This is a genomic window from Candidatus Borrarchaeum sp., from assembly GCF_019058535.1.
Classification (GTDB): Archaea; Asgardarchaeota; Sifarchaeia; order Borrarchaeales; family Borrarchaeaceae; genus Borrarchaeum; species Borrarchaeum weybense.
In genome coordinates, this window is sequence record NZ_JAHPYX010000212.1 from 1 (window position 1) to 43,042 (window position 43,042).

The 43,042-nt window shown below is 38.4% G+C and carries 39 protein-coding genes; 21 read left to right on the forward strand and 18 right to left on the reverse strand.

Annotated features, from left to right (window positions below; all coding sequences use genetic code 11):
- The 3 genes from QVB70_RS12890 to QVB70_RS12900 all read left to right on the forward strand — a co-directional run.
- On the forward strand, positions 1-255 hold a 255-nt coding region (locus QVB70_RS12890), incomplete at its 5' end, for a zinc ribbon domain-containing protein (protein ID WP_287586922.1).
- A gap of 259 nt (positions 256-514) precedes the next feature.
- The gene (locus QVB70_RS12895) at positions 515-1,339 is read left to right on the forward strand and encodes a hypothetical protein (RefSeq protein ID WP_287586925.1); all 825 of its coding nucleotides are present in this window, start codon (positions 515-517) and stop codon (positions 1,337-1,339) included.
- A 108-nt stretch (positions 1,340-1,447) separates the two neighbouring features.
- Positions 1,448-1,702 carry a DUF2769 domain-containing protein gene (locus tag QVB70_RS12900; RefSeq protein WP_287586927.1) on the forward strand — a complete coding sequence of 85 codons (255 nt, stop codon included), beginning with the start codon at positions 1,448-1,450 and terminating at the stop codon, positions 1,700-1,702.
- Between the two features lie 141 nt (positions 1,703-1,843).
- Here QVB70_RS12900 and QVB70_RS12905 read toward each other — a convergent pair whose 3' ends face one another.
- From QVB70_RS12905 to QVB70_RS12915, 3 genes are all read right to left on the reverse strand, one after another.
- Entirely contained in the window at positions 1,844-2,668 is an 825-nt protein-coding gene (locus QVB70_RS12905; RefSeq protein WP_287586929.1) for a hypothetical protein, read from the reverse strand.
- A gap of 71 nt (positions 2,669-2,739) precedes the next feature.
- Positions 2,740-4,305, reverse strand: coding sequence for an FAD-binding oxidoreductase (locus tag QVB70_RS12910; protein ID WP_287586931.1), 1,566 nt, complete (start codon positions 4,303-4,305; stop codon positions 2,740-2,742).
- Between the two features lie 37 nt (positions 4,306-4,342).
- Entirely contained in the window at positions 4,343-5,122 is a 780-nt protein-coding gene (locus QVB70_RS12915; protein ID WP_287586934.1) for a V4R domain-containing protein, read from the reverse strand.
- Positions 5,123-5,904: 782 nt separating this feature from the next.
- Between QVB70_RS12915 and QVB70_RS12920 the strand changes: the two genes are divergently transcribed.
- The gene (locus tag QVB70_RS12920) at positions 5,905-7,254 is read left to right on the forward strand and encodes an FIST signal transduction protein (protein WP_287586937.1); all 1,350 of its coding nucleotides are present in this window, start codon (positions 5,905-5,907) and stop codon (positions 7,252-7,254) included.
- 496 nt (positions 7,255-7,750) lie between these two features.
- Positions 7,751-9,100 carry an FIST signal transduction protein gene (locus QVB70_RS12925; RefSeq protein ID WP_287586941.1) on the forward strand — a complete coding sequence of 450 codons (1,350 nt, stop codon included), beginning with the start codon at positions 7,751-7,753 and terminating at the stop codon, positions 9,098-9,100.
- 95 nt (positions 9,101-9,195) lie between these two features.
- Here QVB70_RS12925 and QVB70_RS12930 read toward each other — a convergent pair whose 3' ends face one another.
- Complete coding sequence (locus QVB70_RS12930; RefSeq protein WP_287586943.1) at positions 9,196-9,675, reverse strand: hypothetical protein; 480 nt, start codon at positions 9,673-9,675, stop codon at positions 9,196-9,198.
- A 161-nt stretch (positions 9,676-9,836) separates the two neighbouring features.
- Between QVB70_RS12930 and QVB70_RS12935 the strand changes: the two genes are divergently transcribed.
- From QVB70_RS12935 to QVB70_RS12945, 3 genes are all read left to right on the forward strand, one after another.
- Entirely contained in the window at positions 9,837-10,220 is a 384-nt protein-coding gene (locus QVB70_RS12935) for a hypothetical protein (protein ID WP_287586946.1), read from the forward strand.
- Between the two features lie 79 nt (positions 10,221-10,299).
- Complete coding sequence (locus QVB70_RS12940) at positions 10,300-10,539, forward strand: ubiquitin-like domain-containing protein (RefSeq protein ID WP_287586949.1); 240 nt, start codon at positions 10,300-10,302, stop codon at positions 10,537-10,539.
- Between the two features lie 106 nt (positions 10,540-10,645).
- Positions 10,646-11,068, forward strand: coding sequence for a Mov34/MPN/PAD-1 family protein (locus tag QVB70_RS12945; protein ID WP_287586953.1), 423 nt, complete (start codon positions 10,646-10,648; stop codon positions 11,066-11,068).
- An 86-nt stretch (positions 11,069-11,154) separates the two neighbouring features.
- Here QVB70_RS12945 and QVB70_RS12950 read toward each other — a convergent pair whose 3' ends face one another.
- Complete coding sequence (locus QVB70_RS12950; protein WP_287586957.1) at positions 11,155-12,162, reverse strand: hypothetical protein; 1,008 nt, start codon at positions 12,160-12,162, stop codon at positions 11,155-11,157.
- A gap of 303 nt (positions 12,163-12,465) precedes the next feature.
- Here QVB70_RS12950 and QVB70_RS12955 point away from each other — a divergent pair, with 303 nt between their 5' ends.
- The 4 genes from QVB70_RS12955 to QVB70_RS12970 all read left to right on the forward strand — a co-directional run bounded on the left by QVB70_RS12955 (position 12,466) and on the right by QVB70_RS12970 (position 17,626).
- Positions 12,466-13,203 carry a ubiquitin-conjugating enzyme E2 gene (locus tag QVB70_RS12955; RefSeq protein ID WP_287586960.1) on the forward strand — a complete coding sequence of 246 codons (738 nt, stop codon included), beginning with the start codon at positions 12,466-12,468 and terminating at the stop codon, positions 13,201-13,203.
- A 36-nt stretch (positions 13,204-13,239) separates the two neighbouring features.
- Complete coding sequence (locus tag QVB70_RS12960) at positions 13,240-13,875, forward strand: hypothetical protein (protein WP_287586964.1); 636 nt, start codon at positions 13,240-13,242, stop codon at positions 13,873-13,875.
- Between the two features lie 25 nt (positions 13,876-13,900).
- Entirely contained in the window at positions 13,901-14,623 is a 723-nt protein-coding gene (locus tag QVB70_RS12965; protein WP_287586966.1) for an EAP30/Vps36 family vacuolar-sorting protein, read from the forward strand.
- Positions 14,624-14,857: 234 nt separating this feature from the next.
- Positions 14,858-17,626, forward strand: a complete 2,769-nt coding sequence (locus QVB70_RS12970) for a calcium-translocating P-type ATPase, SERCA-type (protein ID WP_287587032.1) — start codon at positions 14,858-14,860, stop codon at positions 17,624-17,626.
- A gap of 36 nt (positions 17,627-17,662) precedes the next feature.
- Here the strand turns inward: QVB70_RS12970 and QVB70_RS12975 are convergent, their stop codons facing one another.
- From QVB70_RS12975 to QVB70_RS12990, 4 genes are all read right to left on the reverse strand, one after another.
- Positions 17,663-18,748 carry a M28 family peptidase gene (locus QVB70_RS12975; RefSeq protein ID WP_287586968.1) on the reverse strand — a complete coding sequence of 362 codons (1,086 nt, stop codon included), beginning with the start codon at positions 18,746-18,748 and terminating at the stop codon, positions 17,663-17,665.
- A 121-nt stretch (positions 18,749-18,869) separates the two neighbouring features.
- Positions 18,870-19,646, reverse strand: coding sequence for a hypothetical protein (locus tag QVB70_RS12980; protein ID WP_287586970.1), 777 nt, complete (start codon positions 19,644-19,646; stop codon positions 18,870-18,872).
- Positions 19,647-19,664: 18 nt separating this feature from the next.
- Positions 19,665-20,804 carry an AAA family ATPase gene (locus QVB70_RS12985; protein ID WP_287586972.1) on the reverse strand — a complete coding sequence of 380 codons (1,140 nt, stop codon included), beginning with the start codon at positions 20,802-20,804 and terminating at the stop codon, positions 19,665-19,667.
- Positions 20,805-20,971: 167 nt separating this feature from the next.
- Entirely contained in the window at positions 20,972-22,177 is a 1,206-nt protein-coding gene (locus QVB70_RS12990) for a cofactor-independent phosphoglycerate mutase (RefSeq protein ID WP_287586975.1), read from the reverse strand.
- A 186-nt stretch (positions 22,178-22,363) separates the two neighbouring features.
- On the opposite strand from QVB70_RS12990, the gene QVB70_RS12995 reads away from it, so the two are divergent.
- The 4 genes from QVB70_RS12995 to QVB70_RS13010 all read left to right on the forward strand — a co-directional run bounded on the left by QVB70_RS12995 (position 22,364) and on the right by QVB70_RS13010 (position 26,692).
- Positions 22,364-22,645 carry a MoaD/ThiS family protein gene (locus QVB70_RS12995; protein ID WP_287586978.1) on the forward strand — a complete coding sequence of 94 codons (282 nt, stop codon included), beginning with the start codon at positions 22,364-22,366 and terminating at the stop codon, positions 22,643-22,645.
- A gap of 299 nt (positions 22,646-22,944) precedes the next feature.
- Positions 22,945-24,360: an aspartate kinase gene (locus QVB70_RS13000; RefSeq protein WP_287586983.1), complete on the forward strand. Its 1,416-nt coding sequence runs from the start codon at positions 22,945-22,947 to the stop codon at positions 24,358-24,360.
- Positions 24,361-24,373: 13 nt separating this feature from the next.
- Complete coding sequence (asd, locus tag QVB70_RS13005) at positions 24,374-25,462, forward strand: aspartate-semialdehyde dehydrogenase (RefSeq protein ID WP_287586987.1); 1,089 nt, start codon at positions 24,374-24,376, stop codon at positions 25,460-25,462.
- Between the two features lie 126 nt (positions 25,463-25,588).
- A complete protein-coding gene (locus QVB70_RS13010) occupies positions 25,589-26,692 on the forward strand; it encodes a HEAT repeat domain-containing protein (protein ID WP_287586990.1) in 1,104 nt (367 codons plus the stop codon).
- Between the two features lie 55 nt (positions 26,693-26,747).
- On the opposite strand, the gene QVB70_RS13015 is transcribed toward QVB70_RS13010, so the two are convergent.
- The gene (locus tag QVB70_RS13015; protein WP_287586994.1) at positions 26,748-27,899 is read right to left on the reverse strand and encodes a transposase; all 1,152 of its coding nucleotides are present in this window, start codon (positions 27,897-27,899) and stop codon (positions 26,748-26,750) included.
- A 101-nt stretch (positions 27,900-28,000) separates the two neighbouring features.
- Between QVB70_RS13015 and QVB70_RS13020 the strand changes: the two genes are divergently transcribed.
- Together QVB70_RS13020 and QVB70_RS13025 are read left to right on the forward strand one after the other, a co-directional pair.
- Positions 28,001-29,389 (forward strand): aspartate aminotransferase family protein, encoded by a 1,389-nt coding sequence (locus QVB70_RS13020; RefSeq protein WP_287586997.1) that lies wholly within the window; start codon positions 28,001-28,003, stop codon positions 29,387-29,389.
- A gap of 490 nt (positions 29,390-29,879) precedes the next feature.
- Positions 29,880-30,887, forward strand: a complete 1,008-nt coding sequence (locus QVB70_RS13025) for a reductive dehalogenase (protein WP_287587001.1) — start codon at positions 29,880-29,882, stop codon at positions 30,885-30,887.
- 30 nt (positions 30,888-30,917) lie between these two features.
- On the opposite strand, the gene QVB70_RS13030 is transcribed toward QVB70_RS13025, so the two are convergent.
- Genes QVB70_RS13030 through QVB70_RS13040 form a run of 3 tightly spaced genes read right to left on the reverse strand, consistent with a single transcriptional unit; the run spans position 30,918 to position 34,060 of the window.
- A complete protein-coding gene (locus QVB70_RS13030; RefSeq protein ID WP_287587006.1) occupies positions 30,918-32,003 on the reverse strand; it encodes a 3-dehydroquinate synthase II in 1,086 nt (361 codons plus the stop codon).
- Positions 32,000-32,782 (reverse strand): 2-amino-3,7-dideoxy-D-threo-hept-6-ulosonate synthase, encoded by a 783-nt coding sequence (locus QVB70_RS13035; protein ID WP_287587009.1) that lies wholly within the window; start codon positions 32,780-32,782, stop codon positions 32,000-32,002. Before QVB70_RS13035 ends, QVB70_RS13030 begins: the two co-directional genes overlap by 4 nt.
- A 30-nt stretch (positions 32,783-32,812) precedes the next feature.
- Entirely contained in the window at positions 32,813-34,060 is a 1,248-nt protein-coding gene (locus QVB70_RS13040) for an aspartate kinase (RefSeq protein ID WP_287587012.1), read from the reverse strand.
- Between the two features lie 369 nt (positions 34,061-34,429).
- Between QVB70_RS13040 and QVB70_RS13045 the strand changes: the two genes are divergently transcribed.
- Together QVB70_RS13045 and QVB70_RS13050 are read left to right on the forward strand one after the other, a co-directional pair.
- Positions 34,430-34,918, forward strand: coding sequence for a hypothetical protein (locus tag QVB70_RS13045; RefSeq protein ID WP_287587015.1), 489 nt, complete (start codon positions 34,430-34,432; stop codon positions 34,916-34,918).
- 5 nt (positions 34,919-34,923) lie between these two features.
- Positions 34,924-35,928 (forward strand): homoserine dehydrogenase, encoded by a 1,005-nt coding sequence (locus QVB70_RS13050; RefSeq protein WP_287587018.1) that lies wholly within the window; start codon positions 34,924-34,926, stop codon positions 35,926-35,928.
- Between the two features lie 76 nt (positions 35,929-36,004).
- Here QVB70_RS13050 and QVB70_RS13055 read toward each other — a convergent pair whose 3' ends face one another.
- A complete protein-coding gene (locus QVB70_RS13055; protein ID WP_287587020.1) occupies positions 36,005-37,531 on the reverse strand; it encodes a VWA domain-containing protein in 1,527 nt (508 codons plus the stop codon).
- 277 nt (positions 37,532-37,808) lie between these two features.
- Here QVB70_RS13055 and thrC point away from each other — a divergent pair, with 277 nt between their 5' ends.
- Positions 37,809-39,161, forward strand: a complete 1,353-nt coding sequence (thrC, locus tag QVB70_RS13060) for a threonine synthase (RefSeq protein ID WP_287587023.1) — start codon at positions 37,809-37,811, stop codon at positions 39,159-39,161.
- 26 nt (positions 39,162-39,187) lie between these two features.
- On the opposite strand, the gene QVB70_RS13065 is transcribed toward thrC, so the two are convergent.
- The 4 genes from QVB70_RS13065 to QVB70_RS13080 all read right to left on the reverse strand — a co-directional run.
- Positions 39,188-39,856, reverse strand: coding sequence for a hypothetical protein (locus QVB70_RS13065; RefSeq protein WP_287587024.1), 669 nt, complete (start codon positions 39,854-39,856; stop codon positions 39,188-39,190).
- A 28-nt stretch (positions 39,857-39,884) separates the two neighbouring features.
- Positions 39,885-40,208 (reverse strand): hypothetical protein, encoded by a 324-nt coding sequence (locus QVB70_RS13070; RefSeq protein ID WP_287587026.1) that lies wholly within the window; start codon positions 40,206-40,208, stop codon positions 39,885-39,887.
- Positions 40,209-40,295: 87 nt separating this feature from the next.
- The gene (locus QVB70_RS13075) at positions 40,296-41,801 is read right to left on the reverse strand and encodes an IS200/IS605 family accessory protein TnpB-related protein (protein WP_287587028.1); all 1,506 of its coding nucleotides are present in this window, start codon (positions 41,799-41,801) and stop codon (positions 40,296-40,298) included.
- A gap of 913 nt (positions 41,802-42,714) precedes the next feature.
- The coding region (locus QVB70_RS13080; RefSeq protein WP_287587030.1) for a hypothetical protein at positions 42,715-43,042 on the reverse strand (328 nt) is incomplete at its 5' end.

Here is a 43,042-nt window from a genome sequence, read left to right on the forward strand (position 1 = left end):
TGTTTTACCGAGTACAAAGCGGAGGAAGCTGGTACGCTGGTAGAGTATGTGAGTGCCTATCACACCACACAACGGTGTAGTCGGTGTGGGAAGTTGGTGCCGAAAACCCTGGCAACACGAATCCACCGCTGTCCGTACTGTGGATTGGTGTTAGCGAGAGACCATAATTCCGCCATTATGGTGTTACAGCGATCCACTCACTATGTAAAAGCACGATCATCATCAGGGCAGGAACTGCCCGTAGAGCCTGGTTGACATGTCCCGCTGGGGAATGGATGACCCAGGAAGCCACCCTACTTTTAGGGTGGTAGTTCACGAAGCTCAAAACTGCTAATAGGGCATCTCCGTATTATAATTAAACACATTTTGTATATCTTTGTTTATTTGTGCAAAGGTATTGGTGAAAGAAATTAGTTAAATTTTATGGAGGAGTAACTATTTATCTACCAAACCACGTAAGGTAACGTACGATTTACTCTCTTTAAAGAAACGACAATATAGGAGATGAAAATGCATGAGTAAACTTACTTTTACTTTGACACCTTCAGAATCAAAAAGATTAATTGGAAAAGGCGTTGCAGCTCTTCCAGAAGTTAAAAATGCATTATCTAGCGGGAAAATAATCATTATAGGCGGAAGTACAAATGGATATGTCGCCGAAGAAATATTACAAAAGAAGATTGATCGCCAATACTTTGCAGCAGGAATGATAAAACCACGTGGCACATGTCTTACTAAGACAGACGAACGTATACCTCCAATTGTGATTGAACAAGGAAAACAAGTCGAGATGAAGTATGCAGATGCACTTGATGAATTGAAATCAGAGGATGTAGTAATTAAGGGGGCTAATGCCCTTTATTCAACCTTCGAAAATGGGCATTACACGTGGTATCCGGCAATTATGTTGGGGCATCCAATAGGAGGTACTACAGGCGCGTTTATAGGTCCTGTAAGCGCTAGAGGAGCACACTTGATCATGCCTGTAGGTTTAGAGAAACTTATTCCTTTGCCTATCGCAGAACTAGCAGCTTTAGATTTAGGTATCAAGAAGTTTGATTATCCATTAGGTCTTCATTATGGAATACTTCCAGTAATTGGAGGCAAGGTCATCACAGAAGTCGAAGCTTGTAAAGAACTATTCGACCTTTCAGTTTATCCCGTCGGAGCTGGAGGTGTAAATGGCGCAGAAGGTGCTATAACTCTTTTCTCAGAAGGCGACGATGAAAAAATACAGAATGCATTACAACTAGTACAGAGTATTAAAGGCGAACCGCCTACACAGTTAAATGCAACTGAATGCAAGGGTTGTACTGTACCCTGTCTTAACGCCGAATAAGCCTTTAAATGGGCACGAGCAGTTATGTCACAATCATATAGATTTTAAGTCATTTATCATAATAGTTGATTACAGTTTGAGCAAGAGCTCGAAAGGTTGTGAACTCTTATGGAAATGTCGCCAGAAGAAATGGAAAAAAGAAAGCAAATGGTACTTTCAATGTGCATCTGCAAGAGTTGCCCTACATTTGTTGAAGGTGCCGAGCCTATTGGCTATTGCTTCGCAACAATCGGCAAGAATCCAAAAATAACTGCAGAGAAAGGCTGCATCTGTCCCACATGCCCAGTCTTCTCAAATATGTCCCTCACTAAAGACTACTACTGCATTAAAGGATCAGAACCAGAACAAAGGGGTATGATGTGATCCTTTTTTACTCATACAATTAAAAGTGCTAATCTTTCTTTTTTTCTCATGAAAGCGGATTTCTTCTTATGAATTCTTTTTGTTAAAAATAGAAACGAAAAGAAAGAAATTGTGTATTTATTGTGTTTTAGAAATCTTTATCTAATAGGGACGTTCCGTACCTTTCCAAGGACACGTAGGCCAATCGCATGTAGGACAAGTTCGTACAGGGACATTAAGGGGCGGTTCACCTTTAATATTCTTTATGATTTCAATAAGTTCATTGACCCCATCATCATCTCCAGAGATTTGTAAAACTATTGACCCTTCTGCTCCAATTACTCCACCCGAAGCTATGTGTTGAATTGCTTCAATGTCCTCGTTGGTCAACAGTTCTAATGCTTGAATTTCGGTAATTGTCGTCCCTGTTGTGACGGGAAAAAAGCCACAGGGCATACCTGTTGAATAATTCACTCTAGTAATTCCTGCTAAAGATGCAACTTCATCAACTGGCGTCATGATGAGCTTTTCAAGTCCAACGGGGCAGATTAACTCAACTCCTTTAGCGATGATTTGTCCTATTGAATTACCGATTGTTCCTCCATGAGATGCCCCGATTAGAATCCCACTATTCCCAAATAGATCCACAGCATTTCCGCCTTTGATAAATACATCGCCGGCTTTCATTTCTTTTACAATTTCGTTAGTTTTTATTTCTTGTAGTTCACCATTCACAAAGGCTACTTCTGATTTTATCTTAGAAAAATCAATTAAACAAAGCCTGTCAGGCGCAATGGCTCCTGCAACAAAATTTTCTTTATCAATAGGCTTGCCAAGCAATTCCTCATAGCAGTAAGCATCGGTAGTTCCTCTTGCAATGGCAACAATGCCATTTTCAAGGGCATTTTTAACGGAATCCAGTTGGGCAACTCCTTTTGCAATAAGTCTTTTACTTTCCCAGGGTGTCAAAACAATTTGTGCTATCATAAGAAAACCTCCTAATGCCAAAAATGAAGAAGTGTTAGTTCAAGAACAAACATAAGTAAGGATGAAACTACTTAAATAATATTTAGGTTGTCGGTGATCTTGCAGTCCTCGCAAATCATCATTTTTGGATTTAGCAGATTCTTTGGGTCAAAAATGACCTTGACGTCTTTCATGTAATTATAAATTGTACTTCCATATTCCTTTTCAAGGTACATTGTCCTGTTTCTTCCCATTCCATGTTCGCTAGTTATTGTTCCTCCGTATGTAAACAGTAAGTCATACACATCATCCACTAGATGAGGTATCATCTCAATGTGTTTTGGATCCTTCAAATTAATTAGAGGACGTAGATGAATTGTACCCGTTCCAACATGTCCATACATTCCAACTATTAAATTGTATTTTTGGAAGATTTTAGTGGCTTCTCTTATAAATGGAGCAAGATACTGAATTTTTAAGCCAATATCCTCAATAAGTGCGTGGGCTTTTAAGTCAGTTCCTTTAGTAAATTTCATGAGGGTCGGTAAAATGGCGTGACGTACTGCCCATAGTTTATGTTGTTTCTCTTCATCTAGTTCAGTCATAACCTCGTTGTAAATATCGTATCCTTTTTCAACGATCATTCTTTCAAGTTTTTCTATCTGATCAAACCGTTCTAGGCCCTGAAATTCAATGAGCAACATATGAACCTCCTCTTCAGGTATACCTAGTTTCGGGTTTTCTTTCCTGACTAACTTCAGACTCTCGTAATTCAATAACTCTATAGCTACAGCACCGATCTCTTTGATACCTTTAACAGAATCCATTGCTTCGTCAAGCTGTCTGAAATAAATTAAACTTGTGGCTACACCTTCTGGAATTTCTTCGATCCTAAGCTTAATCTTTGTGAAAACGCCCAAAGTTCCTACGGAAGAGACAAGTATATGCGCAAGAAAATCTCCAATTTTACTATAACGTATAAGTGCAGGTAAATTGTATCCACTCGAAGACTTAACTCCTTCGCGTTTTTTGTAAAAGTTTAATGTCTCGTCATCAGCAGAAATTTTCTCTTTTAATCGTAGCAATCTATATTGTATATTTTCAGGAATTGTTTCTTCATTAGATGTGTTGACAAGAATTCCATCGATCGTTATGAATTCCAATATTTCAACATAGTCATCAAAAGTACCATACCGAACTGAATGCGCACCGCTTGATTTAGTAGCAACATTTCCTCCGATACAGCAGATTGGGGCACTCGACGGATCAGGAGGCAAGAAATAACCTTTTACTTTAATGAACTCTTGTAATGCTTTGTGATTAACTCCAGGCTGACAAATTACATAATGCTGTCCGTCTTCTTCGACAAAATCTAAAATTTGGTTCATGTATTTTTTAAAATCAATAATTATGCCAGTATTCAGAGAAGCTCCCGCTAAACTTGTTCCTCCAGACCGGGGAGTCACAGGACAAGCATATTTTCTGGCGATTCTTATAATGTTTATAACATCTGCATCATCTTTAGGAAACGTTACTAGCATGGGTTTCACTCTATACATGCTTTGATTGGTAGAATACGCTTTTAGGGTTTCCTTATCCCATTGAACGTCTCCCTGAACTATTTCTTTAATTTCTTTTCCTAAGATTTCACTTGCCATGTTCTTAACACCTCTTAGCTCATAAAGCTATTATTCACTAAAGTAAAGGAAAAGTAATATTAAATTTACAATGAGAATGACCTGTTCCATAGCATTCGATCTCTTCAACTTTACACGATTTCTTGAATTTTGTTTCGAAAACTGCTTCAAGAATGCCCTCGTCTTGAGCGCACAGGCATTTTCCAACGTTGGGAAACCGGCTACACTCATAACATTCAGTGACTACTAAAGTGATTGGGGCTTTTGAAACAACCTTTACGTGTCCTAGTTTATGCATTTCCCAGAACTTTGAAAGATCTTTTAGAATTTCATCTAGATTTTCACCTAGAAGTGTTGAAGCAATTTCTTTTCCTATTGTCCTTCCGATTTCGCGGAGGACAGGTGACAGGTTAAAGTTGGTGAGACCCTCTATACCAAATCTAACGGCACAAAAAAGTCCGTTAGCAAAAGTCAATGGATCTCCAATGGATTCCTGAATTATCACCGAAAGTTGTTCGCTCACTTCGGCCATAGGCATTTCAGTCGTTCCAACAAATTTAGAGTTTAAAATAAACAATTTTCTTCTCTTATCATCGGGATGTGCCCTTTCGATGACAAGTTTCTTGTCAATAAGTATCTTCAAATGCTCCCAGAGTGTGCTTTTAGACTTTCTCTGTCCACTGTTTTCAAAAAGTAGGTAAATATCTTTTAATTCAAGCCCTTCACCGTAATTCTCTTGTAACATTTCTAATATTTTCATGCGCACAGGGTTTGAAACTTGTCTTAGACCATCTTCTGAGAAATAGACTTCAAAACTGGCCCGTTTTGAAGGAGTCATAGTTTGTATGTTTGCTCTAGCATTATTTATATACATTCGGAAATAGGCGAACAATATCACTTTTGTTAGTATTACTAATCATCAATGGTTGCTACCAATTTTACTGGATTATAACAATATTATCCAATATTCGTTTCTAATGGCATATTTTAGCACAAAATATGTAGATTCTCAACGTGAACTACCACCCTACAAGTAGGCTGGCTTCCTGAATCATCCATTCCCCAACGGGATATGTCAAACAGGCTCGACGGGCAGTCCCTGCCCTGAACTTTATGTGAATGTGAGAACTGGCGAGTGTTACCTCAGCTCAATTCTACTTAGAATCGCTGCAAAACCGTATTTAAAGATTAGGGGGTATCGTGAAAGTGAAACAAGTAACACACGCAATTCATCCCCCCAACACGTTGAGGGGGTCTTCTTGCGGAGACATGATAAAACAATCAGTTAATTCAATGTATATGACCGATAAGCAAATTTCCTATTAAATCAATCTTTTCATAAATGAATGATATATTGCGAAGGTTACATATATTTTTTAGAAATATTCTGGATTATTTCATTCTAACCCATTTTTTTTGTAATTTTTGAAATTTAATATTACGAATTCTACCAAAATAAATATGAATGTGTATTTCACTAATCAGTATGCTACAAAGAAGGTGTTATATAAACGTTTTAAATTGCTTAAATTAAACTGGATTTATTAAAACACCGTTCTTATGTTTAGATATTTTATGAAATCAAAAGAAAATGATGAACGAAATATGAGAGTGTAGAAAATGGGAATGTTTGATAGATTAAGGGAAAAGTTGAGAAAAAGGCAAGTTATTGAAATCCCTGCGGAAGGAGTTGTATTCGGAAAAAATGTAAGAACTGGCTTCGCTTATCGAAGAACTACAGAAGGTATGTCCGCTTTTGACTTGGCTAAAGATGCCGCAGCTGAAGCATTGAAAAAAGTCGGTCAGGAAGATTTTAGTATAGCTATGGTTTACTCTGCGTACGAATTTCCTCCTAAAGAGGTAGCTGCAGGTGTAAGTGCAGCCATTCCAGGTCCTTGGATTGGATGCACTACTGTAGGAGAAATCACTTCAGCAGGATTGTTTGAAGATAGTATTGTGGTTGCTGTGATCAGTTCTCCACACATAAAGGTTGGTGTAGGCGTTGGCCAATCAATTAGTGAAGATGACGAAGCAGCCGGTCGGATAGCTATCGAAATGGCCTTGGAATCCTTAAAGAATAAGGGCAAAACAATGAAAGAAGGAGAGAATTTTGTGCTTGTACATGGCTCCGTTGGTGGAGAAGAAGGAGTTATCAGGGGACTTCAAGAGGTAGTCGGAAATATTCCAGTGGTAGGTGGTACCGCTGGAAATGCATTAACAGAAAACCCTGCATATGTGTTCGCGAATGGTAAAGCGTATACGAATGCAGCTGTCGTGGGACTTGTATCTTCAAAAGTGGTTACTGCAATTGATAGCGGTCACGGATGGAAACCTACCGGTAAAATAGGATTGGTGACCAAGACTGATCCGCCAGAAATACGGAGAACAACAGGAACCCATATAGTTTACACAATTGACAATCGTCCAGCGGCTGAGTGGTATGCTGAAAAAATAAGTGAACTAAAGGGTAGTGAAATCACTGTAGAAACGCTAAAACAGTATTATCCTTTCGTTACATTTGGAGGCGCATCTGGGCTCGGAGGAACAGGTAACCCATGCGGCGTGAAAGATCCTCAAGGACGAATATGGGCAAGAGATATTCATGGCATAAACGCCGATGGCTCTATTGACTTCTGGAGTTACATTCCAGAAGGGACAGGCATTGAGGTGTTAACAGGTACACCCGAAACCCTAATTGACAGATCAGAAGCCAGTGTAAAAGAGTTATTCAATAAATACAAGAAATTTAACCCGGTCATTATGTTCGATTATAACTGTTGTGGAAGAAAAATGTACTTAGGCAAGGTCAATAAGCTCGAAGAAGAGTACAGCAAAATACGAAAATACACAAAAGAGAAGCCACTAGTTGGTTTTTATTCCATGGGAGAGCAGGCATGTTATGCGGGTCTCAATTTTCATTGCAATTTGACCACCACGCGCTTATTGATAACTGATACCTTGACTACATGATAAATTCGCTCCCAGTGTTTCTAAATAAGTCTTTACAATTCCCTTTTTTTCCTCTTCTAAATAACTCGATATAAACTCCTTTGCACTCTAAGTGACTTAAACGATATTATCTGAGTTATATCTCCTTTCCTATGAAAATAAGAAATGATTTATGCGGCTTATACGATTAAAATTTTACGCTCTTCATCCTTAGTCCTCTATCTCTTCAATAAATATTGATGTGCTGTGGCTTTTGTATAAACTGGTGGATATATTTTGATTTTTCTTAAAGCAACTTCTTCTATTCATATGATTTTTTGAGAATTTTACAAATATACCAAAATAAATATAGGTTGGTTTTCTGATAATTAATATAGAGTAACACTGCGAAGGAGGTGTAAAATAAGAGCCAAAGGTTAACTAAAATAAACCCGATTGACTTTGGCTTTGTTCTAACACTATTCTATTATTATAGAAAATAAAAAATAAGGAAAAAAGGGAAGTGTAAGTGATGGGAATGTTTGAAAGAATAAGGAAATTCTTCAGATCGAGAGAAATTAAGGAAACTCCTGAGGCCGCTGAAGGAGCTATAGCTGGAGCGAATGTACAAGCAGGATTCGCTTATCGAAGAACTACAGAAGATATGTCCGCTTTTGACTTGGCTAAAGATGCCGCAGCTGAAGCATTAAACCGTGTAGGCTCTGAAAATTTTAGTGTAGCGCTTGTCTATTCTGCGTATGAACATAATCCAAAAGATGTCGCTGCAGGTGTAAGTGCAGCCATTCCAGGTCCTTGGCTTGGTTGTACAACTTCTGGAGAAATTACTTCTGCTGGAATATTCGAGGATAGTATCGTGGTTGCAGCAATAAGTAGTCCTCGTATAAAATTTGGAGTTGGAGTAAGTTCAGGTGTGTGTCAAGATGATGAAGGTGCCGGAAAAACCGCTATTAATATGGCTTTGGAGTCTTTAATAGCAAAAGGAGGAGCCATGAAAGAAGGTGCAAATTATATTATTATGCACGGCTCGACAGGAGGCGAAGAAGGAGTTATCCGAGGACTTCAACAAGAAGTTGGTAACATACCGGTCGTCGGAGGCACAGCTGGCAACGCGTTAACGGAAAACCCACCATATGTATTTGCAAATGGTAAAGCATATACAGATGCCGTTGTTCTAGGATTAATGTCTTCAGATATGGTTACAGTTGTTGATTCTGGACATGGTTGGAAATCAACAGGCAAAGTTGGATTAGTGACTAAAGCGAATCCACCAGAGGAACGAAAGACTACACTATGGCATAAAGTCTACACTATCGATAATAGACCTGCAGCCGAGTGGTATGCAGAACAAATATCATCCTTAAAAGGAAGTGAGGTATCGGTAGATACTTTAAAGCAATATTATCCATTTGTAACTTTTGGTGGTTCATCTGGGATCGGAGGAACAGGTTATCCAACAGGAATCAAAGACCCACAAGGACGTATATGGACACGAGACGTCCACAGTGTAGAGGACGATCTAGGCTTAACATTTTGGGCTTATGTACCCGAAGGGACAGGCCTTGAAGTTTTGGAAGGTACACCTGATACCTTAACTGATAGATCAAAAGCTGCAGCTAAAGACCTGTTTAGCAAGTACTCGAAATTTAAGCCTGTTATGATGTTCGACTTTAACTGTGTAGGCCGGAAAATCTATCTATCGAAAGTAAACAAACTTGATGGAGAATATGAAGAGATTAAGAAAATAATGAAGGGCACGCCTGTGGTAGGATTTTACACCCACGGTGAACAAGCGTGTTACGGAGGCTTAAATCAGCACTGTAATTTAACAATTACAAGGCTACTAATAACAGATACATTGGCAACATAAAACAACTAAAAAGCAGCCTCCAACTCTTTTTTTGTTCGACTACTTTTTTCTAATTCCTTTCATCTTAAAAGATACAGTCTCTTGTATACAAATACTTAATCACGTTGAATTCCTGTAATTGTCCTTAGCGTTTCAGCTAGTTTAGATGCAAAATTTTTGAATTTCAGATCAAGTATTTCAACTGAATCTTCCAATTCTTTCATTTTTTCAAGAAGACCTGAAAACGAATCGGTGTTTGCAGAATAGGTATTACTCAATTGCGTTTTTATCTCATTGAGGGATCTCTCCAGCAATTCAATAGAGGTAGACTGTTCTGTAAATAATTCTCTAAAAGACATTAAATCCTTTTGGATGGTTTCAAGAACCTCTTTTGTTAGGTTTTCAACTTCTTGTTTAATTAGAACTCCCATTTGTTGTAATATTGTATCACGTAAAGTCTGAATCGAGTCGGCAGTTTCTACTTTGAAATATTCTATTAATGCCTCAAGAACATTATGAATTCCAGAGGCTGTAGGAATTTTACCCTTTGGTGTATTTATTGTCTCAAGTGTTAATTTCAGTTTATTAGATGTCATGATTTTCTTAATCTCCTCATTGTCTTTATTCTCTGAGAGACCCATTAAAAAGTAGCAAGATTAATGATTGTAATTACTCATTAATTATTAAGAATTCCTGCATTATAAGTTATGCTGAAATGTTATTTTCTGCTTAATATCTAATGAAAGAGAGATAGAAAATGGTAGAGTCTCATTACATTGAACTAATAATAACCGAGAAGCCTGAAGATGACGAAGAAGATTTTCAAGGTGATGGTCTTTACATTACAACAACATTTGACACGATCTCAAACAATATCGACCATTCAACGAGTGTTTTTGACGGTAATTATTTAATCTTAGAAACAAAATTTGTAGGGTCTTACGATTGGACCGAAGAAGAATTTTGCATGGTCTGTAAATTACCTATAAAGCGTTCAGATAACGCAGAGATTGTTAAATGCCCTTATTGTGGAACTAAAGCTCATAAAAAGCATTTATTTGAATGGCTGAAAATAAGAAACGCTTGTCCCTTTTGTCGTCGTGAATTATCAAAAAGATCTGTTCTGTATATGGAGTCATAGATGAACGAAAGAAAAAATAAGGATGTGGCTCATATTTCTCATGAAATACATTTTGGTTGAATGGAGGTATCGCAAAAATATGATTGTTCGAGTAGTAAGCGCTATCGGTGGTGGAGTGGTAGACGTAGATGTGCCCGAAACGTCAACTGTAAACGATGTAAAAAGCATTGTATCAAAAGAAAAGAAAATTCCTGCATCTACTGTACTGCTGGTTTTCAGAGGCAGGCAATTGCAGGATAATGAAGTTCTTGCTGAAGCAGGTGTAGGAGCGTACGATAAAGTGTACCTCATTACACGTACTGAGGGTGGAAACATTTAGTGTAATATTTCCTGTTTTTTATTGACCAAATAACTAGAGATTGTTTTCAATGAATTGTAGTAACCTTTAATGAGTAAAAAACTGCAAATGTCAATAGGGATTAAAGATGATCATAAAGATCTCTGATAGCACGCTCTGTAAGGCAATAAGGCGAACTTCTGAAGTTTCAACTGAATCAGGTGGAATACTTGTAGGAAAAATGAAAGACGAAGAACTTCTCATTAATGGATTAGAAACTGGTCAACAGAGCGCCACACATGTTCATGTGACTTTACATGATGAGTTCTTAGTCGAAACAGCAACTAAGTATGCTGAAAGAGACGAAAAAATCGTAGGTTGGTATCACTCTCACCCGAAAATGGGGTGTTTTATGTCTAGCACAGATATTGACACTCAACGGAGATACCAAGCATTATTTCCCAATGCAGTAGCATTAGTTATAGATCCACAACGCCCAATTTTTCGATTTTATCAGGTAGAGGACTCAAGCTACACATCTGTTGAATATGATGTTTTAGAAAACATTTAGCAATTTGATATGTCATAACACATCTGACTTTTCTCTTCTAAATGGAAAAAATAGCTTTTCCTATCAGAGAATATGGAAATAAGCTATTATTGGCTTTCTTCTTTGTCTTCCCAATCTTTATAGGCATCTGTCTCGGCGACAAAGGCATCAAAAAACTTCTTTACACTGCCTAAAGTAGACTCAACGGCACGAAGCTCGTGAATATCTTCTCTCATTTTTGCAATTTCTTCATAAAGACCTTTCAAAAGCGATAAGAGTTCTTCTCTAGATTTAGTTAAAGCTTCTTTTTCGCCTAAAGAACTTTCTACAAATTTTCTTATTTCTTCGACTGTTGGTTGCATATCCATCAGACTAACGCCCGTTTGAAGAAGATCCGTCGCTCTTTCAATTTCGATTCTTGCTTTTTCATCTCTTTCATAAAGATCTTGTTTATCAGTTTCAAGTAGTTCCCTTACGTCGCTCTGAAGGTTTCCAAAGGTTTCTGGGAGGGTTGCAGCGAATTCAGCAAACTCATCCAGTCGATTGAGACGAGACTCAACATTTTGCATAGTCTCATTTATTTTAGAGAGATTATCATCAATTTTATTAGAAATGGTTGTTGTTATCGTTTCTATTTCATCAAAACCTGTTGCTTTTTTTATGCCTTCACGAATTTCTTTGATGATTTCATTTCCTGGAAATTTCATGAGTTCAAGATGTATAGCTTCTACAGTCTCTTGTCGCGCAAATCCCTCCATTTTTTCTGATAATGGGCTGATATCAGGTGATTGGACATCTGTTCGATTAGCAAAAGACTCTAAAGCCGTTTTAATCTCATTAATGACTTCTGAAGAAATACCGCTTGATTCTGCTTGAGTTGGTACATTAACACTTTCAATTTTTTCAAGGATTTCAATAAGCGTATTTTCATGTGCCATTTCAGCACCCAGAGTGTTAATTAACTCTTTAATAGGCTCGATATCTAATTTTGCTTTTATTTCTTGCTTAGGGGCATTGCCTAAGAGCTGTACAAGATTAAATTTTATTTCTTCCAAAGAATCATTGATTGAATTAAGTTGTTCATTAATTTCATCGTCTTTTTTCTTTTTTGACAAGATTGACACCCTGTTTTTTCGTGAAGTTACATTAACGTGATTTATTCTGAAAACAAATTTGCTTTAGTAAGTATTGACACTATGATAAATAAAATTATTTCTCCTTTAGATTTTGTTAGGGGGATTTAATATGCATCAAAGCATTATTCTATGGTTAAAAAACTGCAAAATTGACAAACGCCAATTTATTCCATGAAACAGATTGTTGGAAAGATAACATTAATGTAGTATTGGGTGAATTAATAATATGAAACCTTATTAATCATCGTAAAACTTCTGAAATTTCGTTAGGAGGTTAACTTAGTGATTAACGCTGATTTTATACTCGCTCGCGAAACACAGTTGATGTATCAACGTGCAAAAGAGTTTAACCCAGTTAATGGTAACCTAAGACATTGGAGAGGTTTTCTGCCTGGCCGTGGATCGTATATTGGCTCAAAATTTGAAATTGATATTTATATCCCTTATGAGTTTCCGAGAAAACCTCCAGACGTCTGGATAAGGAATGTGAAGCATCCCAACGTAGATGCGCAAGGAAAATTGCATATGAAGATACTGGAACACGGTTGGCGTGGTGATTTTCATATTTATCACGTGGTCAATTCATTCAAAGGTTTATTTGCTAGAGCTCCCCTTGTTCCGGTAGGCGTAAAACCACCCCCGCCTTCTACTAAACTTGTAGAAGAAACAGAAAAATTCAAACGACAGTCAGATGTCCTAGAAAGTGAGGTCGAACGACTTCAGGGAGTTATAATGAACAAAGATGATGAACTTGTACGATTAAAAGCAAGAATGACCGTTCATAACCTTCCTGAAACTGGAGAAGTTCGTAAAGAAGAAGTAATTCATACCTCAGCAACTACCGAAACTCTGCAGATGGACTTAGAGAGCGAAAAGATTGCAGTTGTTGATCTTATTGAAAATTTGGAGGAGAAGTTCAGAGAAGGAGAAATTGCGGCAGTTGAATATAGCAAACTCTATAAGCGGTATTCCAAAGAGCTCTATCTCCTTAACAAGAAAATAGAGGAATCAAAAAAATAGAATATGACATGAGCGAAATCTAATGGAGGATTCTGCATGGCACGCGAAAAAGATCAGGTAGAACTTGAAGCCGAACTATTTGCAACAATTGCAACGTTAGATACACTCACCAAAAGTCTCATTGAGGGAGATTTAGATCCCACCCTCTATAAACGCCAACTGAGATCTCTGATGAGAGACGCATTTAAAGCACGTATAAAATTGGACACACTGAATTTCAGTCTGGACACATTCATAAAAAAGGAGCAGATTATTGAAAAATTCCCTTATGGAGCAGAACGTTTACGTGTTGCTGAGGGCGATATACCTTCTATGCCGGCCACTGGTAAAGGTTCCATCGACACAATAGGTCCTTCTTTCGTCTCTGTTTCCAACATAGCTGCTAAGACAGCAGATGTAGTAGCCGATATGATTGAACTGATTGATCTTGCAAAACTCCGAAGTGTTGCTAGGATTGACCTTATTGTTCCTAATCTTGATGACATACTCCTGCTACTTGAGAATTTCCCAGGATTCGGTAAGGACTATTGGGCATATGTAGAAATCGAGCGATGGCGTGATAATCTTAAGAAAGAGTCTCCTGATAAAATAATAGATGAAGAAATGGCCAAAAATTTGGAATATAATGCTGTCCGTTGGTTAAATGATTTTCGGAGACGCTTAAGAGAATAATCTTTGTTGTATGAGGTGTCCGAGCATGGGATTACATGATATCGAGAAAAAGTTGAAACTCGAGCGAGATTTTAGGAAGAAAGGCACGGAACTCTTTTTTGCAGATTTGGGTAAGATGCTTACGTCTTTAAAAGAACTCCGAGGCGAACTAAAAAAGTTTGAGAAAAAATATGCCAAGGAACTGAAAACTATACCTTCATACAGAGAGAAAGTTGTACGTATGCGTGAAGAATTAGGATTGCCTTTAGAAATAGGTGTTTATGAAGAAAAAGGTAAACCTAGATTGTTTGGTAAAGATAAATACTATGATAAACTTGGGCTAGAGGCCCTTGATATTCTTCAAAAACACAAAGAGACTTCTGGAGGCATTATAAGCCTTGCAGAGATAGTTTTGTTGGTAAATAAAGAAACTCCAGGAGTTACTATAAGCCCTGATGATATAAATAAAGCGTTAAAGCGTCTGGAAAAGGCAGATCTCGTAAATATATTTGAACTTAAATCTTCAGATGTAAAAATCGTTGAATTCATTCCAGTGGGCTTGAGCAGCGATCAGAACGAAGTACTTGAACTGGCTAGTATCAATGGTTGGACAACTCTCGAAGAGGTCATGATGGAAAAAGGATGGTCTAAAGAAAGATCTGAAAGAGTTCTTAAAGCTTTTAAGGACGGCGGAATTGCTCGAATTGATTCAAGTTACGCAAGGGGTACAAGATATTATTTTCCTGGTTTAGGCGGCAGTTCATCATAATTAATTTTACCTTTTTTTAGTCTGACAGGCTACTATGCCCCTTATTGATGTTTTAAATAATATGGAGTACGATATTCCCTTAATAGGTCCCCTTCAAAATGCACTAATCTAACCAACCTAAATGCCTTTAACTATAGTAATAAAAAATGAAAACTATCTGAACACTGATAAAGGCTTCGTTTCTGCTGTATAATCGAGACTACTGCTAAATTTGCGGTGAAAAAAGTGAGCGATATGTTAACTGAGAAGAAATTTCACTTGATGACCGTTGAAGAAACATATAACACTTTAGGATCAAAAGATGATGGTATTAGCAATAATGAGGCAAAGGTACGTCTCGAAAAATATGGACTGAATGAGATTCAAGAAGCTGAAAAAACAAGTCTCATTAAACTTTTTTTTGCTCAATTCAAATCATTTCTTGTTTTGATCTTAGTCGCAGCTGTAGTTATTTCATTTGTTTCTTCAATTTTCTTTGGAGGAGAGATTTTTGAATCTATAGCGATTTTTGTGATTGTTTTTGCCAACGCAGTTTTAGGGTTTGTACAAGAATACCGTGCTGAGAAAGCAATTGAAGCATTGAAACAGATTGCAGCACCAGAAGCATTGGTTTTCCGAAATGGCATCGCGATGCGAATCCCTTCAAGAGAATTAGTTCATGGTGATATTGTTCTTCTTGAAACTGGTAATAAAGTTCCTGCTGATGTACGCTTAATAGAAGCTATTAATCTCACAATAGAAGAAGCATCACTTACTGGAGAATCTGTTCCTGTTCATAAAATTGTTCAACCTCTTGAAACGGATGTTTTGCTTGCAGATCGTAAAAATATGGCGTATTCTGGCACTACTGTTGCATACGGACGAGGAAAAGGATTGGTCATTGCTACAGGAATGACTACAGAACTAGGCAAAATAGCTCAATTAATTCAAACAGCAGAAGACGAACAAACACCACTACAAAAACGATTAGATGTTGTAGGCAAATGGCTTGGTATTGGCTGTATTATAGCAGCCGCGATCGTTGCATTGACGGGATTAATTCGTGCACCTGCCATTACGCAACTTTTTCTAGTAGAACTGTTTCTTTGGAGTGTTAGTATAGCTGTAGCTGGAGTTCCTGAAGCTCTTCCAGCAGTTGTGGTCATAGCACTAACTGTTGGTGTACAGAGAATGGCGAAAAGGAACTCAATTGTAAGGAGATTACCAGTGGTGGAGACCCTAGGCAGTACGTCCGTTATTTGTACTGATAAAACTGGTACACTTACCAAAAATGAAATGACTGTTTCTAAGTTGTATACTAATTCAAAAATTATAGATGTTACTGGTTCTGGCTACTCCCCAAAAGGCGAATTTTTCTTAAAAGGAACAAATATTGATCCGCTAAAAAATTCCGATTTAAAACTCCTCCTTCAAGTTGGAACTTTGTGTAATGATGCCCATTTACAGATCAATGCTTCAATGAAAGAGAAAAATCCCTCAACTGATGACTTAGAGTTATTTGGAGATCCAACTGAAGGTTCTTTAATTGTTGCAGCAGCAAAGGCTGGTATTACCCATGAAGAACTAAAAGAAGAAAATCCGAGGATATGGGAGATCCCTTTCACATCAGAAACCAAATTCATGGCAACAGTTCATGCAACAAATCATGAAACCCTATTTGTTGGTGTAAAGGGAGCACCTGAGACCATATTGTATCTATGCAAGAACATTCTTGAGGACGACAAAATTATTCCCTTAACCAATGAAAAAAGGGAAGAAATTAGTAACGTTAATTTAGATATGGGTGCTCAAGCCCTTCGCGTTTTAGGAATGGCTTATCGCGAAATTCAAGATACCAAAATGGAACTTACTGAGGAGACTGTTTTAAAGGACTTAGTGTTCGTTGGCTTGCAAGGGATGATAGATCCTCCACGAGAAGAAGTCATTAGAGCTGTGGAGAGAACGAAATCTGCATGTATTCGCACTGTAATGATTACTGGAGACCAAAAACTCACCGCGACAACAATAGCAAAAGAAATCGGAATTCTTGAAAAAGGGGACTTAGTTCTTACAGGAAAAGAACTTGAACAGATGGATGAAACAGAGTTTAATGAAATCGTCGATAAGGTATCCGTTTATGCGCGCGTGTCACCTGAAAACAAGAACAAAATTGTTAATGCATGGAGGGAGAAGGGTCATATCACTGCCATGACGGGTGACGGAATTAACGATGCTCCTGCTCTGAAAAGGGCAGATATTGGCATAGCCATGGGAATTACGGGCACAGATGTAGCTAAAGAAGCTAGTGATATGATTCTCACTGATGACAACTTTGCTACAATTGTAGCTGCAGTGGAAGAAGGAAGGGGAATTTTCGATAATATAAAAAAATATCTTTCATATCTTTTACGAGGCAATGTTGGCGAAATCCTTCTACTTTTCATAGCCGCAAGTTTCTTGGCACTTCCAATTCCATTATTGGCGATTCAAATCTTATGGATAAACCTTGTAACAGATGGTTTTCCCGCTGTAGCCTTAGGCGTCGATCCTAACGAACCTGATATACTTGACCGTCCGCCAAGAGATCCCAATGAAAGTGTGTTTGATACGAGGATACGTCTGTTTGTTGTGGGGATGGCGACACTGATGGTAGCTACTACTTTGCCTCTATATTGGTGGATGATTAATACAGGTGCTTCAGTCGAATACGCAAGAACTATGATATTCAGTCTTGTAGTGGCGTTCGAACTATGGAGTGCCTTTGCAGCTCGCTCTGAAAAATATTCTCTTTTTAAGATTGGACCACTCACGAACAAATGGCTTGTTATTGCAGTAGTCTCTTCCATTGCTCTACAAATAGTAGTTGTGTACGTTCCATTTCTCCAACCAGTCTTTCACACAGTGCCTTTATCCCTGATGGACTGGGTACTCATCATTCTCCTCAGTTCCACCGCACTTATTAGCGTAGAGATCGCAAAATTCCTCAAACCTTATGAACAATTTGTCTGTGAAACTCCACCATAAAAAATTAAATTAAAAGAACATAGAGTCTTTTACAATTCAATTATACCTTTTCTTAAACAATTTTTTTCTAAAAACAAAGACTAGAGTTCCAAAAAGAACTATTACACCACTTACTATCAGAATTGACAGAATTAAATTAGATGACATAGGATCCAGTTCAAGTTTTTCTAAATAGTACTCCATGGTTCGCCCAACTTTACTTAGACTTTCTCGGTCTACATTTTCTATAGTATCATTTGTTGTATGATGCCATTTGAAGAAATCGTATCCATCCTTACTCCTTTGTTGGATTATATCCACGGCTGGAATTCCAGCGTTGATGAAGGGGCGATGGTCATCTATTATCGACGATCCTGTCTGGTCTAAAAAATTCTCGCCGTAACCGAGTTCATTTGCCAAATCCCAAATCTTATTTGTTTGCTGGGAATCAGAAGAGCTTTCTTTGTGCAAATTCAAATTATAATCTCCCACGATATCTAAAATCACCGCTAATTTCATTCGATTTTTATCTGAATCAGAGAGACTTTTGACAAAATAAGTGCTTCCAATAATCCACCCACTCTGTCCACCTTTCCAACCAGAAATGCCTCCTTGGTCTTCTGCGTCGAATAGAACTATCCAAACTTCATATCCTTCCGGGATAGATACGGTTCTTGCCAGTTCTAACAAAACCACAACCCCTGACCCGCCGTCATTTATTCCTGGAACTGGATCTTTGCGTTTAGTTCTATCGGGATCCTTATCAGCCCACGCTCTGGCATCATAATGTGCTCCTAGAACTATGATTCCCTTGGAATTATCATTTTGGTTAGATTTTTTGGCGATTAAATTATTGAGTGTGATGCTTGGACCGCTATGTGCCCAACTTTGAATTTCTACATTCCATAACGAATTTTCCAGTGTTTTTTTTGCATATGCTAGAAAATCTTGGCTGTTTTCACTTCCCGGAAGAAGAGGCGCCAACTGATCATATTTTTTAAGATGCTTAAATGCTACACCTGTATCAAATTCCAGATCAGGTTGACTTAATGCCTGTAACTGTTGAGTTTGGAAAGGGCAAATGATCGTACAGACTATCAGAAACGCAATACCGAAAGTCTGGAATTTGGAATTAAAATACAAAAAACCACCAAACAAGCAATTAATAGAATATTTGAAAGATTTTATTATTTGTAGATTTATGAAATCAAAAGCCTTTTTCTTTCAATTTGCGGGAAACTCTTGATATAACAGATTGCTTCTTTCAGAAACTGATTTCAATGGCTTTTTCATCGACCTTTGTTGCATATCCCTTCTTAACCATAATTCTCATAATCTCATTGAGTTCCTTAGGTGGGATGGTACTGAATGACTGCTTCGCTCTCACAAGATCAATTAGGGTTATTACCCAGGAATCTTGGGCCCAGGCTTCTAGTATCCACTCGTAAATGATATCGGACCAAGCTTCCAGACTCTTCCAATATATTCTGAGTCGTGTTTCCTCTTTGCTTATCCACCTAGCGAGATCACGCGCGATTAAGAATTCCATGATGGATCTTATGTCTTCTTCTGAGAGTCCTCTTTTGATTTCGTCGTTGTAAAAGGGGTACTGATCCGTGAGCTCTAAGATGCCCACGATATGCTTCGTGAAATACTTAGCCCAGTCCAAAAGAAGGTTTCCCCAGTCTTCCTTCCACGATTCATAATGGTCTTTTTTTGAGTGAGGAGGACATGAAAACATCCATGGATGCGAAATCCATTCATATTTCTTTTGAAAATACTCTTTTGCCTGTGCCTCAGCGTCGTGAGTTTTAGCTTTTTCTAGCTCAATTTCTGCGTTTTCAATCTCTTTTTCAAGTATTTCAATCTCTTTATCCACTACAGCAGTTATTGTTTCTTTTGGTTTTTTAACAGTCACTTTTTCTTTGGTCTTTTTTACTTTTGTCTTTGTCTTAACTCCTGTTTCTTCATGTATTTCTTCTTTCGGAGTTGATTCCTTGTCCTTTGCCGTTTTCTTTTTTTCTTTCTTTTTCACTGACAACTCTATCACCAGAAGCGCCTAATCTGCCCCGAATTCTGCAAACCATTCATCAAATCTTAGTAGTTCACCAGAAGAAACGCTTGGTCTAATTTTTTCCATAGCTAAGGTGAAGTCTCCTTTTGCTACATGTCGAACTTGAACACTTGTATCTGTTAAAGCACCAGCAGCATCTAATTCACGGACTGGCATCATTATTGCCTCTCGGCATATAAGAGCAATATCTGCACCAGAATAGCCTTCCGAAAGCATAGCTAACTCTTCAAAGTTGACCTCTGGTGCGTGTTCTACACCTTTAGTATGTATTTTAAATATTGCTTGGCGTGCTTCCAAATCAGGTAGGGGAACATAAATCCTCTTTTCAAAACGTCTTCGAAAGGCAGCATCTATTTCCCACGGAATGTTAGTTGCACCTAAAACAACAATCCTATCTTCTGCCTTGCTAGTAACACCATCCATAGCCTGCATGAGTTGTGTTTTGACTCTCCGAAGTGCATCGTGTTCGCCAGCAGCCCGTTCTGTGGCAATAGAGTCAACCTCATCAATGAATACCAGCGAAGGCATTTTCTCTTTTGCTGCTTCAAACAACTCCCTCACTAGTTTTTCACTCTCTCCAAGCCACTTGCTTATTATCGCTGCTGCTGAAACATTGAAAAAGGTTGCATCACATTCAGTAGCTACAGCCTTAGCAATTAATGTCTTTCCACATCCTGGAGGACCAAAAAGCATAATACCCTTCCACGGTTTTCTAGCTCCCTTAAATAGATCTGGACGGACCATAGGCAGAATAATAGCTTCTCGTAACGCAGATTTAGCCGCTACTAAACCCGCTACATCATCCCATGCAACATTAGGTTTTTCTCCAACGATCGTCTCTTCGATTGCAGCCTCAATTTCGTCCTCTGATTTATCAGCCTCACTGTCTACACTGACTGGTTTCTTAGCAATTTCTTTTAACTCAGTTGCGCGTGCTAAGTATTCTCTTGCTTTTCTATAATAGAGGTTCCTCATATCTTTGCTTTGCTCAAGACCAATAAGCTTCTGAAGAACGGTAGCTGCATTTAGATAGTTAGTAATTGCTTCCTTATATCTTCGTGCCTGATCTAGTTTAAGTGCTTTCTTTGCATAGTTTGATGCTTGTTGGAGCATAGCTTGACTCATATTCGTCACCTTTCCGAATTAGCAGGGCATTATATTTATCTGAATAATGAATGAACAACCATTCTAAAAAAATCTTTTGAAGTACTCTTAGAAGGATTCTTTTGAAATGTTAGAAATCTCAAAAAGTGGTCAAGTTAAACCGTTAAGGTCTTAACTGTGCTTATTATTCATTTTATCTGGTCATTGAGAAAAACTTTAATAAACTCCTCACCAGTCAACTGCCCAAAACTACCTCTGCTACAGGAGTCTTCAGTAAAAGTTTTGATATCGTCAGGTTCTTCATTTTTATCATAAATTAAGAAAGGAACTGGCTCACAGGTATGAGTTCTTACACTTATTGGGTTATAATGATCAGTTAGAACAGTTAATTTAATGTTATCCTTTAATTTCTTTAAAATTCTTCCAACAACCCTTTTATCAAAGTCTTCTATGCATTTGATTTTTAAATTCAAGTCTCCTTGATGAGATGCTTCGTCGGGTGCCTCAATATGAACGTAAACCAGGTCATAGGTTTCCAAGGCTTTTAGACATTCCTCTGCTTTTCCTTCGTAATTAGTATCATATAAGCCAGTCGCGCCGTCTACATCTATTACATTAAACCCCGCATAAATGCCTAATCCACGGATTAAATCAACAGCAGAAATCACAGCTCCTTTAATACCAAATTTTTCTTGAAACGTTTTCATAACGGGCTTTCTCCCAGGTGCCCACGGCCAGATCATATTTGCTGCATTTTTGCCAGCGTTTACCCTCCTGATATTTACGGGATGATTCTCCAATACAGATCTTGATTGGATGATAAGGGTATTGAGAAGTTCTGCAGTTTTTTCGCCGCTGATATCCTTAGCTTTTACAAGTACATCCTTGAAAGGTGTTCCAGGGACATCATGAGGAGGTGTACATATTAAATCAGGGCTGTATTTGTGTTTTAAGATGAGGATGTGCCTGTAACTAACTCCTGGAAAAAATCTAATTTCCTCATTGCCAAGTTCTTTGGCGACTGCTTCGATTAACTCGTGGCTTTCTTCGCTTGAGATATGTCCTCCAGAATGGTTTTTAATTGTGTCATTTTCAACACAGATGGTATTACACCTAAAAGCAATATCTCTTTCATCAACGTTGATTCCCATTGCTGCAGCTTCTAGAACACCTCTTCCTTGAAAATTGCTTATGTCGTACCCCAGTATGGACATATTTGCAAGGGCGCTTTCTGGATCGGCTCCCTCAGGTATTGTCACTAATTTACCACATTTCCCCATAGAGGCTAGTTTATCTAGGTTAGGAGTTTTTGCAACTTCTAAAGGTGTTTTATGTCCTAATTCCTCGATTGGATAATCCCCCATGCCATCTCCGACAATTATTATATATTTCAATATATCGCCACGATATAACTGCTTGAAAGGAGCTGTTATGTATTATTTGCATTTTCAGTTTAAAGCCCTTCATTTTCTAATCCATACAATTCTTAAATATTATTCTCCCGATGAGACTGATGAGAAAAGAATACAAATGATGCATAAGGTATTTAAGAATCAATTTTTTAGATGATAGCGATCTAAATGGCACAGATCAAAATAACTTATTTTTCAATGCTTAGAGAAGTGACTGGCAGGCATGAGGAGGGCTTAGAAGTCGGCAATACTGTTCGTTCTGCTCTTCAAAAACTATTTGAGAAATATGGCGAAAGGTTGCGTAAAATTATAATCAAGGAGCAAGATATTCCTCATGATTCAGTAATAATCGCTTTAAACGGCAAATCGATCAAATATCTAAAAGGGCTTGATACGATATTGAATGATGGGGACAAATTGACATTCTTCTTTGCAGCTGGAGGCGGGTGAAATAAAATGGAGTCGGTCGTATTAGAAAAGTAAAAGTCAGCTAAGCAATTGCTTTACAAAAAGTTTAAAAGACTAAATCTACCACCGGGTACCATCAGTTTCTGGGGCAAAATACATGATGATCTTAATGCAATCCACTTTCCTTACTAGTTCTTATCGTGCTTTCTATAACTTCTTCCCAGGAACAACGACGACATACTAACGCGCCCATCTTGTTTTGATGTGGCGTGTTGGAGGTTTTTGATGTCTATCTCTTATCAAAAATTACATCTATCAAAAAATAGAGGCTGAGGCAAATTATGCGTGTTGTTATGAAATTTGGTGGCACTTCAATTGGTAATGGATCGAATTTCGGTCATGTAGCAAAAATCATCAATTCTTATGCAGAAAGTCATGAGACAATCGTATTGGTTTCAGCAATGGCAGGAGTTACCGATCAGTTAATTGACTGTGCAGAACGATCTCAAAAAGACATTACAAAAGAAGTTCTCAGAGATTTTATTCAAGAATTACTGAAAAAGCATCTAAAAGCGGCAGAAGAGAGTATCGATGATGAGTTCATCTTAAAAGAGGTCGAACAAAAACTTACTGAAACTCTCGAAGAATTAGAAAGAGTATTGATTGGCATCTCTTTATTAAAAGAGCTGAGTTCACAGGCTAAAGATAAAGTTATGTCTTTTGGTGAACGACTATCGACACCAATTCTTTGGGGTGCAGTCAAGAACTTGAATATTCCTGTTGTGTATTTAACGGGATATGAGGCTGGAATTGTCACAGATGAACGCTTTGGAAACGCTCGACCTATTTGGAATATCTCCATTGAAAAAATTCAGAAAACTCTTGTGCCTCTTCTTGAACAGCGATACACAATAATTATTTCTGGTTTTATTGCAGGGACAGAAGATGGTCTTATCACAACTTTGGGACGTGGTGGTACTGATTTTTCTGCAGCGATAATTGGGACTTCCATTGAGGCTGATGAAATAATTTTTTGGAAAGAAACAACTGGTGTTTTAACTACAGACCCAAATCTTGAGCCAAATGCACAGACTATACCTTCTTTGTCGTATGCCGAAGCGATGGAACTTGCCTACTTTGGGGCGAAGATTCTCCATCCTAAATGCCTTCAACCTGTTATGGAGAGAGAAAACATTCTGGTTCGGGTCAAAAATACGTTTAAACCTGATGCAGAAGGATCAATAATAGTCCCCGCTACGGAACAGGTTGAAAATGTCGCAAAGGCAGTAAGTGTACTATTTAATGCTGGAATAATAGAGGTTGGAGGTGCTGAGATGATCGGCACCCCTGGAATTGCAGCTCATATATTTGGTGCCTTCGAGAAAGCTGACGCAAATGTTATAATGATTTCTCAAAGTAGTAGCGAAGCAAACATCTCTGTCGTTGTAAATCGCTCCGATATAAGAAAGACAGAAAAAGTGTTGAAAGAGACATTTGCTTATACAAACTATATCAAATATGTTCGAAGCGAAGACGACATATGCGTCATTGGAGTAGTGGGAGAAGGTTTAAAGGGTACTCCTGGAGTTGCAGCTAAGGTTTTCCAAGCGGTTGCACAAAAAGGGGTAAACGTCCGGATGATTGCACAAGGATCATCAGAATTAAATATCAGTTTTGTTGTCAAGGAAAAAGACGGAGGCTTAGCTGTTAGGGCACTTCACGAGGCTTTCGAATTAGGTAAGAAAATAATTAAGTGACAAGGGATGTAAAATGGATAAAATTAAAATAGGTGTATTAGGTGCAACGGGCGTTGTTGGACAAAACTATGTTCGATTATTGATAAACCATCCATGGTTTGAGATAGTAGATGTCGCAGCATCACCTAGGTCAGCTGGAAAAACCTATATTGAGGCAGTAAAAAAGAAATGGCAGATGATAGTTCCCATTCCAGAAAAAGTCAAGAGTTTACTTGTCAGGGATGTGCAAGATTTTAACTCGTTAAACCCTGAGGTGTCTTTTGTATTTTCTGCAATGGACCTTCCAAATAAGGATGATACTAGAAAGCTTGAATTTATATATGCTAGTAAGGGGATTCCAGTAGTCAGTAATAGTTCAGCAAATAGACGGATAGTAGACGTACCAATGTTAATACCCGAAATTAATCACAAACACGTAGATGTCATTCCCATCCAACAAAAGAACCGTGGGATTGAAAACGGCGGCTTTGTTGCTGTCAAGCCAAATTGCTCTCTTCAAAGTTACATGACGCCTCTATATGCACTGGAACAAGCAGGATATAAGATAGACAAAGTAATTATTACAACATTACAAGCGACGTCTGGTGCGGGATATCCCGGAGTGCCTTCACTGGACTTGGTAGACAATATTATCCCCTATATAAGTGGTGAAGAAGCTAAATCCGAAGAAGAACCGCTAAAAATACTGGGAAAAATTGGTGAAAAAGGAATTGAGAATTATAAAGATATTCAAATAAGTACAACTTGCACTAGAGTTCCAGTTGTTGACGGCCATACCGCTTCAGTCAACGTTAAGTTCAAAGATAAAGTCCCAACTCGTGAAGAGATTTTAAAAATCTGGAATGACTTCAAGAGCTTACCTCAAGAGTTAAATCTACCTTTTGCTCCAAAACAGCCAATTATATACATTGACAATGAAGATCGGCCACAACCAAGAAAGGATAGAGATAATGATAAAGGAATGGCAGTAACCGTGGGTCGACTACGAAAAGATAATGTATTTGATTGGAAATTTGTGAGTTTAAGTCATAATACTATAAGAGGGGCTGCTGGTGGCGGAATCTTAAACGCTGAGTTGCTCAAAGCTAAAGAATTTTTTTAACGACAAAAATAATTCTGACAAGAATGAGAACAAAAAATAATAATAAGCAGTGTACAGTAACTTACTATGGATCAAAATTCAAAAGACAATATAACGCCTTCTCTGCAATGTGGAGGACAGGACTTCTTGTCAGAAACAGAAGACATTCCTGAAACTACTGAAGCTAGAATAATACGGCTTCTATATGAGTTAGAGGATAAAAGTTCAAGTTTAAGAGACGATGTTGCTTATTTGCTTCGCACTCTTGCAAAACGACGAAAAGAAATCAACATACTGATTAATGCGTTGAAACATGATGATAGTATTATTCGAAAAACCGCCGCGTATATTCTTGGGAATCTTAGAGATCCTCTGACTGTTGAGCCACTCATTGAGTCACTAAATGACGAGGAGGCGGATGTTCGAGGCGAAGTAGTTAGAACATTAGGCGCTATTAGAGATGATCGCGCTATAGAGCCTTTAATCCAAACATTAAATGATGAATGTCGAGAAATTCGAGGATGGGCGGCTTCAGCGTTAACTAAAATTGGTTTTTCAGCAGTAGACCCTCTTATTGCAGCATTGGATGAAGACAACAATAATATTCGAATGAATGCGACATGGGCACTTGGTCATATTGAAGATAGTGCTGAAAAAGCTGTGGCACCGATCACAGGAGTACTTGATGATGACAACGATGAGGTTCGTTTCTATGCAGCAGAAACATTAGGAATATACATGGATATAAGAACCGTATTAACCTTGCTTGATTCATTGAGAAACGATCTTGATGAAAGTGTTCGTTGGAAAATCATAGAGGCGTTAGGATTTATTAAAGATAAAAGAGCCGTCAAACCCTTAACTGAAGCGTTAGCAAATGAAGACGCAGGAATCCGCCGAAAAATTGTAGAAGTACTTAGTTTTTTAGGAGATAAAGGCGCAATTGTGGAGTTGCTCAATTCTTTAAAATATGATGAGGACCCGGGAGTTAGATGGCGTGCAGCAGAATCATTGATGCATCTTGATGAAGAACTTGCAATTGATCCACTAATTGTAGCATTAAATGATGAGGATGCAGGAGTCGTAAGAAAAGCTGTGCAACTACTTGGACGAATTGGAGATCAACGCGCAATCCAGCCACTTACTGAGTTGAAAAAAGCAGAACTCGATATAACTATTTTTAAAAGAGTCGAAGAGGCTATAGAGACTATTACGAAAAGAATTGACTTAATATCTCAGGATAAGCTTTGACCATTTTCGAATCTAAGCTAATTTTAAGAACCATTCTCTTGGTGTGTAAACTACCTCACGCTAAAGCTGTGAGACTTGTAGCTGTACTTGGTCTCAGTCCTCTTCTTTGCAGATGAGTTTCAACTTCATCATACGCTACAACATGGGCGTGTTTACTGCAGCCCAGCCCGATAATCCGCCTATAGCGTTGGGCTATATTTCGTGCGCCGTTTAAATCGGAGTTAAGAGTATGACCACAGGTACGACATTCAAAGAAGCCCCGATGACGTCGGGTTGTTCGATTATGACACCGACTACACTCCTGACTGGTGTAGTGGGGTCTAACATACACCACTCTCACCCCTTTCAGGGTAGCTTTGTACTCCAAAAACCGTTGCAGCTCCCTGAAGGCCCACTTGTGTACCCACCTATTGTACTTTGCGGTTTGCCTGATATAGGTCAGGTCCTCCATCACCAACACGTCCCCCTCGGACAATGTCTCCACGATTCGTTTGGAAACGTTGTGATTGACCCAAGTCATAAACCGTTTCCACGTACCACTTGCACGCTGCAATTTACGTGTTGCGGCACGTGTGCCTTTGGACTGGAGTTCAGCCACCAATCGCTCCCAGCGGATTCGTTGTTGTTTGACGCTGCCAAAGAAGTCGCCGTCACTGGTTACGGCCAAGGTATTCACTCCCAGATCGACACCCAGTATTTTACAGTTGTTACTACTGTATGGCTGGATGGTGGTCTGTTTGGAGAAGGTAAAGCAGAAGAAGAACCGCCCTTTATAGTCCTTTATGAGGATACTTTCTCCCAGTTTCCACTCAATATACTTCTCAAATACTTCAGGAATCATTATCTTGAATTTTACACGTCCTTTAATAGTAGACAAAGAAAGACGCGTCCAGTCTTTATCTATAGAGGCGCATCTCGGGAAATTATACCTGATAGACAGTTCTTGAGAAACCTCTGGTTTGGATTGCGCCTTTTTGACCATTTCGACCGCTTGTGTAATGGCATTGATCACCAGCTGCGCCTGAAGTCCAAAGCGCTCTTTCACCTCAGCATAACACCGTCGTTGCAATGGTGCCTTAGACGTAATGTTAAGTCGCCAGGCGGTGTCGATGCACCATTGAACTGCTTGCGCATAGACCCTCATGGTGTTATTCAAGACTTCAGAAACATCAACCAGTTTGACTTTGGCGGTAGCAACCACTTTCATGAGATGACACTGTGGTGGTGACACTATTTAAAACTGGAGAGACCCTAGTATAAGTGAAAAACTGCCTCAATTCCTCCCCACCCTAAAGGGTAGGGGCTTTCTTGAGATGGAGCCGTGATAGATTGGATCTAATGACAGAAGTTAAGAATGAGTATATCCAGCGGACGCAAAAATCACAGAAGATGTATCAACTTGCAAAAAATTTCCTTCCAGGAGGAGACGCACGAACAGTCACCTTTTTTGAACCATATCCAGCCTTTATTGTAAAAGGTAAAGGATACCAACTTCATGATATTGATGGGAATAACTATACTGATTTTCTGAATAATTATACCTCATTGATACACGGACACTGCCATCCAAAGATCATTAAAGCGATTAAAGAACAATTGGAAAGTATTCAAGCAATTCACGCCCCAACTGAATATCAAGTCAAATTTGCCGAAATAATTAGTGAAAGATTTCCTTCGGTAGATAAAATCCGTATCATGAATTCTGGCACTGAAGCAACCATGAATGCGATACGGTTGGCAAGAGCATATACCGGCAAAGACAAGATTTTAAAGGCTGAGGGTGGCTATCATGGTACTCATAATAATGCGCAAATAAGTATCCATCCCCATGTGGAGGATTCAAACCCTTTAAATCACCCAAAAAGTATCCCTGAGAGCAAGGGTATTCCAAAGAGCGTCCTGAAAGATGTTGTAGTTTTCCCCTTTAACCATCAACAAATTACTGAAAATCTAATCAAAGAAAATAAGAAAGACTTAGCTGCCGTAATTGTTGAGCCGGTAATGGGTGCTGCAGGCATTATATCTCCAAAAGACGATTATTTGAAGTTCTTAAGGGAAATAACCAATGAAAATGACATTCTCCTGATTTTTGATGAGGTAATAACTGCTAGACTTAGCAGAGGTGGTGCACAACAGTATTTCAATGTAATTCCTGACATTACTGCATTTGGAAAACTGTTTGGGGGTGGCACACCAATTGGAGTGATTGGCGGAAGAGATGAAATTATGATGTTGTATTCTCCGGAGAGAAAAGAATTCTTAAGCCAATCAGGAACTTTTAATGCTAATCCTGTCACATTAGTTGGAGGCATAGCAACATTAGAATTATTGAATGATTCAGCTTACACACGATTGAATTCCTTAGGAAACTCATTAAAAGATGGCATTTCGGATACATTCAAAGAATTTGGAATTAATGCCCAAGTTACTGGAGAAGGTTCACTTCTAAACATACATTTCACAGAAAAGGAGATCATAGACTATAGAAGTGCCTTGACATCTAATGTGGAACTCTGCTCATTACTCTACCTATTAATGCTAAATCATGGGATATGGATCGCACCGAGACTGCTGTCATGTATATCGACACCGATGTCAAAAAAAGAAATTGAGTCATTTATTGAGGCATTGAGAGCCTCCTTGATTCGGATGAAGCCATTTATCAAAGATTTAGCTCCTTTTTTGATTAAGAACTAAGATCCAATAGGTTGAGATGACTTTGGAAGGAACGTAGAGGAGTTTAAATATTAAGAAGTTATAATTCTTATGATATCTAAAATTTATCTGAAGGCAATAGCCTGTATTTGTGAAATCATAGTTTCGTTGCAAAAGAATTCCTTAAGTAATAAGGATTGAAATTTGACGGTAAGGATTGACGTGGCTTTGTTACCTGCCAATGTTGCAAAAGAATTCCTTAAGTAATAAGGATTGAATCAAGTTCGATTTCAAAAAAAGAAATAGAAGCATTTTTGATTTTCCTTCAATATGGTTTTTTTAACTAATCTGACAAACTCAATCTCCACTGTAAACCAGCGTAAGTGTAAGAACGTCCTTCGATGTGTCTGGTTGCTCTTATCCTCTTTTCTTATATTTATCCTGCTAATCATTTCGCTGTTCATCTAAGACTCTAATGTGCTAATGTAAAAATTTAAATCTTAGATATTTTCTTTACTGACTGGGAATGCAATTGAAAGCGACAATTGTTGAAAAACCAACATATCAAATCATTGGACCACTCAAACGCATAAATCAGAAGCAAACTGTATTAAGTCGTACAGCATGGGATTCTGTACTTAAGGAGTTGAAACTTAAGTACCAACAGAGGCGAAATAAGCGGATTCGAAAAACACCAGATGCTTATGCGTTTAGAGATGCCTCATGGTATCTGGCGGATAATCTGGGAAACCATGCAGGATTTATGCACGGAAATGAGGGACTCTACTCGTGGGAAAGTCTTGAAAGTAATGATGAAAGCATGGATGCACAAACCACCGTTCAAAAGATTACAATCAGCGACCCTGCTGAAATATCTGAGAAAATAAAAAATGTTGGCAGATTTTTTGGAGCAAGTCTAGTAGGAATAACTGCATTAAACAAGTTTTGGGTATATTCTAATTCCTACAACAGATTGAATGGGCAAAATAATCCAATAAACATTCCCTTCGAGGAATTCAAATTTGCCATTGTAATGGCAATAGAAATGGACTACGAAGAGTTCACTAAGTCAGATATTGAGATTTCTGCAGCAACTGGTCTCGGATATTCAAAAATGGCTTTTGCTGTGGGTCATCTAGCGCAATATGTTAGAAATTTAGGTTATCGAGCTCTTCCTTGCGGGAATGACACCGCGTTCAGTGTTCCACTTGCCATTGACGCCGGATTGGGTGAACAGGGAAAACACGGAATGTTGATTACACCAGAGTTCGGACCTAGGGTAAGACTATGCAAAGTGATTACTAACCTTCCGTTGTCGCCTGACAAGCCCATTGATTTTGGAGTGCAAGAATACTGTGAAGTGAACTGTAATAAATGCGTTGATAACTGTCCTGCCCAAGCAATCAATGGCAAGAAAGAAGTTAAAAATGGAGTATTAAAATGGACTGTAAACGGAGAACGTTGCTTCGGTTTTTGGTGTGAACAAGGTAATGATTGCAGTATCTGCATCAAAGTTTGTCCTTACAATAAGAAACGATAATCAAAAAATTGAGCGTCAAATAAAAAGAATTTATTGTTCAAGCACGAATTCGTCTACTGAAACGCCGAAATGTCTTCCTCCTTTTTCAGTATAGACAATAACCTCATCGCCTACTTGTAAATCTGAAACGGATATTGCGCTTCCATCTGGAGATACGAGTCTTATGGTTTCTGCGTTTTGTAGAAGGGTTTTTCCGACAATTCCATTGTATTCCGCTTTCACTAAAATGAGTGGCCTTCTTTCAATTTTTGCTCGACCGACAATAGCACTTCGCGTATTCCCCGCAGCATTTACGATGAGTACTTTATCACCTACATGCAGTTCTGAAAGATATTGCGTTTTTCCACTTGGAAGTGAAACATAGGCATGAACTGGTCCTGCATTAACCCTAAATGGTCGTGGATCGCAAAATTCAGCTTGGATTGTCTCACCATGAACAAGAAATTGGAAATTTGATTGGGACCCCACAAGTAATCCTTCCCCTATATCTAAAATAGAACATGTATCAACGCATACTCTGTCACCCATGCCAACTTCTTTTATCTCTACAACTTTTGCGACAGATAAATCAAGTTTCCCCTTTGTACTTACTAGGGTTTTTGCAAGATCAAAAATTTCTTCTATGTTCTTAGGTGCAATTAAAACACCGTCAACCCCAATTTCTAAAGTTTCAAACATTAATTTTGCATCTTCTGCATTATGTACAACACTGAATAGTTTTGTTTCCAATTTGTGCATATATGAGATCAGGTTTTCGATTGGAATAACCTTCCAGTTTGGAGTATTAACAAAAACAACTTCAGCGCCTTTTTCTGAAGCTGCAAGTATTTTATTCTCATCTTCTTTTGATGTCACATTGAGAATGATACTAAATCTTTTGTTTTCATTAATGAGGTTATCCATTTTTTCTGAATTCCAGCCGTCTATTACTTCCATGTCTGACGTTGGTACTTCTGAAGAGAATGTCGAAACATTTCCTAATTTCTTTACACCATCAATTATGTCTGAATCGTTGGAAAAAAAAGAATTGAGTCCTTTTTCGAGTGCGGTAGTTGCTAATTCTTTTGTTTCTTCAAATTTCCCCTCTAAATGAAGGATAATCTGCTTATCCGTCAAATTGTCACGACCTCCAGCGTCTCATCTACTGTCCATCCTTCATACACAATCTTTGCAATCGCTTTGACGATCCCTGTGGGATTATTGTGTTGAAATACGTTTCTACCAAAAGTAAGTCCAATACAACCTGATTGCATAGCACCTTCCACCATTTCAAGAACTGCTCTATCAGTATCTGCCTTTGCTCCTCCTGCAATAACTATTGGCACTGGGCATCCGGCAACAATTTCTTTGAAAGTATCTGGAGAACCAGTATAGTTGCATTTCACAATATCAGCACCAAGTTCTGCACCAATACGGGCAACCATGGCCACATTCGTAGGATCTATAGGATCTGCCACGTTTTTTCCTCTCGCATACATCATTGCAATCAACGGAATTTGCCATTTATCGCATTTGTCTGCAAATTCCCCAAGTTTCAATAACATTTCAGGTTCGGACTCTGTACCTATATTGATATGCAAACTAACAGCATCAGCACCGAGCCTGATAGCTTCTTCAACAGATCCAGTTCTAACCTTTTGGTTAGAATCTGGTCCTAAGGCTGTACTCGCCGAAAAATGCGCTATAATTCCACAGCTTGGTACGGCTTTCAAAGATCGTATAATACCTTTATGCAGTAAAACGGCACTCGCTTGTCCTTCAACTACTTTGGAAACGGTGTCATCCATATCCACAAGGCCTTTTACGGGACCCATTGATACCCCATGGTCCATAGGTATGATAAGTGCTTTGCCATTTCTTAAAATTCTATTTAATCGAACTTCTTTCCCATGCATAATCTTACCTCCAATAATTTTTTCTTTTTATTAACTTGGCAAGTTAAGACTTTCTTTTACTCGTTTAAGTGCATGATCTCTCTTGCTCCAATTTACAAAAACACGGATATTTGAATTAATTGTCAGAAAACCGAAAAGGTTAATTTCAGTAAAGGGATAGCTAATTCTTTCAATAATTCCTGGTGTTGTCTCAAGATCTCGTCCGCTAATAGTAATGAGGGCTAAGTCATCGTGATTAGTTATCGCCTTCCCAATATTTGCGTCAATCATTTTTTTGTGGAGTATCTCAACTAAGGAATCAACGCCTGCTTCAGGGATAGTTGCATAAAAAATTACAGATCCACTTTCTAGTGACGCTCCGACTAGTTCACTTCCTACCTTTTGTATTTCTTCAATTAGTGCGTGTAAGTTTTCTGCTTTGGAAATATCTTTTCCCACAATCGTTAACATTTGCAATTTTTGGTTAAATAATGAGACATGAAGGTCAGGGAGTACTGCACCACTGATTACGGTTCCACCTTTCGAAATATGGCCATTGTGAAAACCAACGATACGTATGTCCATATCTTTTGTCTTATAGCTTAATGCTTTATTGTGAATGACTTTAGTTCCTGCAGATGTTAGCGCCATAACTTCCTCTACATCCAAATGATCTATGAGTGATGCTTCTACCTTTTTAGGATCGTAAGAATAAACCCCATCTACATCTTTGACTAAAATCACTTCTTGAGCATCTAAGCAATTTCCTAGTAATACCGCTGTAGTGTCGCTCCCGTTACGCCCAAGCGTTGTAATCTTACCACTGTTCTTATCCTTACCAAGAAAACCTGGAATGACGATGACCTTCTTTTCTCTGATTAGTGGCAGGATATATTCTTTTACGGCTCTTCGTGTTTCCACAATATCGGGCTCTGCATTACCATGACGGTTATCTGTGTATATAGGCCAAATTTCAGAGGAGGGATCGATTAAAATAGCTTCCAGGTCTTTGTCGTCCAAAGTTTTGCTGTTGAGAGCGCTTATCATTAACCGTGCGCTGGTACGCTCCCCCATCGCCATGATTTCATCTAATTCCTCCAACTTCACTTTGCCATTAGTACAAGATTGTGCAAGCGAAATGAGTCGATTTGTCATACCGTTTAATGCAGATACAACGACGACTAGGCCTTTTCCTTGGGCGTACTCTCTTAAGATATGGTCACCAGCCTTTGCAATAGCCTTGCCCGATTCCAGGCATGAACCTCCAAATTTCACAACGATAATATCATTATTTTCCAACAAAAAACCTCCAAAAGATCGCTGTATCCCCGCTTAGAAGCGGAAATAGAAGCTAAAATAGCTATACAAGCTATAACTGTTATAATAACTCCAAAAGGGCATTGCAAATGCGTTAGAAAAAGAATTAAGCCTGTAATCTTGTTCTAAAAAAGACATTTCAGTAGAAAACTGAGAGATGCAATTTAAACAATTCGATGGTGTTATCTTAGTAAAAACTAGGCCTCCACAACACAGACACCTCTCGTGTGAAAAAGGCAACACCCCATAGACAACACCCTTAAGAAGGAATTACGCACACTATCTTACATCTGCCTTATAAACCTTATGCAAAGTTAGTTATGGAGGACTATTTAGTCGGGTGGTGAACTTTTGAAAATCGAGTTGGAAGTTGAACTGACTGATAAGCCAGGCGAATTAGTGAGATGTTTAGAACCTATATCGGCTCTAGGAGGAAATATTCTACAAGTTATTCATAGTAGAGCAAGAAGCGCTACAAAAGGCGTTGCACCTGTTTCAATTCATTTTGAAATTGAAAATCTCGATGTGGTTGAAGACATTAAACTTCTCATGGAGCGACAAAATATTCGCGTCGTGAAGTGGGCGCAAGAATTTGTTGGATTTAAACAAGTTTTTATACTGATTGGGCATGTTTTTGAGAAAGATATCACCGACACGATTATCCGCCTGCTCGACAGCGGCGTATTAGTAAACGAAGTGAACGCAAAAATCACACAGAAAGAGGAAGTTTCAACCGTGAAATTTTCTATTGTAGGCAATACAGAACAGGAGATTCAGTATGCTATGAATCTTTGTAAGGAAATCTGCATGGAAAAAGGGCTATTCCTAATCAGGGGTTGATATCAATGGATATAGCTTTAATAGGTTTTGGAAGTGTTGGAAAAGGCGTTGTACAAGTATTTTCAAAAAAACAAAATCAATTAAGACAAAAATATGATCTATCCTTTTCATTTAAGGGAATCTTTACAAGTAGAGGTGCATTCTTAGATTCAAATGGATTAGATTTGCAAAGCATACTGAACATAAAGGATCTTACCGCTCACTCTTCATGGAAAAATGGTCTCTCTTTCATGGAGTCTATCGATGATCTTGATGTGGACCTTGTCATCGAAGTAACGCCTACAAATATTGAGCATGGGGAGCCTGGAAAGTCACACATAATTTCTTCAATTAAGAAAGGATGTGATGTTGTTACGGCAAACAAGGGTCCTCTTGTTGTAGCTTTTGATGAACTTGCAGAGTTGTGTCGGCGGGGCGGGTGTATTCTCAGGTACGAAGGAAGCGTCGGAGGAGGGCTACCGGTGTTTAATCTAGTAAGAGAAACTTTACAGGGAAATACCATTCATTCGCTAAGGGGTATTCTAAATGGCACCTCAAATTTTATTCTTACTCAGATGACTTATGAACGGACTTCTTTTGAAAGTGCATTAAAAACGGCTCAAGAACTGGGATATGCAGAGGCAGACCCAGCGGCAGATGTTGAAGGCACCGATGCCGCAAGTAAAACTGTAATACTGGCGAACGGGTTATTTGGCATGAATAAAGGTATTGATGATGTCTATATTCAAGGCATCACTAAAGTAACTCCAGAAGCTATTGAACTCGCTGGCAATGAGAATTTTCTCATCAAACACATCGCGTCCATTGAAGATGGACAAATAGAAGTAGCACCACGTCTAATACAAAAAACGTCTCCTCTGGCGGTAGACGGAACATTGAACGTTGTATCACTGCAAACAGATCTAGCAAAAGAAATAACAATCATTGGTCAAGGAGCTGGCGGTGAGGAAACCGCAAGCGCAATACTAAGTGATGTAGTTGATATTCATCTTACACGAAAAGCAAAATAAAAAATAAAAAAAGGCGGTGCTTAGCCGAATAGGCTCAATTCATCCATTCTCTTCTTTTTAAGGGCTTTAGCCACTCTCAAAAGAGATCTTCTTCACTTGTTCTTTTGCGCTTGAGAGCTTTCGCCGCCCTTGCGCTTGGAGCCGCAGCCTTATCAGCTATTTCAGCTTCTTCTTCTTCAATCTCAGCAGCTTGCTCATCTAAGACATTTAATGCTTCTGCTTGGAATTTAACATCTTGTTTCGCAAGCGTGTCTTTAAGTTCTTTCAATCTTTCTTTAGCTTCTTCCGCATTCCCTTCGTAATAACTCCCACCTGCTGCTTGTACAACATTTGTAGTAGCAACTCTTGCATCATATGCTTTATTGAATTCAACTTCTTCTTCAACAACTGCTGAACGTGAAGTCAATACTCGCAATCTTTTGTTTCCTTCTGAATCGATATACGTTACCTGAGCTTGTATTGGTACTTCTCTTTTCTTGACCTCTTCTTCTGCTGTCTCTAGTTCAAAGAAGATTTCTCTGTCTTCTGTAACAGCACCAACTTTCATAGGTGCAGGTGTCGTAAACGATGTATCTGTTATGACTCTAATGTTCACATCTCGACCTAGATATTCCCGCTTCCTTAATTGTTCAAATGCCTTTTGTACTTCCGCCATCGTAACATAAAATATGTCTCCTCCAGTTTCGTCTGCTAATCTACCGAGTACGTCCAAAGCCAGTCTGCTTGAATCGTCTTCTGCCGCAATTCCCACAACTTCGCAGTTGACCTGTTTATCAATACATTTTTTTGCCATCTCTTTGTAGAACTTCTTTCCAGTAGCTGAACTTTCTAAATTGCCTAATCCCTCATTAGCTAGACCATCAGTAAGCAAAATCAATCTTCCACCACCATCAACCCGCCCTAGAAGAGTTATTCCTCCAAGGAGCGCTGGACCCAATGAAGTATAATTTAAGGGTCTAAGTTGAGAAATCGTACTTATCCATTTCTCGGCAGTGTCAGATATGGGTGAAAAATCGAGTTTTGTTTTAGTAAACGCTTTTTCTATACCATTTATTGAATGCAGTACATCTCCTTCTAGTTCAAGTACTTTTTCACCATTTGCATTAAAGAGAAACACTTCTGTGCTAAAAGCTATTAAAGTAAAACGTGAATGTGGAGCATTCATCTTAAGATCTTTTAGCGATTGAGTTAAAGAATGCTTAACCGCCTCTAGTTTTCCATCATCCATTGAGCCAGAGACATCTATAACGGCGACAATATATTCCTTTGTTCCAGTTCCGATTTTGGTTTCTACTGTGATATCATCTTCTGGTTTCTTTTCAATGATCCATTCAATATCATCACCAATATCTTCTGGTAATGTAACATCAGCGGCGATAATATTCAGGGTTCCGCAAAATTCGCAATTCCAACTGCGACCTAATTTGGTCGTCTCAATTAAACTGGCTTTAGTCAAGATACCTCCGCAACTTGTACAGACAACAGGAATCCCTTCTATAACCTTCTCTTTTTTCTTTAAACTATGAAAGTCAAGCGATGTTACGTAGGGTAGTTTTGTATCTTTGCATTTCTTCAGAACATTGCCAAAGCTTTTTTTAAACAATCTGTTTACCTCTTTTTGTTTCCAGTATTTTAATCCTCGGTTAAACAAGTTGTTAAATGTTACGTAATTGAAGAGTGCCTCTAAAAAACATATTGAAGTCGCTCTTTTAGCTCGTTGATGATCTTTCTCTTTCACGTTCTATATCTTGCAAAAAACTCTTATGTAAACGTGCACGAAACATTCAAAAATCGAAATGTTAATTTCGAGATGATTAAGATCGATCATTCAGAGATTCGTTAAAAACACATAACTAAACAGACTCTGATAGTGTATCAAAATGATAATGCTTCATTCTACTAACCTTAATGCTCCGCAGGTGGATTTCAAAGAGGCAATCCTCACAGGACAAGCCCCGGATAGAGGATTATATATGCTAAATGAAATTCCCAGGCTAGACGATGCAGAAATGTTCTCTTTCAGCGATTTAGAATTAACACAAATTGCTTATAAGGTCCTTTCAAGAATTATTGGAGATTTGATCCCGAAAGAGCAGCTGGAAAGCATTATAAACAGTGCCTTAAATTTTGAAATTCCCATACATTATGTTAGCAATCACGATTACATGATGTATATAGACCAAGGACCGACATGTAGTTTCAAAGATGTTGGAGCTCGTATGCTCGCAAGATTAATGGAATACTTTCTTGAAGTTGAAAATAAGAATGTTATAATAATCACAGCAACCAGTGGGGATACAGGAGGGGCGGTTGCTCAAGCTTTTTACGAAATGAACCGAATTCAGGTCGTTGTACTGTACCCAAAGAATGAAGTAAGTAACTTGCAAAGAAAACAAATGACTACTTTAGGAAAGAATGTTACTGCAATAGGAATCAATGGGAAGTTTGACGATTGTCAGAAATTTGCAAAAAATGCATTTGCTGATAAGGATCTAGATCTTAATTTAACTTCAGCAAATTCAATTAATTTTGGACGACTTTTGCCACAAACTCTCTATTATTTTTTGGCCTACTCACGTGTAGCAGAAGACTTAGGTGAAAAAGTAATTTTCTCTGTGCCTTCAGGAAATTTTGGAAATTTACTAGGAGGGTTAATTGCTTTTAGGATGGGATTACCCGTTAAGAAATTTATTGCTGCCGTGAATGAAAATGACGAATTTCCTCGCTATGTAAACAGCGGAACCTATCAAAAGGTAGAGCCCTCAAAAAACTGTCTCTCTAGTGCAATGAATGTGGGCCATCCATCAAATCTTGCACGTCTCATTGAAATGTATGGAGGTCAGATTGACGAGATAGGAATAGTTCACAAAGATCCAGATCTTGAGAAGATTCGTGATGATATTTATACGATCTCCATAACTGATGAACTAACTAAACAAACAATTAAAGGTTTTTATGAATCATATAGTAAGATCATTGAACCCCATGGTGCTGTTGGCTGGGCGGGTCTTCAAGCATATAGAACAGATACTCCAAAAGATAAAAATGTCAAATCAATCTCAATAGAGACTGCAGATCCAGCTAAATTCCCAGAAGCAATTGTATCATTGATAAATATAACCCCAAAATTACCTCAATGCTTAGAAATAATTAATCAAAAGGAAGAGTTCCCCAATCCCGTAGAAATCAATACATATGAAGATTTCAAAAAATATCTGCAATCAAATTATTAAAAAAATTAAAAGCCGAAACTTTCGGCCTAGAAGATTTTTCTTACCAATTCTACGGTGTCATTATCCATGTCATATTTTACTAAGTTAGCACCCGCCAAATCATGGATTGAATGAAGTACGATTGCAGGCTGGAAACCTCCCGCTTTCACGATTTCTTGTCGTGATAGTTGAGGTTTGTCACCATGAAGCATGAAAAGAATTCTCACATGTGGCTTACCTTGGAAGACCTCTTCGAGCAACACAATATATACACTTAAAATTTCGCGAATGTTTATTGCGTCGTCCTGCTTGGCAGATAGTTCTTGATACATTCCAGAGAGCTTTTTTAGTTGATCTTGCACCGCGAGATACTCTTCTTTCATTTTTGCATCTTCTGCTGCTGCTTTCTGTTTTTCATTCCGTAATTCTTCTAACTTAACGCTTACTGCGTTTAGTTCATCATCTTTATTTTTAACTTCTTGTCTAGCAGACTCAACTTCCTGCTTAATTGACTCGATTTCTTGCTTTAATCGATTTTTCTCTTCTTCACTATTTCGAAACTCTGTATCTTTTTGTGCTGCTATGTTGTTCATTTCGTCGATTTTTTGGGTAAGTTCCATTAATTTCGTCTTATTTTCTTCGTCAGCAATAGCTATAGATTTTTGTAAGGAATCCTTTAACTTCTCCAGAAGTTCTAATGATTCATTAAAACTCATAAGACATCCCTCTCAAACCCAAAGATGTTTATAGCACGAATATGAAAGATAGGCTGAACAGAAATATGCCAAAAATCCATGCGACAATCCAATATTTCAAAATAGTTCGTTGATCTTCTTCTGGCGACTCTATCGTTCGTAATCGTAATGCGAGCGTTACAATCATCAAGTATAGAAGTATCCAAATGGACAGAAACACATCGATAGTGATATTAGTCCCTACGAGTGCAAGTGCAAGTGCGATATCTATTACTAGAAGCACACCAAGGGAAATAAAAGTCACGTCCATTATTTTTGCATATTTTGGTTGTGCCCCCCAATTTTTCCGTAACTTTCCGAAAGTGCTTGACATATTTCCACCTCTTTATAGCACATCTTCACAATTCTAATTTAAAAACCTTACAATTATTTATAAAACAGCAGAATAGTTGATATACTTCTACGTTTTATGATAATCATCAATTCTCCCGGCTTTCATGAAGGAGGAAGAACCAGCCTTAAGGTTATCGGGCTGTGCGCTCGTCACCGAGTTCAACACATACTTCATTAATACTGCTTTTTTCAGTATTTCGGCAGTCTTGAAGGACGTTATCCCGCTGTGCTCAAAGAGGTCATGGATCATCGACCAGCTACGGTAAGGACTGCCCTTTTTCAAATGAGGCTCTATAAACTCCTCAACTTGTGAGAGCACCCAATTGTAGACGGCTAGAAATGCTTCCTTGAAACCCAGCCCTCTTCGAGCTATTACATAACTTGCGAGATGATGGGTTGACAAATTATGTAATCCTGAATAGGAGTATCTGCCGATGATAGAGGTATATCCCGGGAATACCTTTCGAAAGGACACACCGCGCTTTTTGCATTTTCGCTCTAACAGTTGCAGGGCGGTGGTCTTCATATTGCTTAATTTTCGGTTGCGTTTTGTATTATAGGAAAATTCTTGCTCGAATTGTAAGTCCTCGACCACGATTCCCTTGCCCTTATTGATGCAGTAATTGACGATTTTATCCATTTTGTAGGAAATATAATCATTACGTTTGTCGGTTCGATAGTTGTGCAGGTTGTTAAACGAGATGCTATGATAGGAGAGTAAATTACCGTGTGTATCCACATTGGTTAACGCCGCAAAATTATAGTTAAAATCCAAGCCGATGGCGCCATGTTCGTAGCCGTAACGTGGTGGCGGCTCTGGAATCTCATAGGACACATGGACAAAATAGCGAGTTTTCCCCTTGAAGAACTTTCTTTTGACGGGCACCGTGTATTTGTCAGCATTAAGAATCTGCTGAAACCATTTTTCCTGTACTAGGTTTACGGACATAGGAATGATCAGCCACTTGCGTCCCTTTTGCTTGGAAAAGGTGCGTATCTTGACGGTTTTATCGGGCAATACTTTGAGGTTCACGTTCTTCAATCCTTGTTGCTTCTTTCCGATGCAACTGAAGGATGAGTCCCGTCGTATCCTGAACTCTTCCCTACTTATGGTGTCGCGTATTCTCTGCCTGAATAATTTCTTGGTGCCGAATACTACGGGTTCGAGATGTAAATTGTGTAGTTTCGCCATGATCGAGGATCTGCGGGCGTATAAGCCCTTCAATCGTCTGTCATGTGTGTTTTGCTCCTTTATTTTGTTGATTTTTTTGGTAATGACTGTTAACTGCTGTGCCATGCGTTTGCGTTGTTTTTTTAGCCAGGTCTTTTGTGAATCCAGTTTCATCTTGTTATCAATCAGGATGGTGTTGACATAGGGGTTGTTATGACATAGCCCCATCAAACATTGTTGGATGGTTTTGCCTTCACCGAAGCGTGTTGCCATGTAGTCTTCGCCATGAAACAACAGATTATAGCCGATGCGTTTCATACGGTTATAGCTAGTGAAGATCTCATGGAGCTGATGTTCTTGTGCCTCATCGGGATATATTCTGAATTTGACGGTCTGTATCATAGTGATCGACTGCTCCTTTATCTTATAGTAGGCTTTATTAATAAACCCCGCACTTTTAGGAGTACCTCGCACTATATCGTGTCTCTGAGCATATCGGTCACAGAAAATATTAGTTATAGCTGCTGCTACTCTATGTCGATGAATCCTTCTTAATGAGTATCGGCTTTACACTGCTTGATCTGCTGAAAAAATGGATTGTAACCAATGGAGGAGGACTACAATGCCTGTAAAAAACGTATGGATCATAACGCGAACGTGCATTGACTTTTTAATAAAAATAGTTAATCTCAACTATATATTTAGTAAAAGAAGATATAAAAGGGGTGCATTCCCCTCCGTCACTTTCCTCCAGAAGTTTATAAGGAAAGATCACCCGTTTGAACTTATAATCAGATTATATCCTGCAACTACCATATCCGGCTCTCACGGGTCGGCTAACGTCAACAATATACAATTGTTTTAAGCCCCAATTACCACGTACATCGACTCGCACTTTGTTAGGAAGGTATGATTCCACTCTTGGTCCCATATAAATATTCAGCCCGTTATTTTTTCCAATTACAGTAAATTGCTTGTGTTTTTTTAATTTCTCTTCGTCAACCAGACTTGCCTCAGGCGAGATGAACGTTCCAGATCAGGAAGATGAGACATTGAGCCAAAGAACCAGTGCAACTTTTGTGTCATTAGATTGTTTTGTTTGTTTTGTTTGTTCTGAGAGCCATTGTGTTGCCTTATCAGTTAAAGAAACCTCTAATAGAGCCACCTCACTATGTTTCATGTTTGTAATTGTCCATAATTATGACATTGTTATATCAATGGTCTCTTCTTAGTGATTAAAAGGTGACGAATCTGGCAACATCAAGATCCATTTTCTTCAAGTATCTCTAATTAACTAGTTAATGCCTCTTTTCTGCTACAATGGATATGTTTCACTCCATTCGAAATCTGTGTCAAATTGCGCTTGCGTGAGTTCCCCATCAATTTCGAAGACAGTACAATAAAAACGATTTCCGCCCTGAGAAGGTTTTTCATCTTCCCATCTATCAATTTTAAAGGAACTCATAAACAACGTGTCGTTAAGTTTAATACGAAGTATTATTTTGTAATCTCCACCAACAGAGAATGTATATTTGATGTTTAAAAATTCACCTTGTGTGCTTGTAAGTCTTACTGTTACAGGACCGCTTTGAAGAAGAAGTTGAGTTCTAAATTCATCGTTTTGATCGTTGTCTATGCTTAAA

Bases quoted from the DNA above. Each gene is read 5' to 3' on its own strand.
- QVB70_RS12895 (WP_287586925.1), top strand. From the start codon at position 515: ATGAGTAAACTTACTTTTACTTTGACACCTTCAGAATCAAAAAGATTA.
- QVB70_RS12900 (WP_287586927.1), top strand. From the start codon at position 1,448: ATGGAAATGTCGCCAGAAGAAATGGAAAAAAGAAAGCAAATGGTACTT.
- QVB70_RS12905 (WP_287586929.1), bottom strand. From the start codon at position 2,668: ATGATAGCACAAATTGTTTTGACACCCTGGGAAAGTAAAAGACTTATT.
- QVB70_RS12910 (WP_287586931.1), bottom strand. From the start codon at position 4,305: ATGGCAAGTGAAATCTTAGGAAAAGAAATTAAAGAAATAGTTCAGGGA.
- QVB70_RS12915 (WP_287586934.1), bottom strand. From the start codon at position 5,122: ATGACTCCTTCAAAACGGGCCAGTTTTGAAGTCTATTTCTCAGAAGAT.
- QVB70_RS12920 (WP_287586937.1), top strand. From the start codon at position 5,905: ATGGGAATGTTTGATAGATTAAGGGAAAAGTTGAGAAAAAGGCAAGTT.
- QVB70_RS12925 (WP_287586941.1), top strand. From the start codon at position 7,751: ATGTTTGAAAGAATAAGGAAATTCTTCAGATCGAGAGAAATTAAGGAA.
- QVB70_RS12930 (WP_287586943.1), bottom strand. From the start codon at position 9,675: ATGACATCTAATAAACTGAAATTAACACTTGAGACAATAAATACACCA.
- QVB70_RS12935 (WP_287586946.1), top strand. From the start codon at position 9,837: ATGGTAGAGTCTCATTACATTGAACTAATAATAACCGAGAAGCCTGAA.
- QVB70_RS12940 (WP_287586949.1), top strand. From the start codon at position 10,300: ATGATTGTTCGAGTAGTAAGCGCTATCGGTGGTGGAGTGGTAGACGTA.
- QVB70_RS12945 (WP_287586953.1), top strand. From the start codon at position 10,646: ATGATCATAAAGATCTCTGATAGCACGCTCTGTAAGGCAATAAGGCGA.
- QVB70_RS12960 (WP_287586964.1), top strand. From the start codon at position 13,240: ATGGCACGCGAAAAAGATCAGGTAGAACTTGAAGCCGAACTATTTGCA.
- QVB70_RS12965 (WP_287586966.1), top strand. From the start codon at position 13,901: ATGGGATTACATGATATCGAGAAAAAGTTGAAACTCGAGCGAGATTTT.
- QVB70_RS12970 (WP_287587032.1), top strand. From the start codon at position 14,858: ATGTTAACTGAGAAGAAATTTCACTTGATGACCGTTGAAGAAACATAT.
- QVB70_RS12985 (WP_287586972.1), bottom strand. From the start codon at position 20,804: ATGAGTCAAGCTATGCTCCAACAAGCATCAAACTATGCAAAGAAAGCA.
- QVB70_RS12995 (WP_287586978.1), top strand. From the start codon at position 22,364: ATGGCACAGATCAAAATAACTTATTTTTCAATGCTTAGAGAAGTGACT.
- QVB70_RS13000 (WP_287586983.1), top strand. From the start codon at position 22,945: ATGCGTGTTGTTATGAAATTTGGTGGCACTTCAATTGGTAATGGATCG.
- asd (WP_287586987.1), top strand. From the start codon at position 24,374: ATGGATAAAATTAAAATAGGTGTATTAGGTGCAACGGGCGTTGTTGGA.
- QVB70_RS13015 (WP_287586994.1), bottom strand. From the start codon at position 27,899: ATGAAAGTGGTTGCTACCGCCAAAGTCAAACTGGTTGATGTTTCTGAA.
- QVB70_RS13035 (WP_287587009.1), bottom strand. From the start codon at position 32,782: ATGCATGGGAAAGAAGTTCGATTAAATAGAATTTTAAGAAATGGCAAA.
- QVB70_RS13050 (WP_287587018.1), top strand. From the start codon at position 34,924: ATGGATATAGCTTTAATAGGTTTTGGAAGTGTTGGAAAAGGCGTTGTA.
- thrC (WP_287587023.1), top strand. From the start codon at position 37,809: ATGATAATGCTTCATTCTACTAACCTTAATGCTCCGCAGGTGGATTTC.
- QVB70_RS13065 (WP_287587024.1), bottom strand. From the start codon at position 39,856: ATGAGTTTTAATGAATCATTAGAACTTCTGGAGAAGTTAAAGGATTCC.
- QVB70_RS13070 (WP_287587026.1), bottom strand. From the start codon at position 40,208: ATGTCAAGCACTTTCGGAAAGTTACGGAAAAATTGGGGGGCACAACCA.
- QVB70_RS13075 (WP_287587028.1), bottom strand. From the start codon at position 41,801: ATGATACAGACCGTCAAATTCAGAATATATCCCGATGAGGCACAAGAA.